This window comes from Streptococcus sp. 1171_SSPC, assembly GCF_001069335.1.
In the GTDB taxonomy this organism is placed as follows: domain Bacteria; phylum Bacillota; class Bacilli; order Lactobacillales; family Streptococcaceae; genus Streptococcus; species Streptococcus xiaochunlingii.
Genome location: NZ_JWAK01000032.1, coordinates 9219 through 60751, shown reverse-complemented (window position 1 = coordinate 60751; position 51533 = coordinate 9219). Strand labels below are relative to the sequence as shown.

Sequence of the window (51533 nt, the reverse complement as noted above, 5' to 3'; positions counted from 1 at the left end):
TCAACCACTGCGTCTTGCTCGATAATCCAAAGACAATTGAGAGGATAGGACTTTTGTCCCAGCCTCTTTTTCGTTTATCCTAAAACCAATTCGTCACTCACCAAGGTTTCACCACTATTCTGATGGAAAAGGCGCATCAAGTCTTCAACCGTCAGGTTCTTCTTTTCTTCCCCTTTAACGTCGACCACAATCTTGCCTTGGTAGAGCATGATCAAACGATTGCCATATGCGATGGCATGATTCATATCATGCGTAATCATCAAGGTTGTCAAATCATGGCTTTCCACGATTTTTTGCGTCAATTCCATGACCATTTCACTGGTTTTGGGATCGAGCGCTGCGGTATGTTCATCCAGTAGCAGGAGTTTGGGTTTGACCAAGGCAGCCATGACCAAGGTCAAAGCTTGCCGTTGTCCCCCTGATAAGTATTGCGTGTCCACTTTGAGGCGATTTTCCAAGCCAATATTGAGTTCCTTCAAGGCCGCTTTAAATTCCTCGCGGTCTTTTTCTTTGACGCCCCAACTGAGTCCCCGTCTTGCTCCTCGTTTTTTAGCAATGGCCATATTCTCTTCAATGGTCAAGCGGGAAGCCGTTCCCATCTTAGGATCCTGGAAAACACGCGCAATATCCTTGGCACGCTTCCGAACACTAGTCTGCTTAATGGATTTTCCTTCTAGAAGGATATCTCCTTGGTCCACTTGCAGGCCACCTGCCAGAATATTCATCAAGGTCGATTTACCGGCTCCATTTCCTCCGATGACAGAAATGAAATCTCCTTCTTCTACTGTCAGATCCAAACCTTTGAGAACATGGTTTTCATTGACCGTACCTGCTTCGAATGTCTTATGGATGTCTTCAATTTTTAACAATGTTGCCATTTATCTTCTCCTTCTAGTTGCTGGTTAATTTTAATCCACGAATCTTGAGACGTTTCTGGGCTTCTGGTGCGAACAAGACCAAGGCCAAGAGAATAGCGTTAAACAAACGGACCAAGTTTTGGTCTAGGTTTGGAATTTCGTAGATATTGAGGATAATGAGGCGGTAGACAATTGCCCCCACTCCAATCGAAAGCAAGCGTCCTCCAATGGTCAAATCATGGATCAAGACTTCTGCTAAAATAACAGCACTGAGACCTACGACGATGGTCCCTGTACCAGAAGTCACGTCTGAAAAGCCATCTGTCTGAGCGAAGAGAGCCCCACACAATGCCACCAAGCCATTGGAAATCATGTAACCGAAAATCTTCATGGTGTCCACATTCACCCCATTGGCCTCACTCATCGGGATATTGTCACCAGTCGAACGAAGAACCAAACCAATCTGGGTTTTCATCAAGAGGGTCAAAATCAGACAGACCAATAACAAACAAGCAATACTAACAGCAAAGACTGCCTCCTCATTGGACAAACCCAAGCCCATCACCGACTTGAAAATGGTACTAGAATCTCCAATGGATAAATTAGGGACGCCCCCCATAATCTTAATATTGATTGAATAGAGTCCCGTCAGAGTCACAATCCCTGTTAAGAGCGCTGGGATCTTCATCTTGGTATGAAGAAGACCAGAGACCAAACCTGCTAGCATCCCTGCTAAAATCGAGAAGAGGGTCGCTAGCCAAGGGTTTTGCCCTGCTTGGATTTGGGACGCAACGACTGCAGCACCAAGTGGGAAAGCCCCTTCTGCTGTCATATCCGCTATATCTAAAATGCGGAATGTTAAGAAAATACCAATGGCCATAATCGACCACAATAAACCTTCAGATAAACTTGATAATACTAAATCCATCATCCATCTCCTATTTCTTTTCGTTTATACCAGAGAGATCAATTCCTAATTTCTTAGCCATCTCTTTGTTAACATACAATTCTAGATTTTTAGGGGCCTCCACTGCCAGTTCGCCTGCCTTTTCCCCTTTCAGGATACGAATCGCCATCCGAGCAGATTGACGCCCTAACTCGGTGTAGTCTGTCCCATAGGTATAGAGTCCTCCTACTTGGGCCATTTCAATCGAACCTCCAATAACTGGAACCTGATGTTTCAAAGACACTTGTTTGATGGTTTCCATTGTGGAAGAAATGATGTTGTCTGTAGGGACAAAGACCATATCGACTTCTGACATCAAACTGTCAGTCGCTGCCTTTACATTATTACTGTCTAAAATGGTCTTCTCTACGACACGGTAGCCTTTAGCCTCAAGGACCTTCTTGGCTTCCTCTTTTTGAACGACTGAGTTGGGCTCACTTTGCGTATAGAGGATCCCGATTGTCTTAGCTCTTGGCAAAACCTTTTGAATCAGATCGACTTGCGTAGCAATGGCATCTGAAGATTGGTCACTCGTTCCTGTCACATTGCCACCAGGTTGATCCAAGTTCTTGACCAGCTTGGCAGCCAGAGGATCCGTCACTGCAGAAAATACTACAGGAGTCGTTTTGCTTGTATTGGCGATACTTTGTGCTGACGGAGTCGCAATGGCAAATACAAGATCACTTTCCTGTGACAATTGATTTGAAATATTTTTCAAATTTCGCTGCTCCCCTTGGGCATTTTGATAATCAATTTCAATCTCTTCTCCATCCACATAACCTTGTTTGGCTAACTCTTCGACAAAGCCTTTTCGAGTCGCATCTAGAGACTTATGGGTAATATACTGAGAAATCCCAATCTTGATCTTTTGATGCTTAGAGGTCTTCAAGTGGTGGAGGGTCAAGAGGGAGGTCATTAGTAGACTAACTACCAGGACCGGGGCAATTAACTTCTTTACAATTTTCATGAAACATGTCTCCTTCTCTAAAACATTCAAACAGAATACAAAAAACCGTTTAGATGATTCTAAACGGTTGGTATCATTCCTCACAAACTTAAAAGTATGCCAGCATTGCCGTCCATTTAGATATCATCTATATGGACCACAATCAAAAATCTTAGCCACATAGATACAAACAAATTGCTCGTTTCGTTTGCATCCATGAGTTCATGTCTACAAACATTATCTAAAGTAGCTAAAGTAAAAGTTTTGATTCAACAATGTGGAGTTCGTGTTTTTCATAAGATTCTGCTTTCGTTTTTTTATGTTGACTATCTTACCGAAAATTTTTCAAGCTGTCAACCCTAAATTCAGAATTTTTTTAATTATCTTATTTTTTCTACGTATATCAACAAAAAAAGTGCCCGATTAGGGCACTAAATAAGCGAATATCTTATTTTTTAAAGGAGTATTCAATTCCATAATCATTTCCATCCACGGAAACTTTCAGCGTTCCATTTTCAATTTTATACTTGAGGTCGTATTGAAGGATATGATTCGAATCTTCATCCTGAATGAATCGGTGATCTTTTTCATCTACCTCACCTTCAAAGGCTACCATTTTAAGAGTGCCTTTTTTCACATCGATTTCAAGTCCCATATCCTCTAAATAGGAATTCTCACTGTTTTCTTGGATATAGTCTAAGGCATCCTCAACAGAGTAAAAATCATTGTCCCCATCATCATAGAGTTCCTTTGCAGCTCCCTTGAAATCAATCTTACTAACCACACTGATGGTCACTTTTTTCCCCTTTACCTCTACGATCATATCAATGTCTTTTATAAATTCACTCGAAATATCTGATGTAGCAGAGAAGGTGCCTGAAAAAGCAGACTTCATTGTCTTTTTCATTTCAGGAGTAGCTGACCATTTTCCTTGAATACTATTTGGATTTTTAGCAAATAAGAAAAATGCAAGTACAGATAAAACTGCAACAGCAACAAGACTACATAAACCAATAATCAGCCCTTTTTTAGACTTCTTACCTGGCATTGGAGCTTGTCCCATATATGGGGAATTAGCCTGGTAATTCAGCTGCCCATTGTTTGGATAGCCTCCCTGCATCTGAGCGTTGTTATAAGATGCGAAGGGCGCTCCTGCTTGAGCCGCCTCCTGAACAGGAGCTTGTGGCTGAGTTCCACCTTGTCCAAAAGCCTGTCCTTGATGCTGATAAGGACTTGTTCCACCTTGGAATTGATTTGGAGTTGGACTTGCACCTCCAAATGGGGCTTGGCCTGTACCTCCAAACTGTGTTTGTTCTGGGGCTGGTGTTGCACCTCCAAATGGCGTTTGCTCTGGAGTTGGCGCTACTCCTCCAAACTGTGTTTGCTCTGATGCTGGTATCGAATCTCCAAATGGTGTTTGTTCTGGCGCTAGCGTTGCTCCTCCAAATGGCGTTTGCTCTGGGGCTGGCGCTGCTCCTCCAAATTTGGCTTGTTCTGGAAACGGTAAGGGACCTCCAAATTGTCCTTGATTGGAAACAGGAGCTGTTCCCTCAAATGGAGATTGAATTGGGTTTACGGGCGTATTCGGTGTCGCTTGTGTTTCAGGACTTCCAAACGCACCAAAAACCTGTTGGATCTCCTCTTGATTGGCTGGTCGACCATGGGCTCTCTCAAACTCTGCTAACCATTCTTCTTGTTTCATTGCTATCTCCTTATAACCACTAATTATTTTATTATAAATTAATTTGGTTAGAGATGCAAACTCAACTAAAATGAGCATAAAAAAATCAGGGAAACTCCCTGATTTGATGTTCTTATTCTTGACCTTTTGTCGCTTGCTCATCTTCATCGACTAGGTCACTGACCTCAACCTTCACCTTGGTGACACGACCATTTTTTACCTTATCGTTTGTAAGGATCAGATGCTTCTTCATACTGTCTACTTCAAAACTCAAGCGTTCCTTGTGACCTGGAATCCGTCCGACACCAGTCAGGTAGTAGCCTGCAATGGTATCCACATCATCACTTTCCAACTTCACATCAAAATACTCATTGAAGTCATTTAGGGTCACAATCCCCTGCACAATATAGAGGTTGGGTTCAATTTCAAATACGTCATTTTCAGCCTTATCGGTCTCATCATCAATTTCACCGACGATTTCCTCCAGAAGGTCCTCCAAGGTTACCAGACCAGCCATTCCTCCATACTCATCAAGCAAAATGGCCATCTGATTTTGTGTATTCCGGAGCTCCTTCAAAAGATCATCCACAAAGATCGTTTCCGGTACAAATAGTGGTTCCTGAAGAATCTTGCGAAGAGCGATGTTATCAAATCCATTCACAAAACCTTCATTAAGCAAACGTTTGGTATGGATCAGACCAATGACATTGTCCTTGTCATCATCATAGACAGGAATACGAGAAAAATTCTGCTTTAAGATACTTTCGATGATTTCTCTGGTATCATCTTGGATATCCACCATAAAGGCATCCGTACGAGGAACCATTAGCTCACGCGCCATCAGCTCATCTAGTGAAAAGACTCCTTGCAACATTTCAATCTCGTCAGCATCCAGACTTGTTTCACTCTTAGCTAGCATATAGGCAATCTCATCCCGTGACATCTCTTCGTCTGCATCATCGAATTGCATAGGGGTCAGACGACTGACCAGATTGGTTGATGCCGATAAGAGCCAGACAAAGGGGCTAACGATTTTTCCTAGTAAAATCACAATTGGAGCCGTTCGAATAGCCAAACTATCTTTCAGATTCATGGCAATACGCTTCGGATATAACTCACCAAATACAATTGAAATATAGGTCAGAAAAGCCAGTGAGAGGAAGCTAGCTATCGCACGTGCTGTCTCCGTATTTCCCATCCAAGAAGCGATTACTTTCCCAAGATCATCAGCTAGGCTTGCCCCAGATAAGATAGTAATCAAGGTGATACCAACCTGAATCGTAGATAAAAAGTGGTTGGGATTTTCCAATACCTTTAAGAGACGAATATATTTCTTATCACCTTCCTCAGCCTTTTGCTCTACGCGAGAACGGTTCAGCGATACCATTGACATCTCCGTTGCAGAGAAAAATGCATTTAATAAGGTCAATACAAATAGTAAAACAAATTGCAGTATTAAATCCTGACTGCCAGGGTCTTCCATGGATATTCTCCTCAATGTATAGTAATAATGCCCATTATATCATATTTTTTAAAATGATGCATAGTCGCAAAAATTTCCCTCCTAAAAGAGGAGGGAAGGCCAGTTATACTCCATAACGTGTAAAATCATAAAAGAGTACATTCAGTTTTTCTACAAGTTCCAAAAGGGTCAAACTACTTGTACAAATAAATTTTTTCCCTTTGATATTCGGAATCATAAAGTTGGCAACAATGACATCATATTCGGTATGCTCTAGTTCATGAAGATTAAAGTCATGCTTTATGACCTGTGAAAACTCAAAGTTATCCGTACAATAGAATTTTAAGAAATCAATCATGGACTTAGCATGATGGTCATCGTATCGGCTAATGATTAAGACTTTGACAGCTGTCCGTCTCCTTAATAGTTGAGGCAATAGATTTTCCCAATGTGAAAATACGGTATAAATCTGATGCTTGAGGTTTTCAGGATTTTCATGAAAGCCCATCTCTTTGAGATAGTGATACAAACCAGTTTCAACATCCTGATAAAATTTAGGGAAGAGGGTTCGATAATCCTCATTGGTATAACTCTTGGTATCATAGAGAAGAAATTCACCAAAGATTTCACGCCGCTCCAAATAGGCAGTGTTGTGAATATGCATGATCATCTCTTCATAATTCTCAAGTTCTAACCCATAAGATTCACTCAGGTGATCAAGAAATTGAGAGGCTAAAATATAGGATTTTTTTGTAACAGCATCTTCCTCAGTAGCGTCGATTAAATCCTGTGGGGTAAAATAGAAGCGTTTCTGTAGGAAGATAATAAAGAGCTGTTCAATGGTTTCTTCATTAAATTCTACACCCAGCTGCAAACCAAAATAACGAAGCATCTCATTGATTTTTGGGAGCTCTTGATAGAGATAGGCGTATTGTTCAAAATTATTGGCCCCTTCAATTCGATAACCTTGCTTAATCCGGTATAGGTAGACCGTCAGCATAATTTTATAGGAATGGAAGATCGAATAAGTCAGTGGGATTTCTGTCAATTTATAGAAGAAGGTGATGAAATCAATAATGACTTGCTCTCTGATATCTGGAAATGGCCACTCTAAATAATAATACCGCTCTGCAAAATACTGGGAATAGAAAAATCGAATATCGACCTCGTCCCCCACAACATTTAGAGGATTCAAGGTGATTCGAATATTGTACTTTTCCTGAATAATTTGGTTGATATTTCGAATCAAGCGATAAAATGATTGCTGGCTGAGATCATACCGTCTACAAATTAAGTCACTGGAAACATCCTTATGGAAGAACAAGTATTCCAAGAGGGAGAAAGCTGTAGATTCTTTAAAGAAGTGATGATAGACCACCTCAATCCCAATCGAATCGTCATAGCTAATCTTAATACCATTTGTCGAAGATTCAATCAAAAATTCATTAAAGACCGTCCGTAAATTTGAAAGATCCTCCTTTAATGACCGCTCTGTACAATCTAACATTTCAGCGAGTTCCTTCAAATGAAACCAGCGCTTTTCACGAATTAATGTTTCTAGCAAACGCATTTGGCGTCGCTGCTTTTTGGCAAGCAATTCTATCATCTTATAGAAACTCCTTGATTTTGTATCATTACTAATTCATTATAACATATTTTCTTAAAGGAAAGCTAAAACTTTAAGATTCAAGTACTCAGCCTATCCTTTCTAGGTCCATACTCAAAAAGGAATGGTCACCCATTCCCTTCTTGTTTATTCTGTTAGGATTTATTAATGATTCCAAACTCTTCTTGCTTGCGCTGTTCCTTTGTCTTTTTATGGTTTTCATACAAGGCCACGAGGAATTTCACGATCTCTTTACCGATCGAATAAACCGGAATCGCCACAACCATCCCAATCACACCATAGATGTTACTGGATAAGAGCAAGAGGACCATGATGGTAATAGGATGCACCTTCATCACTCCTCCCACAATCCGAGGATAGAGGATATTTCCGTCAATCTGTTGGACGATGAGCATAAAGATGACCGCTTTGATCATCATATTGAAATCCGTGAAGGCATAGGTAACCACCATAGGAATCAAGCCAATCGTCGGTCCAATATAGGGAATGAGGTTGGCCAAGGCTGAGAAAATGGCAAAGACCAAGGCATACTTCAAACCGATAAAACTGTAGCCAATAAAGGCTAAAGTCCCGATGATTAAAGCATCGATAGAAATCCCACTAATATAGCGAGAAACTGTTTGGTTGAGACTCACTAAGAGAGAGGTAATATTCCGCCGGTCATTTTTTAGGATAGTCCGCTCTAACATCGGTAGCAGTTTTTTCCCATCAATCAAGAAGTATACCAAGAATATCGGTGTCATCACCAAAATGAAGAGTGTATTGACAATCGTTGACACCACACTACCTAAACTATTGGTCACACTGTTTAAGATATTTTGTAGAATATCCACATAAGACAGGTTTAACTGCTGAATGGTTGATTGAATATTGATACTCTGAAAGGCCGGATTTTTCGATAACTTCGTCACAAAACTTTGCACTTCCCAATACAAACCTTGGGTTGAATTAATCAAGCTTGTCAACTGGTTGATCAAAATAGGCAGGATATAAACAATCCCATAAATAATCAATCCAAAAAGGGTTACCAAGGTTAATAGAATGCCCAAAATTCGATTCAGATGAAATTTCTTTTCCAAAAATTCTACGATTGGATTGGTGATATAGTACAAGAAACCAGCAATCAAAAATGGAAGAATAATGGTATTCAGAACGGATACAAAGGGAGAGATCAGGCTTCCCATACTTCCCCAAATATAGAATATAATCGTTAATAATAGGACTTCACAGGTCCAGAAAAATAATTTACTTTTATGAAACATCCCTTTCCTCCTATCTGCTATTTTATCATATTTATGGTAAAATAGAGAATATTTTTATGAAGGTTAAAAAGATGAAAGAAAGCTTAATTGAACTGAAAGACGTCACTCTCAGAAAAGAAGGAAAAAATCTCCTTTCCCGTTTGAATTGGACCGTCAATAAGGGGGAAACCTGGGCCATCCTTGGACTGAATGGTGCTGGCAAATCGACCCTACTCCGTCTCTTAATGGCGGAATATTGGAAAACGGAAGGGGAAGTTTCTGTCCTTGGAACACAATTTGGCCAAGGAGGGATTCCTGAACTCCGCAAGCGAATCGGAGTGGTCAGCTCCTTTATTTCTGAGCGCATCCCTGAATCTCTATCCCCAGAAGAAATCGTCCTCACTGGAAAATACAAGAGTAGCATTCTTTATACAGCTTATGGAGAAAAAGAACTCGAGGAAGCACGATCCATGTTGCGTCGCATCGGTGCTGCTTCTTTGATTGGGCGAAAATACCGGACTCTCTCTCAAGGGGAAAAACAGACGATTCTAATCGCCCGTAGTCTCATGGAAGAGCCCGATCTTCTCATCTTTGACGAAGCCTCCAGTGGGCTTGACTTATTTGCTCGGGAAGCGATCTTTCAGCTGATCCAACAGATCAAGCAGATGGAAAAGGCGCCGACCATTCTCTTTGTCACCCACCATGCAGAGGAAATCACCAAGTCCTTTAGCCATGTCCTTCTCCTCAAGGAGGGACAAAGTTTTGCCCAAGGGCCTAAGGAGGAAATTCTCACTCAAGAAACGCTATCAGCTTTCTATGGAGGAAAGGTCCAGCTGATTCCAATCGGGGAAGAACGCTATTATATCCAGCCAGAGCATTAAAAAGAACCTACTAAGATACAAAACAAAGAGATTGGGACAAGCGTCGCCAATCTCTTTTCTTTTATTAAGGCGGAAACTCACTTTTACCGATTCCGAGCATAATTGATCATGTCATAAGGAAGAGTATTGGCACTTTCTCTTAAGGAATAGTTTTCCAATTCGTTGACATTTTGGCGCATGCGACGCGCATACTTGGCCGAAATCAAGTGCTGCTCCTCATATTCGAAAATCAATTTTCTTTCTAAGTAATAGCCTCTTAGCATCTCGTCAATATTATTAGGCTTGATGCGATTGATAACCCGCTCTACAAAAGCACCACTGGTAATCAACGATGTTTCTCGCAGACGAGATTCTTGAAGGAAGGAAATCAAGGTACTCCGATAAATCCCTTTTAGGTTTTCCAAACTCTCGATAATGATTTCCGTATTGGCCAGATACAAGGCAGCAATCTGGTCATAGTCGATGGCTTCAAGCTTGTAATTCTCTCCGTTTTTCCATGCCCGAATACCGGAACCAAAGGTCACAAGCTCGTGCAACAGCAGGCGGAGCAGGCGGAAGAGCACCAAGAAATAATAGGTCAGGCGCGATGATAGATTGCGGTTGACCTTCTGCTCCATGGCCCGAAGATAACGTTGATAGACATGGTAACTTCTATCTCGAATCTTTCCTTCTTCATAAGCCTGTTCCAAACCATCATTCTCAATACTGAGTATAAGGAGTTTTAGTTGTTCCCAGTCTCTTTGGGTCGCTTTATCCTCCTGACTGAGAATCATATTTTCTATCCGCCCATGATAATTATCAATCGCAGCATAGAGAGGTCCCTTCTGCTTGGTCACCGTCAAGTCTTTCTCCAATAGCATGACGACATCATTCAAGATAGCAATATGCATCAAATGATCATTGGATTCCTCTTTGTCCTCGGATAGTTTTGGGAGGACGAGAAGCCCGATTAAGAAACTACACAAGGTGACTCCTGCTACTAAAAACAAGAGAACTGGATATTCTGCTTCTAGATGCGTCGGTATCAAGAGAATGGTCGCGATAGACACTGTTCCTTTGACCCCTGAAAAGGTCAACAAGAGGGCATCTTTCAAATACTTGTCAATGGATTTTTTCAATCGGAAACCCCGATACCAGTAAAATCCATACACCATCAAAAAGCGAATCAGGAACAAGAGCCCCGTCAATAAGAGAACAGTCACAATCAAGAGCAGATTGTTGTAAAAGGGAGTCCTCAAAATTGGCTCAGAAATCATCTCCAGCTCCATCCCCAAGAGGACAAAGACAGACCCATTGAGGACAAAATTGACTGTATTCCATACCGTATGCGTGACCGTATCCACCTTGGCTTCTAGTAGGGTAATTTTCTTAAACCGACTAGCCTTTAGGATCCCAGCCACGACAACCGCAATAATCCCTGATACATGGATCTCTTCTGCGATAAAGAAGGTCAGTAAGGGAAGACTCAATTCTAAAATGAGTTCACTGGCAATATCCGTTGCCCGAACACTGAGCAGTAATTTTTGAAGCCCACGGTTGACAGCAGCTGTCACAATCCCGACCGCAAACCCTCCTAAAATAGAGATGACCAAGTCCCAACTAGCTTGGCCCAAGGAAAAGACTCCTGTGGTCCATGCAGCTAGAGCCACACGAAAGGCAACCAAACCTGAAGCATCGTTGAGCAAGCCCTCTCCTTTTAGAATGTTGGAGATTCGTTTTGGAAAGGTAAAGCGTTCCGAAAGGGAGGCAAAAGCCACCAAATCAGTCGGCCCGAGCGCTGCCCCTACTGCCATACAGGCCGCTAGTGGAATTCCTAGCCACAAGAGATGGGCCAACCACCCCAAGCTAAGGGTCGAAATAAAAATAACTGGGAAGATTAAAAAGGCGATAATGCGCCAGTGCTTCAGAATCGAGGTAATGTCTGCTTCTTCTGCCTCTCGAAAAAGGAGCGGTCCAATAACCAAGGCCAAAAAGAGCTCGGTATCTAAGTGGTACTCCGAATTGGGTAAGAGAAAGCCAATCCCAATCCCCAATAATATCTGGATCAAAGGGAGGGGTAAGGTAGGAATCAACTTATTGGTCGCATTGGAGACAATCAGGATCAAGGAAAAGACAATGGCGTATACAAGAATCTCCATCCCTTATCCTCCTGATCGTTGGTTACAACAGTCCTCAAAAAGTTGCTTTTGTTCTTGGATCTTTTGATCAATCTTTGTCAGATCCTTGTGCTCAATTTTCTTCTGGCAACGTTCCATTTCAAGAGAGACCAGCTTCTTCTTGATTTTGATCATCTTTTTGCTCATCCGTGCTTCATCTAAAAAACCAACGGCACGTTCATGAGAGGTGGACTCCACAAAATCGTGGCGAAGAGCATCAATTTTATTTTTTAAAAATTCTTTATCCATGGCGATAACTTTCTAATTTTTCGATCATGACCAAAAATGGAGGATGATTGATCTGGTTCAGGGTCCGGTAACTAGTGACCGTAAATTCTTGTTGAGGAAGTTGGGAGACAAACTCCAAGACAGCATCTTTTTCTAGGTCCCCACCCTCATGACCATAATAGATCATAATGGCAATCCGCCCACCCTTGATCAAGCAGTGACAAAGTTTATCGATGGCTTGGATCGTTGTTTTAGGCTGGGTAATGATGGACTTGTCTGCTGAAGGAAGATAGCCTAAGTTGAAGATAGCCGCCTTGACCTGGTCCACATAGCGATCTACTTCTTCATGCCCCTTTAAAAGAAGATGGGCATTGGAAAGTCCTGCTTCTTCCAAGCGCTTTTGCGTATGGACCAAGGCCTGTTCTTGAATATCAAATGCATAGACTTCTTTGGCTAATTTCGCCAAGAAAAGGGTATCATGCCCATTTCCCATGGTCGCATCAACCACAGTATCTTGATCTGTAATGATCTCCCTAAGAAAATCATGGACCATCTCTAATGGTCGCAACATGCTACTCCTCCTATTTTCCTACTTTACAGCCTTGAACACTTCCACGACGACGCATCTCAGCTTCAATGGCATTCAGTACTTCCCACTTATTGAGACTCCACATTGGTCCTATCAACATTTCGCGTGGAGCATCTCCTGTAATCCGGTGGATGACGATCTCCTTGGGAATGATCTCTAGTTGGTCACAGATGACCGACACGTATTCCTCCTGACTCATCAATTGCAATCGCCCTTCATGGTAGTCTCGTTGCATCCGGGTATTGGTCATCAGATGGAGAAGGTGCAATTTAATGCCCTGGATATCGTTGTCTGTTACACAACGGCGGACATTCTCCACCATCATCTCATGCGTCTCCCCAGGAAGACCGTTGATTAAGTGTGAAACAATCTCTGCCTTAGGGACCTGTTGGCGAATCCGCTTCACCGTTTCCACATAGAGTTCATAGCTATGGGCTCGGTTGATCAATTCAGATGTCGTTTCATAGGTCGTCTGCAAACCCAGCTCAATAGTCACATGCATGCGCTCTGTCAATTCTGCTAGATAGGCCAACGTTTCATCCGGCAAGCAGTCTGGTCGTGTCCCGATGTTAATCCCTACGACACCTGGTTCATTGATGGCTTGCTCATAGCGCTCCCGAATGACATCGACGGATTCATGCGTATTAGTGAAATTTTGAAAATAGACCAAATACTTTTTGACATCGGGCCATTTGCGGTGCATAAAATCAATTTCTTTGTAAAACTGATCCCGAATAGGGGCATCTGGAGCTACGATGGCGTCCCCAGAGCCAGAAACTGTACAAAAAGTACAGCCCCCACGAGCAACAGTTCCATCACGATTGGGACAGTCAAAGCCCGCATCGATTGGGACTTTGAAGGTCTTTTCTCCAAATAAGGTTCGGTAATAATCATTTAAGGTCGTATAGGATTTCATACCCCTCATTATAGCAAAAAAGCAGAGTGAACTCAAAGTTGAGTCTCCTCTGCTTTCCATTTGTATTTCTTAAGATCCACACAACCGTTGGATTTGCATTCCACCCCTTCTGCCCAGAGAAGCGTGCCTTGCTCTTCCCAATCAGGAGCCAGGCGACCAGTAGAGGTCACGACCCGATGACAGGGATAGGTCACAGCTTTAGTAGAAGTCGCCAAGACCTTGCCGACCTGGCGAGCATGGCGAGGATAGCCAATGAGTTGGGCAATTTGACCATAGGTGGCCACACATCCCAGGGGAATCTGAGCAACGACTTTTAGGACCTTTTCTTCAAATAAATCGTTCATGCTTTACTTCTGCTTACTCTTAAAGCGCCATTCAAAACGCAAACGGTCGTAATAAGGAAAGACCATTTGCAACAGACCAAATCCCAAAAGCATACTTCCTGTGACGTCTGTCGGGTAATGAACCCCAACATAGACACGTGATACAACGATGGTCACCATACAAAGAAAGAGGGCAAGCTGAGCCAGGACTTTCCCGACTTGAGAGGTCATCCGTTGCCCTACCACAATGATCAAACTACCGAAGACCAGGGTGGCTGCCAAGGAGTGGCCACTTGGGAAAGAATAGCCCCCTTCTTGAACCAAATGTTGAAGTGCTGGTCGTGGGCGTAAATAGATGTGTTTCAGGATCACCACGAGTAATCCAGTTGTAACCAAACTCCCGGTGAGGAGGATGGCCTCCGTATACCATTTCTTCCAGACAAAGAAGAGGACAATGACGCCAACCCAGGATGCAACAACGGGTGTGTTCATCAGCACTGTTACACGGGTAAAGAAGGCTGTCAAATAGGCTGGTAAATCCCCGCGAATAGCCGATTGAATCGGTTGATCGATTCCGACTAAATTTTCAGGATAAAATTTGACTACATAGCCCAGAATCATAAATAACAAAAGGGCAAAAGAGCCCTTTAAAAAATGAGATTGTTTATTTTTCATAGATTTTAAGTAGGGGCTGTACGACGGTGTATACCATCCAGAAGGTCACAGCCCAAATCAGTCCTTCTATTAGATTAAAGGGAACAACCATACTGAGAAGATACTTTTCAACTCCGACCATCTTTGCGATGTCAAAACCAACAAATTTAGCATAGAGAGGGATGGCATAATAGTAATTGACTAGGAGCATGGAAATGGTTAGACCAATGGTCCCAACTAGACTAGCAATTACAAACCGAACCAGGTTTTTCTTCTTATTCCAAATGACTGCAAATGCTAAGACAAAGACTAAGACAGCAATTATGTTAACTGGTAAGCCAACCAAGGTCTCAGCTCCTCGACCATTCAAAACCAACTTGAGAAGCGATCGAATCAAAACCACCACAACTGAGCTCTTTAGATCTAATAGAACTAAGGCGAGTAAGATTGGAATCGTACTAAAGTCAACCTTTAAAAAATCAATCCCTATGGATAGTTGATAAAACATCAATAGAAAAGAAAGTGCAGATAAAACAGCCACTAGGGTCAGTTTACGAGTATTTGTCATCACAGGTTCCTCCAATTTTTACTAAAATTAGAAGAAGTTGGAAAGATTCCCTTAACCTTATTCTATTTCAATCGTTTTAAAGAAAACTTAAACAGTTCCTTAATACTTGACGAAAACAGCCCTGATGCTACAAGAAAAAGCGCAAAGACTAATTTCTTATAAAATCAACAAAATTTCCATCAAGTCCATCATCAATAAGAACAGGTTTGTTCCTCTCTCGTCTTCTCCCATCCAGACTATACTGTCGGTTGTGGAATCACACCACATCAGCTTGCGCTCGCGGACTTCTTTTAGAGTATGGAAATGGAGATTTTTCTTTTAGACGAGGCGACAAGCTCTAGGCATAACTTCTAGTTAGGCAAAGCTTGGCAACAAAGTAGAAAAGGAAAAGAGCATTTCCTAGTAAAAGTCACCGCCGGTCGGGAATTACACCCTGCCCTGAAGACTCCTTAATCATAACAAAAAACACCTGCTATTGCAAGTGTTTTGTAATATCAAAAGTTACAACGAAACCCCTTTTGCAAAGAGCCTCTTCCTACTTCAACTTATCTCCCTCATACTGATGGACCAACTCTAAGCCTGCAAACTCCTGTTGTCTGAGGGCTTCGTATACAATCATACAAACGGTATTGGAGACATTCAAGCTTCGAACATGCTCATCATTCATCGGAATCCGAATCGCCTTTTCAGCATGAAGCCGCATAAAATCCTCTGGTAAGCCTTTGTCCTCACGACCAAAAATGAAATAATGTTCTGCATCATCATTATAATCCACATCCGAATAGGTCTGGTCAGCAAATTTTGAAACCAGGTGGACCTTTCCTCCAGCTGCAGCATCCATAAATTCATCCAAGCTATCGTAAAAGCGAACATCCAACTTATCCCAATAATCCAGTCCCGCACGTTTCATCTTCCGATCATCAATAGGAAAAGCCATGGGCCGTATGATGTGAAGGGGGGCATTGGTAGCTGCACAAGTACGAGCGATGTTCCCTGTGTTTTGGGGAATTTGAGGTTGATAGAGAACTACATGGTTTTTTGATTTGGTTTCTGTATAAGCTAATTCTTCAATATTCATCACGATCTCATTTCTGGCAAAAAAATAGCCACACTGCCCGGAGTCAAGCTCAGCAAACAGCGTGGTTACGACTTCATTAACTTAACTCACAACAGGTTTGAGGTAAATCAATGAGGTTACTGTATCAGTATACCACTTTCATGCCTCCTGTCAACTATTTCGACAAAAAAATTTCACTTTTTTACATTCTCTTTCATGTAGTTTAGAGAATCTGGTTCTTTATGCCTTATTTCCACCATTAAGAGGTGATTTTTTTTTGAAAATAGAGTAAGATAGAATCATACTTTGGAGGAAATATTCATGAAAATTATTGTAGTTGGAGGCGGTAAAGTCGGAACAGCACTCTGTCGTTCCCTCGTCGCGGAAAATCACGATGTCATCTTGATTGAACAAGATGAAGCCGTTGTTAATCATATTACCAAACGCTACGATATCATTGGTATTGTTGGAAATGGTGCCAACTTTAAGATTCTCGAACAAGCAGATGTAGCCGACTGTGACATCTTTGTCGCCCTAACAGAGCAAGACGAAGTCAATATGGTATCTGCCGTCTTAGCCAAAAAAATGGGAGCCAAAGAAACCATTGTCCGGGTCCGCAATCCGGAATACTCAAATTCCTATTTTAAAGAGAAAAATATTCTCGGCTTCTCTCTAGTTGTCAATCCTGAGCTTCTTGCCGCCCGCTACATTGCTAATAGCATTGACTTCCCAAATGCCTTATCTGTTGAGCACTTCGCTGGTGGGCGAGTGGCCTTCATGGAGTTCAAAATCAAGGAGGAAAGCCCGCTCTGCCAGATGACCCTTTCTCAATTCAGAAAGAAATACGGAAACATCATTATCTGTGCTATCGAACGACAAGGTCAGTTAACGATTCCAGATGGCGACTTCACTTTACAAGCCTTTGATAAGATTTTTATGACTGGAAATCGAGTGGAAATCGTAGACTTCCACAATAGCATTCGACCGCAAGTCGTTAAAAGCCTGCTTCTGATCGGAGCTGGCAAGATTTCCTACTATCTCCTAAATATTTTGGAAAATAGTAAACGGAAGATCGACTTAAAAGTCATTGAAATCGATCAAAAACGGGCAGAATGGTTTAGTCAAGAATTCCCTGATCTCTATGTTATCCAGGGAGATGGAACATCAAAAGATATTCTAATGGAAGAGCGCGCAGGTAACTTCGATGCCGTGGCGACTCTAACAGGGGTCGATGAAGAAAATATTATCGCTTCTATGTTCCTAAATAGCGTAGGGGTTCAAAAGAATATTACCAAGGTCAACCGGACTAGCCTGCTGGAAATTATTGATCGGCAAGATTTTTCAAGTATTGTGACACCGAAGGGCATTGCGGTGGACACCATCATGCATTTCATCCGTGGACGCTACAATGCCCGCTATTCAAATCTTGAAGCCTTGCACCACGTTGCCAACGGTCAAATCGAGACCCTTCAATTCCAGATTCGCGAAGAAAACAAAATGACGGGCAAACCTTTGGCACAACTGAAATTGAAAAAAGGTGTTCTCATCGCAGCCATTATTCGAAACGGGAAAGCTATTTTCCCAACTGGGGATGACCATCTTTTGATAGGGGATCGCATTATCGTTACTACCCTAATCAGCAACATCACTAAAATCTATGATTTGTTAGAGGGGTAAGCCATGAACAAAAGTATGATTCGCTACCTTTTAGCAAAACTCCTTCTGATTGAAGCCATGTTACTCTGTGTGCCGATTGTGGTTGCACTTCTCAATCTAAAGAACGATTTTGTTGTCAAGGATAGCCCGACTGTCTTTATCTCCCTATTTGCAACCATTGCCATCCTCCTTGTATTGGGAGGCATTGGTTCCTTTTTCAAACCCAAAGATTTTCACATCTATGCAAAGGAAGGCGTTCTGATTGTGGCTTTGTGTTGGATCCTCTGGTCCTTCTTTGGCGCTCTTCCTTTTGTCTTTTCAGGGCAAATCCCAAACATCATTGATGCATTTTTCGAAGTTAGCTCTGGTTTTACGACCACAGGGGCAACCATTTTAAATGACGTCTCCGTCCTCAGTCCTGCTCTTCTCTTCTGGCGTAGTTTCACCCACTTGATTGGAGGGATGGGGGTGCTAGTCTTTGCTCTAGCTATTATGGACAATAACAAGAACAGCCACCTCGAAGTGATGAAGGCAGAAGTGCCAGGTCCCGTATTTGGTAAAATTGTATCCAAATTGAAGAACACAGCTCAAATCCTTTATTACCTCTATTTGGCCCTCTTCTTCCTCTTTGTCGTGATCTACTTCTGTGCTGGCATGCCTCTTTATGATAGCTTTATCATTGCTATGGGAACTGCTGGTACCGGTGGATTCACCGTCTTCAACGACGGGATTGCCCACTACCATTCGACTCTCATCACCTATTTGGTCAGCTTTGGAGTCTTGGTCTTTGGGGTCAATTTTAACCTTTATTACTACATCATGCTTCGCAAGTTCAAAGCCTTCTTCGGCGATGAAGAACTTCGCACCTACCTGATGATTGTCGGGGTTTCTTCCCTTCTGATTGCCTGCAATATTTTCCATCTCTATCATAATTTTGCAGATAGTTTTGAAATGTCCTTTTTCCAAGTCTCCAATGTCATTACCACGACTGGATTTGGTTTTGGCAATACTGTTGATTGGCCGCTCTTTTCTCAGTTCCTCCTTCTCATGCTCATGGTGGTTGGTGGATCCGCTGGGTCAACGGCTGGGGGACTAAAAGTGATTCGCTGCTTAATTCTAGCTCGGATCGGGAAGAATCAAATTCGTTCGACTCTCTCACCCAATCGGGTGATGACTCTGCATGTGAATGGCACTGCCTTGGATAAAGACACCCAGCACAAAATCTTAAAATATTTCGTAGTCTATACCTTGATTACGATCGCCCTCATTGCGGTTGTCAGCTTTGACAGCAACAATTTTATGACGGTTGTCAGTGCAGTCTTTAGTTGCTTTAACAATATCGGACCGATGATTGGGACAACGGATACCTTCGCTATCTTTAGCCCCATCTCTAAATTCTTACTATCAATTGCCATGATTGCAGGACGGTTAGAGATCTACCCGATGTTACTACTCTTTATGCCTCGCACCTGGTCAGATCGCTAAAAACAAAAAGTTTTGGAGAATTTCCAAAACTTTTTTCTTTGCTCTGAGTATGACTTCTTATAGAAGTTTGCTCTAACTTAATTTTCGCTTTTCTCTTCTTCTAGGTGGCTTCTCAGACTGAAATGATCTGGAACTGGATCTACTCCAGTCTTGCTCCAGGGATGGCAACGAAGAATCCGGGCAAGCCCCATCAGAATCCCTTTTAAACCATGCCGTTCAATTGCCTGGATCATATAGTTGGAACAGGTAGGACTATAGCGACAGGAAGGTGGAAAGAGGGGAGAAAGAAGGCGTTGATAGAGACGAACAAGGCCAATCGCACATTTCTTCATTATTTTTTCGTCTTTGTCACTGCAAGGGTATGCAATTGGCTAATTTCTTTTTTATTGAGACGGCGGTATTCACCAGGACGAAGTCCAGAAACGTCTAGATTTCCAAATTGGGTCCGGGACAATTTATCCACCAAGAGGCCAACGGCTTCAAACATCTTTTTGACCTGGTGATTGCGTCCTTCATGGATGGTCAATTGGACAACTGAGCGATTCTTTTCTGGATCCACCTTTAGAATCTCATAGGTTGCTGGCTTGGTCTTTTTGCCATCGATGGTCACACCACGAGTCAAGGGACGCAAGTTTTCTTTGTTCGCCAATCCCTTCACGCGCGCAACATAAACCTTATCAATCTCATTACGCGGGTGGATCATTTCATCCGTAAAATCACCATCATTGGTCAAAATCAGGACACCAGAAGTATCCCAGTCCAAACGACCGACAGGATAAATCCGTTCCTTGACTTGCGGTAACAAATCAATAACAGTTGGTCTCCCTTTATCGTCTGATACACTGGAGATGACCCCTCTTGGTTTATTTAAGAGGTAGTAAACCTTCTCCTCATTGTATATTGGTTGACCTTCTACTTCTACCTTGTCTCCAGACTTGATCGTCGTCGCCAATTCACGGACCACTTGGCCATTTACAGTGACAAGGCCTTGCTTAATCAATTCCTCTGCTTTGCGGCGGCTTGCGACACCAGCATGAGCAATATATTTATTAATTCTCATCAATTTCCTCCGTTCTTTCTGTAAATAATTGGCTTTCTTGACCGATTAACTCCGTCTCTTCAACAATTGGTAGCTCGTCTAGATGGTTTATCCCCATGTAATCCAAAAAGTAATCTGTCGTCACATAGAGATTGGGTCTCCCAATGACTTCTTTCTTCCCATCTTCTCGAATCAACTCAAAAGAAAGTAATTTTGAAATAGCCCCACTAGAGTTCACCCCTCGAATATCATCGACTTCAATCCGAGTAATCGGCTGTTTATAGGCAATGATGGAGAGAGTTTCCAAGGCGGCACGAGAGAGACTTTGATTCATTGGTGACTTTGAATACTCACGTAACAGCTCTGCATATTGGGACTTGGTCACTAATTTATAGGTTGACGCTGTCTCTAATAAGGCCATACTAGAATCTTGATCCTGCTCATATTTCTGGGCCAATTTTTCTAAACTTTGAATCACCCCTGTGGGAGGAAGGGATAAGAGATCGGCAATCTGCCTAATTGTCAAACCATCTTCTCCTGCAACAAACAAGAGGGCCTCCATCTCTGCAATTTTACTCATTCTTTAATCCTACTAAAATAATATCTCCAAATGGTTCTTCCTGAAGAGCCTCAACTTCTTGTACTTTAATTAATTCCAATGTCGCCAAAAAGACTGTAATTAGTTCATTCACATCCTTGGCTTCCTCAAAAATATCTTGTAGCAAGATTCTCTTACCAGGTTGACACAACTGACGAACAACATTCATCAAGTCTTCAATTTTATACTCGTCTCGAACAATGGTCGTATGATTTTGTCGAAATTCTTCCTTCTTTTTCGTTAGCAATTTTGAAAAGGCCAAGAAAAGATCTATCGTGGTCTTGTCATGGACCAATTCAGCATCATCATAGACTAATTCCGTTTTGGGTTTTGAAAAGTACTGGGCTCTCTCCTCGTGTTGAAGGGCCATCTTTTCACCCAATAGTTTAAACTTCCGGTACTCTTCGATTTGAGATAGGAGATCCTGCTCCAAATCTTCTTCATCCGTTGCTTGCTCCGCAATTTTTGGAAGGAGACGCCGACTCTTAATTAAGGTCAACTGACTGGCCATCAGCATGTATTCACCAGCAACCTCAAGCCGCATGGCTTGAAGGGTCGTTAGATAGGCCAAGTACTGCTCGATCACCTCAATCAGAGGAACCTCATAAATATCCATTTGGTATTTTGAAACGAGGTGTAAGAGAAGATCCAAGGGACCTTCAAAATCCTTTATTTTAATATCCATTACTTATACTTTTCTAAGGTAACAAGAGTTTTTAAACCGAGCTCGCGGGCGATGCTAAACAGATCCATCCCCTGTTCTCTTTGTTTTAAAATGTATTGTTCCCGTAAGGATTGTGCCGAAAGATTCTCAAACCCTTTTTCCAATAGGAAGGACTCTAATTGACGGAAGCCCCACTGACGCGAGTAGGCCTTGCCCTTGTTATCAAATAAATAAGTCCCCGTCATCAAATCCGTCAACTCTCCTAGAAGAGCATCCGGAATACGCAAGACCCGTTTTTGTCCTTCTTTTCCTACGCGTAAAACCTGAAAATCGAGCTCGATATCAACGATTTTCAACTGAAGAATTTCACTAGGCAACAAGCCCATCTCGACAATCAATAGAGCAATCAAGCGACCTTGGGATAGCTCTGACCCTTCCCACAAGAGGGATAAGTCCAATAGTTCTTGATCGTGGCTTTTCGGCACAGAGACTTTTGGAAGAACTAAGCGATGGTAATCCTCAATAACTTGATGTTGATAAAGATAAAACAAAAATTGGTTGACGGCTGAAAGCTTCCGTTTTTGAACAGCTGGTTTAAAATCTTTAATCGAAGCTTGATAAATTCGAAGATTGGTATCTGAGACATGGTTATGAACAGTATCCACGAACTGATCCAAATCATAAGAATAAGCCGTCTGTGAATTTTCACTTAAGTCTTTTTCTTTGATAAAACTAGCTATGTATTCTTTCATTTTTTCCTCATCTCATATTCGTGTGAGAAATTGTGCATGAGGGAGTTGATGGCTTTTAAAATAGATTTTCGAGTGATGATCCCTTCAAAGATTCCATCCTCTGAAACAACCGGTAGAAAGGATTCCTCTACCAACTTATGCAAGACTTCCGTCACAGTATAGTCTTTTCCAAGGCGCTCCCCATCCGTTTTTGTCATATGAACGATGTCCATGGATGAAAAGACTTCATCAGAATAATCATGTTTCATTTGGTAAGAAAGAATATCTGTTAAAGAAATCGTCCCTACGTATTTCATTTGATCGGTCACAACAGGAACACGAGTGTAGCTAATTTGACTCAGCACCAAGATGGCATGATCCACATTATGCGTATCAATCAAAACAGCTAAATTGCGCGCTGGAGTCAAAAAAGTCTTTTCTTCTCGGAGAATAAACTTCTCAAATTCCTTGGCGATCATCGATCAAACTCCTTTGTAAGAGGTTCATAGACCTCGTGTTTCCGATTTAAAAATTCAACTCGATAGGAATCTGCATCAATTTCCACTTTAGCATAGAGGCACTCTTGAATAGGCCCCCTCGGTAAACTGACTGACCCAGGGTTCAGAAAAAGGGTACGCCCTTCCTTCCAAGCATCCGGAATATGCAGATGGCCATAGAGGCAGATATCTGCATCTTCTTCCTGGGCCCACAAATCTAACTTTTGAAAACTAAAATTAATTTGGAAAAGATGACCATGGGTTTGAATAATCCGAGTAGGACCCAATTGCGTCACCAGACGTTCGGGGTACTCCCCATAAAAGTCCATGTTCCCTTTGACAACATGAATGCCTTCCCATACAGGGTCGGTACTTTCTAACTCAGAATCACCGTTGTGAAAAATGGCATCGACCTTTCCTTTATAGTGGTTTTTGATTTCTTCTACGATCTGACGATCGCCATGAGAATCGCTCATGACGATAATTACTTGTTCTGCCATGCTGGGAATACCTCCACTAATTTCTTCACGGCTAAAGCACGATGCGATTGTTGATTTTTCTCCTCTAGAGTTAGTTGAGCAGATGTCTTACCTGTTTCTCCTACCAGAAAGAGGGGATCATAGCCAAACCCGTTCTCACCTTTTGGTTCAAAATTGATATATCCTGGCCAATCCGCCTCCACAACAAGGCTCTCCTTACCAGGACTGGCAACCACTAAGGTTGTATGAAATTTTGCTGACCGATCCTTCAATTCAAAGACCATCGCCAACTCGTGTAAGAGCTTGGCATTGTTCTCTAAGTCGGTCGCTCCTACACCTGCAAAGCGAGCAGACCAGACACCTGGTAAGCCCCCAAGGATATCGACCATGAGTCCTGAATCATCTGCCAACACCATTTTCCCTGTTAGCTGTGAAATTGTCTCAGCTTTTAGGCGAGCATTTTCTTCGAAAGTCATTCCTGTTTCAGCGACTTCTGGAAGATCTGGATAGTCATTGAGATTCTCGACTTCAAAACCCATTTGTTCAAAGATCTGACGAAACTCTTTGGTTTTTCCTTCATTCCGAGTAGCGATTAGCAAGCGATCCTTAAGACCTTCCTGGCCCAAAAAATCTGCAAGTGGAAGACCATTCTTTGGCAGATAAACAGAGAGCAATTGCTCTCCTTCTACAATGAGAAGAGCTCCTTGACGCTGCACGATTTCAATTTTGCGACCTAGTGTTTCCTCAACGATTTGAAAGAGGAAGGTCAAAAACTGCAAACTAGAGGCGTAACGAACAACCGTTACATTTAGGGGAAAGCCCAAATCTGTGTCTCCAACTAGTGATTCTACTAGGTCAACAAGCTCAGAAGCTTCTGAAGAGACTTCACTATATTCGTTATAGTCACTCCGATCTCCCCATTCAGCTAGAAACCAATTTAAGGCATCTTTGTATTCATAAATCTTTTGGTTCATAATTCTACATGCTCCACATGAACGACTTGATGCAACCAAGTCTTGGCAATCGCTGCAAAACTGGCTGCATTGGCCGTTGTATAAAACTGATGGTGGCAGTCCTCCAGTTGACGACTGCGATTAATCTCAAAGTAGTTGAGCAAGACCGAGATATCCCGGACACACTCAGCACCGCTATCAATTAACTGAACCTCTGGCCCCATGACATTTTGAATAATAGGGCGAAGGAGAGGATAATGGGTGCATCCCAAAACCAGTGTATCTACTTTCCCAGCCAAAGGTTTCAAGGTTTCATAGACAACTTTTTTTGTAACACTGGACTGCAACTCATTAGATTCAACCAGAGGGACAAATTTCGGACAAGCTAAACTCTCTACTGCCATTTCTGGTGACAGGCTTTGAATTCTTTTCCGATAAATATCTGAAGCGACCGTCATTGGGGTCCCAATGACTCCAATTCGTTTGCTTTTTGTCGCCTTGATCGCTGCGGAAGCTCCTGGCAAAATCACTCCTAGAACGGGGATATCCAAGGCTTCTTTCACCTCTTCCCATACAACAGCTGTCGCCGTATTACAGGCCAAAACAATCATCTTCACATTTTTCGTTAGGAGAAAACGAACCATCTCCCAAGTATAGTCACGAATTTGATCTGCTGGTCTCGGGCCATAAGGTGCTCTAGCGGAATCACCAATATAGACCACCTCTTCATGGGGGAGTTGCCGCATCAATTCGCTAACAACGGTTAACCCTCCGACACCCGAATCCAAAAAACCAATTGGTCGATTGTCCATCTGCCTTCCTTTCAAAACAAGGGACCAAGAAAAATCTTAAAGTCCCCCTACTTATTTTATTGTGTCATCTGTTTTGCTTTTATTTCTTCTTCGTATTCAAAGATGCTTTTTGTTGATTCAGAATTTGACGGTAAACTTGTTGCACCTTCGCTTCACTTGGACGTTGACCACTAGCTCCCAACAATGTACGAACTGCTTCAACATTCAAACGTGGGTTTGATGCAAATTCTTTTTCAAACTGCTTGCGAAGTAGGTACATACCTGCCAACATTCCACCAAAGAAAGCAAGGATAATCAATAAAATTGTCAAAAATGTAGACATAAGTGTTTTTCTCCTAAATTCAATATTTACACATTTTCTATTATACCAAAAAGGCCCTATTTTTCAAAGTCAAAGCCATACAATGTTGCAAAGTAATCCTCTGGTTTTTCGGCCCGTCGGATGAGACGAGTTTGGCCTGATTCTTCTAATAAAATCTCCGCAGAGCGGAGCTTGGCATTGTACTGATAGCCCATGGAATATCCATGCGCTCCTGTATCATGGATGACCAAAAGATCCCCAATTTCAGAGACAGGAAATTCCCGATTTTTGGCAAACTTGTCATTGTTTTCACACAAACTACCAACAATGTCTACTATTTCTGTCTTTCCATCTGGTCGATCCAGATTAGTGATATGGTGGTAGGCCCCGTACATAGCGGGACGGAGGAGGTTGACAGCCGAAGCATCTACTCCTAGATAGGTCCGATAAGTCTGTTTCTTATGGGTGACATGGGTGACCAATAGGCCATGTGGGGCTAGCATAAAGCGGCCTAATTCCGTATAGATTTTCACTTGATCTAAGCCCACTGGAACTAAAATGTCCTCGTAAGCCCGACGAACACCTTCCCCAATCACAGCAATATCATTTGGTTGGTCTTCTGGTTTGTAGTTCACTCCAACCCCACCAGAGAGGTTGACAAAGTCCAAGGTAACCCCTGTCTTTTCAACTACTTCTACTGCCAACTGGAATAATTGCTTAGCCAATTCTGGATAGTAATCATTGGAGACGGTATTCGAAGCTAAGAGGGCATGGATCCCAAATCGTTTGACTCCTAAATCTTTCAACTCCGTAAATGCTTGGATCAATTGCTCCTTGGTCATGCCAAACTTAGCCTCTTCAGGATGGTCCATGATATCCGTTCCCAGTTCAAACACCCCTCCTGGATTATAGCGGCAAGAGATGACCTCCGGTAGTGTCGCAACAGATTGTAGGAAGGCTACATCTTCGTAGGCATCCAAGTTGATAGTCGCTCCTAGCTGACGGGCAAAGACCATCTCTTCAGCCGGTGTATTGTTGGAAGAAAACATGATTTCTTGGCCTGTAAACCCTAATTTTTGTGCCATCAACAATTCCACATAGCTAGCACAGTCCACGCCACAGCCTTCTTCTTTGAGGATTTTTAGGATGGCTGGATTAGGGGTCGCTTTGATAGCGAAATACTCCTTAAAGCCTGGATTCCAAGAAAAGGCTTGATGGAGGGCACGAGCTGTCTGCCGGATCCCAGCTTCATCATATAGGTGAAAGGGAGTTGGATAGGTTTCCGTAATTTGTTTTAATCTTTCTCTACTAATAAATGGACGTTTCATGTGAAGATTCTCTTTTCTATCAATTTTCTTTAGTATATCACAAGTTTTCCAACAAAAAAAGCCGGTTTCCCGGCTCTTTCGATTAATCGTTGCGTCCAAAAATACGCAAGATATTGATGAACAAGTTGATGAAATCAAGATAGAGTTCCAAAGCCAAAGCAACAACCCAACCATTGGTTGGCTGACCATTGGATTGTTCATAGACATAACGAATCTTTTGGTTATCCCAAGCAGTCAAACCTGCAAAGATGATAACACAAAGAATGCTAAGGACATAATCCATACCAGAGCTTTGTAAGAAGATGTTCGCAATCGAAGCAATGATAATACCAATCAAGGCCCCCATAAATGCTCGTCCCATTCCAGACAAGTCTTTTTTGGTCACACGACCAATGGCTGACATGATGAAGAACATCAAGGCACTAACGACGAAGGCTTTATAAACTGTCGCTTGAGCATAGCGTGCAATGATAAAACTCAAGGTAAAGCCATTCAGAGCTGAATAAGTTAAAAAGAGAGGCAAGGCCATGGGATTGTTTTTCACAGATTGTCTCGAAGCGACCAAGACCAAAATCAATTCAACAGCAATGGCAATATAGTAGACCCATGGAGCCTGAGTTAGAATATATATGAAGGTTTCTTGGAAAATGGTCATCATCAATGCTGAGACGACAGCAGAAACTCCAACTCCAACCCCGACTAAAGAATAAATTTTGCTATAAAAGCTATTAAGACCACTTTGTTCGTGGATAACGGTTTGTTGATTCATCATCAATCATTCCTTTCAAACTTAAATTATTATGATTTTAACATTTTTCGATGGAAAAGTCTCCTCTTTGACCACTTTTTTCTCATTGGTTCTGAGGCTTCTTTGATCGCCCAGTATTTATCGACCATGGTCACGAGGAAAGATTCTTTGTAGCGAGGTGGAGCAAGCGTCAAGCCCCACATATGTTTGAGGATGATGTCCTCTTCTTTTTTATTGAGGCTTGTTATCTTTTTGGCATTTCGGACAGCTATCCGAGGATGTACCCAGGCATGGCTCTTGTTAAATTTGACCTGCCGCCAGTCGTAGTAAAAAAGATCGTGTAAGAGAGCTCCCCTTGCTGTACTTTTGGTATCCCAGCCCATCTTCTTAGAAATGCGGTAGCTGGTGTAGCTAACGTGAATGGAATGCGCCAAACGGTTGGAATGAATATGGTGGGGAATTTCCTTTAATTTTTGAAGTTTGGGATGCTGGATCAAATGTCCGACTTCAGCCATATATTCTTTGTCTTGTCGATACATGCGTCTCACCTCCTCTATCTGACTAACGCACTATTCTTCAATCATAGAAAAGATCAAAATCCCTGCAGCAACAGCGACATTCAGACTCTCTGCCTGACCTGGCATGGTGATATGAACCAGCTGATCTGCCTTCTCAGCCATCTGGTCACTAATACCTTGTCCTTCATTCCCCATGACCAGTACAAAAGCAGGGACTTTCTCCACTTGCTTATAGTCAATAGAATCCTGAGACAAGGTGGTCGCATAGATGGGTAGCTGACTTTCTTCAATGGCTGTTAAGAGTTGCTCTTTAGGCAGACGGATAACAGGAAGATGAAAATGACTCCCCTGCATAGAGCGCAAGGTTTTCATATTATACAAATCTGCTGATTGATCGGTTAGAAGCACCCCGTCAAAGCCTGCTGCGTCAGCAGTCCGAATCATAGTTCCGACATTTCCTGGATCTTGAACATCCTCTAACAATAAATACCGTCCTTGAGCCAGTTGAAGACGCTGGATCGGCTGTATCTTAATTTCTGCCACGATTCCTTGAGGGCTTTTGGAATCAGCAATTTCTGATAAAACCTCAGGACTTACGATGGTCACCTTCGTATCTTTTTTGATCTTATCTACAAACTCTTCCAGAACAAAGACTTGTTCAATCGGAGCCTGATGATTGATAGCTTCTTCATAAAGATGCCAGCCCTCGATCAGGTAGGAGTCGATTCGGTATTTTTTTTGATGAAGTTTTTTAACTTTTTTAATCCCATTATTGGACTTAGAGGTTATAATATTCATAAGACTATTATACCACATTCACAGGAGGAGCTTCTCCGTCCTGAGTAGGAATTCAAGCACAAGGAGGACAAGCATGCAAAAAGTTGAAATGACAGCCCAAGGTCGAGTTCAAGGTGTTGGCTTCCGTTGGGGAGTTTATAGCTTAGCACTAGAAATTGGAGGCATTACAGGTCGGGTCTGGAACAATGATGACGGAACGGTCACTATCCTTGCTACCTGCGAAGACAATGCCCGCATGGCCAAATTTATCCAAGAAATACGAAAAGGTCCTACTCCTTTTTCAAAGGTTTCTTATCTGGACGTCCATCTGGCAAACTTCGAACCCTACAAAGATTTTAAAATTTCAAATTAAGTCCAGAGAACTATTGTTAATTTGATAAAAAAACAGTAGAATAGAAAGGTATTATTTAAAATTAAAGGATTATAACTCGTGAAAAAATATAAACGTTATCTACTTGCTGCTCTCAGCTTGTCTGCCCTCCTCCTCTTAACAGGATGTGTCAGCATCGACAAGACAACCAAACAACCAACTGGTTTCGTCTGGAACCTCATTGGAAAACCGATGGGGGAAGCCATCAATTTCTTTGCGACAGATCTTGGACTTGGCTTTGGACTGGGGATTATCTTAGTAACCGTAATCGTTCGAATCATCATCTTCCCTCTAGGTATTTATCAATCTTGGAAAGCAACCTACCAGTCTGAGAAGATGAACTACCTAAAACCAATCTTTGCGCCGATCCAAGAACGCATCAAAAATGCGGAGACTCAAGAAGAGAAATTATTGGCCAACTCTGAATTGATGGATGCTCAAAAAGCAAATGGTGTCAGCCCATTCGGCGGCATTGGCTGTTTGCCTTTGTTGATTCAAATGCCTTTCTTCTCTGCCCTATATTTTGCAGCTCAATACACTCCAGGTATTAGCAAGGACTCTTTCCTTGGCATTGGTCTCGGTTCAAAAAGTCTAGCTTTAACCTTAGTTGTTGCTGTTCTTTACTACATTCAAAGCATGCTCTCTCTCCATGGTATAGAAGATGAAAACCAAAGAGAAACTATGAAGAAAACAGCTCTCGTAAGCCCTATTATGATTGCAGTCTTCTCTTTGATGGCACCAGCTGGTGTCACTCTCTACTGGGTAGTCGGTGGTTTCGTACAGATTATTCAACAATTTGTCATCAACTACCTCATCCGTCCAAGATTGCGCAAACAAGTTGCTGAGGAATATAAAAACAACCCTCCAAAAGCTCCAGCATCCAATGGACGTCGTGTAAAAAAAGATATCACACCTACTAATCCAACCAACGCTAAACGTTCCCTTCCAACTAACGGAAACAAAAAACGAAACGCTGGAAAACAACGCAACCGTAACTAACACTAGCAAAAAGGCCGAGATATCATCTCGGCTTTTCCATTACTACAAAAAAAATGAGAGTGACTCACTCTCATTTTTTATTCTGTTTTTTCAACGTTTAAGATTTTCACTTGGTAGCTTCCTGCTGGAGTTTCAATCGTCACAGTGTCCCCTGTTTTGTTACCAATTAAGGCATGACCGATTGGACTTTCATTTGAGATCTTACCAGCAAAAGCATCCGCTCCAGCTGAACCAACAATAATGTAAACATCTTCTTCGTCTTCGCCAATTTCTTGCACGGTAACTGTTTTTCCGATTGCTACTTCATCAACAGCGACAGCATCGCTGTCGACAATTTCAGCATAACGAATTTTTGTTTCTAGGCTGGAGATTTGCCCTTCAACAAAAGCCTGTTCGTCTTTAGCTGCTTCGTATTCACTGTTTTCTGAAAGGTCTCCGTAAGAACGAGCAATTTTAATCCGCTCTACAACTTCTGGACGACGAACTAATTTCAATTCTTCTAATTCTAGTTCTAACTTTTGCTTTTCAGCTAGGGTCATTGGATAGGTTTTTTCTGCCATATTTCTTTCTCTTTTCTATTATTTTTTCGAACTAAAAAGGTGTGGCATGCCACATCCTCCTTAGTTTGAGCTGCTTTCTGTTAATTTGCTATTCACGTGTTCTTCCACGTTTTTAGTGTGTTCCTCATAAGTTTTTGCAAAATAGACTTCCCCAGTCTCTACATTTGCTACAAAGTAGAGGTAGTCTGTCTTGCTTGGGTTAACGGCTGCTTCAATTGCAGATACCCCTGGACTATCTACTGGACCAGGCATCAAACCAGTATTCTTGTAGATATTATAAGGTGAATCGATATTGGTGTCAATCGTTGCGTCTTCTTTTAGTGTCGTCTTCTTGCCTAATTGGCCTTGTGCGTACAAGATAGCAATATTACTTTGAAGAGGCATATCTTGATTCAAACGGTTATAAAAGACGCTTGCAATATCCTTGCGGTCTTTATCGGTAGCACCTTCTTTTTCAATCAAAGAAGCCAGCGTCAATGCCTCATTGACATCAATATTTTTAGCTTCCATGGTGTCATAGTAGGCTGAAAGATTTTGGTCCATTGCAGCTAACATCTGGTCTACAAGATCTTCCATTTTACTATTTTTTCCATAGCCATAAGTAGCTGGGAAGAGATATCCCTCCAAGCGGTAGCGTACGCCACTTTCTTTGGACGGCAAGGTTGCTAGTAACTTAGGATATTTGGCTACCATCTTTTCAATAAAAGCATCATCTTGGATGACTTTTAAGAATTCTTCTTGCGTATATGGAGTCTTGGCACCAGATTTGGAGCTTGCATCCACAGATACCACTTTCGCGATTTGATCAATCGTGTAACCCTCAGGAATCGTAATTTTTCCTAAAACTGGTGGTTCTGGGGTTTTAGTCCCTTGCTCTTGCAATTTTTGAATAATGGTATCGAGATCCATACTCTTTTGTAGATTGAAATAACCGGATTGGAAGTTCCCATAATTCTTGAACTTGGTGTAATAGTTGAAGAACTGGCCATTCTTAATCAAGCCTTTTTTCTCCAAAATAGTTCCAATTTCACGATTGCTAGAACCAGCAGGTATTTCAACGGTTACAAACTCTGTAGCCTTGGCATCCATGGCATTTAAGTTAGATTGAACATAGGTCACTGCAAAAATTCCAGTTGCAATTATTAAAACTAAAAGAATTCCTAAAACCGTCAAGACAATCCGCTTCGCAATAGTATTCTGTTTTTTCTTTTTTTGAACACGTTGGTCACGATCCTTGCGCGAAACACTAGATACCGGTTTTTCTTTTCTCGAAACAGCTACAGGCTGACTTGAACTTTCTGCTTCTCGAGTTGGCTCTTCGATTGGTAGAGGTGTTTCTTCTTGGTTCTCTTCGGCTACTTCCTGAATTGCAGGGACCTCTGTAACCTCTGGCACTTCTACTCTTTCTACTTCCACTGGAATCTCTACTGTTTCCTGAACCTCAGACTCTTCTGACACAAGCTCTGGAAGCGTTCCTTCCGTCTCGCCTTCTTTTTTTTCTGGAATAGAGATTTCTTGAACAGGTAAGTCATATTCTTTTTCAGCTTGTAAAATCTGCTTATTGGCTTCTTCAAGATCACGGAGAATTCGCTCTTTAAAGCTTAATAATTTTTCATTCTCTTGTTGGTTATCAGTCAAATACTTGACCTCCCTTGTCATAATCCTTAATATTATATCTTAAAAGGGATAGAAAAGCAATAGGAACGAGGCTTGAGCGCCTCAAATCCTATTGATCAGTTACTTGATGGAACCTCCCATACTAAATCGTACCAAACTTCTCCAGCATAGTTAGAGTCCGAGCGTCCTTCGTTTACAAAGCCGTTCCTTTCATAATACTCAATCAAGTAATCATGACAGGTCAAACTAACCCCTTCCCGTCCTTCTTCTAAGGCAAGATTTTTCATGGCTTCAAGCAGGGCTTTCCCGACCCCTAAGCCTTGGACAGACGGGGAAATCGAAAGACTCGTAAGGGTAATATAACCTCCTGGTAGATGGGACTCGTCTTTTACGTCCGCTGTAAAAGAGCGGTCCTCGACATATCTAGTTTGTGTCACTGGGCCTTCTAAATAGCCTAGGAGTTGGCCATCCTTGTCAGCGACTAAAAAGCTATTATTAAACGTTTCAATATGTTTTGCAAGCACCGTCTTATCTATTGCCTCTTCTGGACTAAAATTTTCCAGTTCTATGGCAACGATGGCTTCTAAATCCTTCATAGTTGCACGACGAATGTTCATTTTTCTTCCTTTCTATAGGGATAGGTGCCACATTAGGTGATAGCCCTCCACTCCTTCTTCCTTATCCCCTATCTCTAGTTGAAAATCATTCATTTCAAAATACGGAATCAACTCCTCTTGGCAGGTCACATGAATCCCTAACAAGGATTCTTGAGCTACAAGAGACTTGAGTGTGGCGAGTAGCAAGGTGCCAAACCCTTGTTTTCTAAAGTCTGGAAGAATTTCCAACCACAATAATTTTAAAGAGGGATTTTCGAACTGCTCCTCCATCTGAATCAGGCAACTTCCAATCACTTGCCCTTCAAATTCCAAGACCAGGGTTCTAAATCCATTCAGTTCTTGCTGATCCGCTCTTTGAAAAGAAAAATTTTGGGACGTGATCTGTTCGATCTCATCCCAATCATTTTCTTTAGCAAACCGAATCCTAACGCTTGGTTGCATGGTATCTCCCTATTGAACGTTATTGGTCAAGTTCCCAAGCAAACGTTCAAATGAATATTCATAGGTCTGGATATCTCCTGCTCCCATGAAGACATAAACGGCATTGTCATGATCCAATAGTGGAGAAACATTTTCAGCTGTAATCACACCGGATTTCTTAATAATTTTCGCTTCTAGATCTTCTACTTTGACATCCCCATGATCCACTTCACGAGCTGATCCATAAATCTGTGCCAAGTACACCGCATCTGCCTGATTCAAGGCATCCGCAAACTCATCCAAGAGGGCAATCGTCCGAGTAAAGGTATGAGGTTGGAAGACCGCTACGATTTCCTTACTTGGATATTTTTGACGGGCCGCATCCAAAGTGGCAATAATCTCAGTTGGATGGTGGGCAAAGTCATCAATGATGACGGTATCGTTGACAATCTTTTCTGTAAAGCGACGTTTGACCCCGCCAAATGTTTTTAAGTGTTCCCGAACCAAACCAAGATCGAATCCAGCGATATAAAGCAAACCAACGACCGCTGTTGCATTCATGATATTGTGACGTCCAAAGGATGGGATTTGGAATTGTCCCAAATCTTCTCCACGGAAGTGAACACTAAAGATTGATCCCGTAGTAGAACGCAAGAGATCACTGGCTACAAAATCATTACCTTCTTTTTCAAATCCATAGTAGTAAATCGGAGCCTTGGCTGTGATCCGACGAAGTTCAGGATCTTCACCATAGATGAACAAGGCTTTGGAAATTTGTTTGGCATAATCATTGAAGGCATTAAAGACATCTTCTAAGCCAGTAAAGTAATCAGGATGGTCAAAGTCAATATTGGTGATAATCGAATACTCTGGGTGGTAAGGCATAAAGTGACGTTCGTACTCGTCTGATTCAAAGACAAAGTACTTAGCACCTTTCGAACCACGACCAGTTCCATCCCCAATCAAATAGCTAGTATCTGTGATATTAGACAGAACATGAGACAAAATTCCTGTAGTAGAGGTTTTCCCATGAGCTCCTGCTACTCCCATGCTGACAAAATCACGCATAAATTCACCCAAGAATTCATGGTAGCGTTGATAGGTATAGCCTTGAGCATCTGCATAAGCAATCTCTACGTTGTTCTCAGGTTTAAAGGCATTCCCAGCGATTAAGATTTGATCTCCAGTAAGATTTTCTTCGCTGAATGGTAGGATAGTAATCCCTGCTTGCTCCAGACCTCTTTGGGTAAAGTAATATTTCTCTACATCAGATCCTTGTACAGTGTGTCCCATCTGATGGAGCATGAGTGCCAAGGCACTCATACCAGCTCCTTTTATTCCGATAAAATGAAATGTTTTTGACATAGTTTCTCCTCTCGCTAGTCCAGATTGGTCACATTGAGTTCTTGTTTAATAAGTCTCGTTGGAATGTTTTGTTGATCCTTGTTATAGATTTGACTCTTTTTCAAGAAATCATAATTATTTTTTTGGGGTTTCTCTTTTTGGTGGGATTCTTGAACTGGATGTTCCTCAGCACCTTCTAAAAGGATTAATTGCTCTTGTTTCAGTCTCTCGCCGTATTTGATCAATTCACCTGGGGTTTCTTTTCGAAATGGAGCTGTTGGCTTCCCTTTTGGCATGAAAGAAGCGGTGAATTTCTTACGATTAGACTTAGATGCAATATCCGCCGTCAAATACGGAGCCGTCCGCTTCTTTTTCAAATCCGCACGCGCTGCTTCACGAGCTTCTTCTGCGTAGCGATTCGCCGGGCTCTTTTTATCAACAGGCTCCTTGAAATCAGGAGTCATTGGCTGCCTTCTTGACTTAGGCACTTCAAATGGTTTTTGAAGGGATTTTTGTAGATTTTTTTGATAAGGTTGCTCTGCTACCTTTTTAGTTGCAATTGGCTCCCATTCTAAATAGTTTTTATCTGTATACTCCCCAAGAATATTACTAATGAAGTCCCCATCATCATATAAATTCATATGGGGCATTTGAGTTAGCATCAATTCATCATCTGCTACTTGAGGAAAATGCTTATCCGTCATCCTATTTCTTCCTTTCGACACTCCATTAATTATAAACTATTCATTTTATTTTTCAAGTTATTCTACCGAAATACCCAAAATTTCCCGAATTTCTTCAATAGAAAGGCTGGAGCGCGTTTCGGTGCCATCTAATATGGTAGAAACTAAATGACGTTTGCTAGTCTGGAGCTCTTGAATTTTTTCTTCGATGGTCCCTCGAGTAATCATCCGGTAGACCTCAACATTCTTATCTTGTCCCATTCGATGGGCACGGCCAATGGCTTGATCTTCTACCGCAGGGTTCCACCATAGGTCAACCAAAATAACCGTGTCAGCACCTGTCAAATTCAAGCCAACTCCACCTGCTTTCAAGGAAATGAGAAAAGCATCTCCTTGACCGGAGTTAAAGGCGTTGGTCATATCTTGGCGCTCATTAGCTGGCGTAGATCCTGTGATTTTAAACGAAGTCATCTTCAGAGCATCCAACTCTTTTTCAATGATATCCAGCATGCCCCTAAATTGTGAGAAGATCAACACTCGTTGGTTTCCATCTTTGATCTGCTCTAGCAATTCTCGAAGGCTATCTAACTTCCCACTATCTCCAGTATAGTCCTCTAAAAAGAGGGATGGAGTATCACAAATCTGACGAAGACGCATCAAACCAGATAAGATTTCCATCTTACTGCGATTGAGTTCCTCTTCAGAAGAGCTTAGAATGCGGTCTTGCATTTGTTTCAACTGGGCTAAATAGATCGTTTTTTGATCGTCAGCCAATTCATTCTTATAGGTCATCTCAATCAAATCTGGAAGTTCCTGCAAGACTTCACTTTTTTTCCGTCTCATGATAAAGGGCTTGACGTATTGAGAAATAGTCGCTGGACTCAATTGTTTAAATTCTTTTTTACCCGGAAACAAACCAGGAAGAACAATTTGGAAAATCGACCAGAGTTCCTCTACATGGTTTTCTATTGGCGTTCCCGACAAAGCAAAGGTATGAGGAACATCGAATTTCCGTAAGTATTGAGCAATCTTGGTTTGGGAATTTTTCATGACCTGGGCTTCATCCAAGATTAAGTATTGGTACTGATTTTTTTCGTATTGCTCTACGTCCTGGCGGAAAGAAGCGTAACTGGTAATCGCTACCTGAGGGTTGCTTGCAATCACCTCGTCGCGACTTGCTTTGAGGCCATAGATAACCTCCACTTTCATTTGTGGAGCAAACTTTTCGAACTCCTCTTTCCAATTATAGATTAGACTAGATGGGGCTAAAATCAAAATCTTAGAATCCGACGTCGCAACACTTGAGAGAAAGGCAATGGTCTGGAGGGTCTTTCCAAGCCCCATATCATCTGCCAAAATCCCCCCAAAACCATAGTGATTGAGCATGGATAGCCAGCGGACTCCGACTTCCTGATAATCTCGAAGTTTAGCATTTACTTGTAGCTTACCTAATGGAAATTGCTCTGGATGAATCAAATCATGAGCCAAGTGACGAAACTCTTCAGAAAATTGGACATTGTCAGCTGACTCAAATAACTCGGAGAGCTGGAAGGCTGCAATGCGATTGGTTTGTAACTGACCTGTTTTTGTCTTCTTTGCACGAAGATTCAATAAAGTCTGACTGATCCGCTTGGTTTCTTCATCAAAGATTAGAACCTTTCCTGATTGACTGATATAATAGTCATTCTTCTCAACCAAGGCACTCATCACTTGCTCAACCTCAGAGGGATCAATGGAGTCAAATTCAAAACCAATCTCAAGGAGACGACCACTGGTTTGAATGGCAATCTTTGGCTTTTCAACCTGATACAGATCTAACAACTTATCCGAAACTTCGACCTCTCCCAGTTCTTCAAACAAGGGAAGGGTCTGCTGAAAGAAGGGATAGATCTGCTTGGGAAGGAGAGGAGCTCGTTTTGTTTGAAATTGATTGGTAAAGCCAGCTGTCAAGATGGTTTCAAAAACCAAACGTTCCTTATCAAAATTACTGGAATAAGGCAGATCCTTAAGTTCTTTCTCTGAGCGAACGATACGGTCCTCGTAGACAAAAACTAGATCCAGCAGCACTTCTCCTTGCTCCGATAAATCAAAAGCAAAGTGAGGTTGAAAATCGTGAATATAGAAATTACTTGGTGCTTTCACCTCACCAATTTTCCTGAATTGCTCTAAGCTATAGGTTAATTTGGTCTGATCAGACAAATCAAATTGAACATGTCTTTTCTGATCACTGGAGAGGGGTAAACTCTGCACAGCCTCAATCAAAATCTTTTGAAGCGGTGATATTTGATAAAAATGGCCATTTGCCAAAAGAAAGCGACCTTCCACCATTTTATAGGAAGCCACTTGGACCTGTAGTTCGATAAACTCCTTCATTTCCACTACTTGGAAAGAAAACAAGCCGGAATCTTCCTGGAGTTCTTGAAAGAATACTTCCTGATAGGTATCCAGTCCGACTTCAAGGGTAAAGGACGGTAAGTCCATCAATAATTGCACAGCTTCTTCAAAGAAGCTCATTGAAAAGTAAAGATGACGACCCCCATTTGGAAAGAAGAGGGCATCATGCACCGTATCTCCCGATAACAAGCCTTCTAAGAATCGAATTAAGGCACGACTTTCAGGGTCAAAGGCTGCATAGGAAATCGGCTCGTAATAACTTTTTCCAATCGCAAAATGGGACTGTTTTCTGATGGCTTGCAAAAAAGCTACAACATCCCGCACCACATAAGATCTCTCATCCGGTCTGCGATAGATACGAAGGGTCCACAAAAACTGACCGGAATAGTCGTCTACATGACCGGTTGCTGAAAGACCAAAACGGACTTCTTTGCTTTCAATTTTTGGTAGGACTTGATCTAAAAACAAACTTCCAAAAGATACTTTTTCCTTTGTTTCTTGACTTTCTGTTGCATCTTGCTCCAAACCAAGCAAGAGTTCCTTCCCTTCTTCATCATTTTTTAAAAAGGCTTCTCCTGCGGCTAAATGCACACAGAATTTTTTCTTCTGGAAAAACTCACAACTACAAAAAATTGCTTGATCATCTAGACTATAGCGGAGGGACTCATTGTCAATTCTGAAATAGAGGTACTGATTCTTCATTTCCTGTAGGGATACTTTCCCGTTTTCATAGAGAAGGATTCCTTCTGAACGGATTTTACCAGGAATTAATTTTGCCATATTTACCACCTTATGTTTATCCCTTTATTATATCATATCCCCTCTAAAATAGAAAAAAAAGACAAAGAATTGTAAAGAATTCAATACCTGATTTTACTATCACCTACTCTACTTTTCTTTTTCCATTCAAATTAAAGAAGAGGTATTCTTAGAAACTTCCCGTAGGTGAGTACGGACGTCAGCGAACTTCTATGAAGTTCCATGACTTAGTTTTGGACCTAAGGTTCCAAAACTCCCGAGTGCTAGAAACAATCTTGTTTCTAGCACTTTTCTCACGGCGGAAAGTTTCAGATCTACTTGAATGACTCCAAAAATAAAAGTCATTATTTGAAATATAGCTAGCTATTTTATGTTAAAAATGGTTTGTTTAGATTCTAAAAGGAACACCAAGTGTGTTCCTTTTATTTTATTCTCTTATAGCCTTCTTTTTTGAAATTTTTGATATGTTCTGAATAGTTGGCCAGTTCTCCAAACGTTTTTTTCTCATCGTTGGCTTTATTTAAGGCTTCAACATCTAAGTCTTGGTAGACGATCTTGGTATGAATCATCAGTCCACCCTCTTTCGTCCGACTCACATCTGTTGTATAGCCCGAAATTCCTTTTTTAGGTTCAACAATTTCTTTTTTAATATATTCGAACTCAGAGTCATCTTCAATATTTACATTAAAATTATCAGCCCAAAACTCTTCAGAGATCATTTGATTGGCTCTATGTCGAATCGTCACTCGAAGAAGAATGTCTTTATCTTTTTTCTCATAGGTTTCTTCTCTTTCAATGCTACAAGCTGTTAGTCCTAGAAACACAATGAATGGGACAGCCAACATGAGTCCTTGTTTCAAAATTTTCATAAATACCTACTTCCGTTTCCGAGCAATCAAATGGATTGGGGTTCCTTCAAAGACAAAGGCTTTCCGAATTTGATTTTCCAAGAAACGAAGATAAGAGAAGTGCATGAGCTCTTCTTCATTGACAAAGACCACAAAGGTTGGTGGTTTGGTAGCAACCTGAGTCGCATAGAAGATTTTTAGACGTTTTCCTTTATCTGTCGGTGTCGGATTAATGGCAATGGCATCCATGATGACATCGTTCAAGACAGCTGAAGGAATCCGTGTATTTTGGCTTTCACTGATCTGCTTGATCATATCTGGTAACTTGTGCAAGCGTTGTTTGGTCAAAGCAGAGACAAAGATAATAGGTGCATAAGATAAGTATTGGAATTGATCTCGAATATCATCTTCCCATTGCTTCATGGTGTGGTTATCCTTTTCAAGGGTATCCCACTTATTGACCACGATGATCATCCCTTTCCCAGCTTCATGGGCAAATCCGGCAATCCGCTTATCGTACTCGCGGATTCCTTCTTCTGCGTTCAAGACCATCAAGACCACATCCGAGCGATCGATAGCCCGCATAGCCCTCATCACAGAATATTTCTCTGTATTTTCATATACTTTACCAGATTTTCGCATTCCGGCTGTATCAATCATGGTGTACTCTTGGCCTTCTGCATCGGTGAAATGGGTGTCAATCGCATCCCGCGTAGTCCCTGCTACAGGACTGGCAATGACGCGGTCTTCCCCAAGGATGGCATTGATCAGACTAGATTTTCCGACATTTGGGCGGCCAATCAAGCTGAACTTAATGACATCTGGATTTTCTGGCTCCCGATCCGTCGGAAGGTTTTCAACAATAGCATCCAAGACATCCCCTGTACCAATCCCGTGCACAGATGACACTGGCAAGGGTTCTCCCAAGCCAAGAGCATAGAAATCATAGATGTCAGTTCGCATCTCTGGATTATCGACTTTATTGACTGCTAAAATGACTGGTTTGTGGGTCTTGTAGAGCATCCGAGCCACATACTCATCTGCATCGGTAATCCCTTCTTTTCCAGATACGACAAAGACAATGACGTCTGCTTCATCCATGGCAATCTCCGCTTGGTGCTTGATTTGCTCCATGAAAGGTGCGTCCACGTCATCAATCCCGCCAGTATCAATAATACTAAATTGATGGTTGAGCCACTCAGCCGTTGCATAAATACGGTCCCGAGTAACCCCTTCGACATCCTCGACAATGGAAATCCGCTCACCGGCAATCCGGTTAAAGAGCGTTGACTTCCCGACATTTGGACGTCCTACAATGGCAACAGTAGGTAAAGCCATGGTGTCCTCTTTTCTCTTATTTTTCTAGTTGGTGTTTCTTTAATAATTCTGCCGTAGCAGCTGGTTCTTCCTGTCCAAATTGGGCAGCCAAACGTTGGCTCCAAGTATCCGTTGCCCGTGCCCCAGCATAGGCAGTCTGTACTCGATCAAAGGCTTCAATCACTTCAGGAGTCTGCTCCTGGTAACTTTCTTTGAAGACAACAGCTTCCAAAGGAAGGCGGGGCTTCACAGGATGGTTCTGATTTGGCACTCCTAAAGCCATCCCAAAGACAGGATAGGTGTAGTCTGGTAAGTTAAATAGTTTCGCCACTTCAGCTGCTTCATACCGAACCAAACCAATAATGACTCCTCCGTAGCCTAGACTTTCAGCAGCCAGCAAGGTATTCTGACCTGCCAAGGCAGCATCTACAGAAGTAATCAATAAATTATCTGGTCCTTCTGGATGGAATTGATCCGTATGCATCCGAACCCCTTTTTCAGCTCGGTTGAGATCTCCTACAAACAGTAAGAAAACAGAGCATTGACGAATCGCCTCCTGAGGGACGAATTGGTAAAGCGCCTCTTTCTTTTCCTGGCTTCTCACTAAGATAATGGAATAAGACTGGAAGTTCTTCCAAGAGGAAGCCATCTGTCCTGCTGTTAGGATCGCTTAAAGGTCATCCTCTTTGATGTCCTCCTCCTTAAAGCGACGGACAGAAGAATGAGATTTCATCAAATCAATTATAGTATTCATCGGCGATTTTCTCCCTCTAGGCGGACTTCTTTAGCAAGGAACTTAATTCGCTCCATGACACGTTTGGCTTGCCAAGTCTCATCTCCATTCCGTGATGTAGCAAAATGACGTTCTAAATCTTCAAAATTGAAATTCGAAGTAAAGAAGGTTGGAAGAATCTCCTGCATCCGGTGTTGCAAAATCACTTGCAAGACTTCATCCCGGACCCAAGGCGACATCTGCTCCGCCCCAATATCGTCTAGAATCAAGATTTCAGCCTTCTTGACCTGATCCAACATCTCTTTAACTTGCCCTGTGTTGATGGCATTTTTGACATCGATGACAAAGCTTGGAAAATGCAAGAGGGTTGAAGAAGCCTGCCGTTTTTCAGACAAGTCATGAGCAAGAGCTGCCATCATATAGCTTTTCCCAACTCCGAAATCTCCGTATAGAAAAATTCCTTTACGAGCTTGAGGATAGGAAGCAACAAAATTGGCCAACTCTTCAAAGGCTCCAAAACGTCCCCGATCATCCAAGTCGACTTTCGCTAAGGAAGCTTCCTTCAAGGTACTTGGCAAGTTAATCAACTGCAAGCGTTTATTGATAGCAGCTTGTTTTTGTGCCTCAATCAACTCAGGTGTCTCTTCATAGGAAACATCCGCATAGCCCTCATTCATGACCAATACAGGCTTATACCCTCTTGCAATATAATCTTCATCCCCTAGGACAAAACGATTCCGTTCACTGATGTATTGGTTAAATTTGGAAATGCTGCGACGGATTTCTGCTTCCGACAAGGCTTCCTTTTGAATAAAGTTTGCAATCTCAGGTTCGGCGAGAATTTGAGCTACCAATTCTTCATAATTGAACTGCTGTGATCGATTCATCTGGGATATGGTTTTCCCTACGCTCTCCATTTACTCCCCTCCTTGATTTAATTTCTCGAGCAAGGCCCGTTTTTGTTGTTCCAAATCAGCCTGTTCTTCCTGGCTGGTCTGATTGGTATAGTTAGGCTGACTCCACTTAGGAACATTGGTTTTTCCAGTCGCTTGTCCACTCTTAGTTGCTTTCTCTTTTGCTTTTTGTGTATGAGAGTCTTGGCGCTGGCGGATCTTCAGGACAGCCTCCTCGGCCGTTTTAATCCCCTCATACGCAAAATCATTCCCAACCTTTAAAGCATATTTTTCATTGAGATTGGCAGAAGCAACCTTATTAAAGGTCAAGAGCAAAATCACGTTTATGACTTCATCTAAGAGACCTAACTGGGCCAAATCAGAAATCACCTTACGCTCAGATTGGGTCACGACAGCCTTACGCGCTTTTTTAATTCCTGCTAAAAATTGGAGACTAGTCCTATTTTTAGCTTCTCGGATAATGGCTCTTTCCTGCGGAGTGAACTCATCCTTACCGTTTTCCTGTGGTTGTTGGGTTAGTTTCTGTCTCATCCGCTTGGTCGAAATGATCAAATTAGCCGCTGTCTCCTTGGCCAAGAGATAGGTCTCATACCAAGTCCAATTCTTCTCTTCTGTGATGGCATAGAGAACCAAGAGGTCTTCTTGTTCGTTCTCAAAACGGAGACCATCTCGCGCCATTAATTGTTTAAAGTGCTCCAAACTGAAGGAAGATGTTTTCTTCTGATGGGTCGAAACTCCATCAATCCCAAAGACAGAGGCAAAGTTCACCTTCCGTTTTTCGCCCTCTGGTTTTTCAGGAAGCAAGTCACGAACTGCCGCTTCTCCTATTTTTTTCTCCAGCAATTTCTGATAAGCAACATTGGCAAAAAATTGATCTGCTTCTAGCGGAGGCACAAATCGGAACTGAAGTCCTTCTTCTGTTTCATAAACCTCTAATAAATTCATGGCAATCAAGCGGTCTAAACTTTCGAGAAAATGAGCGAAACCTAGATCCAGATGATTTAAAACAACAGCAATCAGCCGTTTTTCTTTCCCCTGATCATAGAGACTCAGCAGAAAAGTATATAATTGACTTGCTTGAACACCTAATATTGGTCCATACAGATGCGTAAAGGAGGCTCCTGTAGGCGCCAAATAATTATTCTTCAAGAAAGAAAATGAAGTATTGGGCTTCATCTATTTTTCCTTTTTCTTCTTCGTTCCTTTGGTAATCTGTTTTAAGAGACTTTCCAATTCACCAACATCCTTGAAACTACGATAGACACTCGCAAAGCGGACATAGGTAATTTCGTCCAACTCTGCTAACTCGTCCATGACCAGTGATCCAATATAGTCACTCTGGATCTCATTTTCACTCTGGCTTCGAATCTTTTGTTCGATGCGACCCACAATTTCCTCAATTTCGTCACTCGATACGGGACGTTTCTGAGCTGATCGAATGATCCCATTAAATATTTTATCTCTAGAAAACTGTTCCCGGGTGCCATCTTTTTTCACCACAACAAGAGTCCGCTCTTCTACTCGTTCATAAGTGGTGAAGCGATGATGACATTCATCACATTCTCTTCTTCTACGAATCGTTTTCCCATCTTCTGCCTGGCGACTATCTACAACACTAGACTTGTTTCCGCCACATTTTGGACACCGCATGGACACCCTCCTTATCGTTTCTTAATACTTTATTCTATCATATTTAGGGCTAAAGTGAAAGAAAGCGAAACAAAGAAAATCCCTAGCCTCCTAATGGCATAGGGATTTGAATCTTATGGTAAATACAAGTCAGCTGACAAACCATAATGGTCGCTGACGAGAGGTTGGTTGGAACCATCAAACACAACTTCTAGTCGTTCGATAACCCATTCTTTTGAAGTGAAAACATAATCAATCCGCAAAGGTACCTGATTATCATCCCATCCATCAATTCCAGGACCTACTGTGTAAGTCCCCTTAGTCTGACGGGCTTCAATAAAGCTATCTTGAAGAGCTAGAGGACTCGCTAAAATGGCCTCATAACCCTCTTGACCAGCTGGATTATTAAAATCTCCGGCTAAGATTAAGGGTTTCTGCAATTGGCTGAAACGCTCTTCTAAACGTGCCCACTCTTGTTGGAAACCTTTGTCCCACCAAGATAGATGGACACTGGCAACCGCAATTTCTTTCCCATCAACTTGGGTTTCTGCAATGGCAATCCGTCGTGTATGATAATCTGTTGGATCATTCACATCTGAAACCAAGAGTTCGCTTGCCTGGATTGGGGTACGTGATAGAACCGCCACGCCTTCATGATAACGGTCATAGCCGATATGGTTGTAAGCCCAGGTCCAGTGATAGCTTAATCCTTCTTCTTCTAATTTTTCAACTAAACAACGAACATAGTGATCCTGATGGATCGGCTCCGCAGAAGGAGTTGGATGATATAAGTCATTAACTGGAACAACTGGACTTTCGATGGCCTGATTGATTTCTTGGAAACAAATCAGATCGTATTTCTTTTCAAGAATGTCTGTTAATAAGTCCTCAAATTTTTGTTGGGGATTTTCTTCCATCCAACTATGAGTGTTCAAAGTCAAAAATTTCATGATCCTACTCTCCTAATAGAGAATTCCCTGTATCCGATGGATACAAGGAATGACTCTCATAGATTATAATTCAACCTTGGCAACCACAGCATCTGCTGGAAGTTGACCAGTTTGTGTAAGAGTGACAGATTGAATAGCTGCAGCATTTGTGAAGACTACAACTGTTGACGTTGCACGTCCAGCTTCACGAATAGCATCCAAATCTGCTTCTACTAATAAATCTCCCGCTGCCACTGTTTGACCTTCTTCTACCTTCACTGTGAAAGGTTTTCCTTCCAAACTTACAGTATCAAGACCGATATGAACGAGAACTTCAAGACCAGATTCTGTTACCAAACCAAGTGCGTGTTTGGTAGGGAAGACGCTTGTCACCTTACCAGCTACTGGTGAAACAATCTGACCATTTGCTGGTTCAACTGCAAATCCGTCACCCATCATTTTTTGTGAGAAGACTGGATCTTGAACTTTTTCTAATTCAATGACTTGTCCTTCAGCAACTGAGTGAACTTCTTCTGTCACCCCTTTAAAGCTGACTTCTGCTTGTTGAGAAGATGCTTTTTGACTTGGGAGAGTTTCAGGAATCACTTCACCTGAGTCTAACAAATCTTGGATATCTGATTTCAATACGTCCGCTTTTGGACCGTAAATCGCTTGAACCCCTTGTCCTTTCATGACAAGTCCCATCGCACCTTCAGCCTTCCACTGTTCTTCTGTTCCAACTTTAGTTTCGTCTTTAACAGTCACACGAAGGCGAGTCATACATGCATCCACATCTACGATGTTGGCACGTCCACCAAGAAGGTTGATAACATTAACTGCTTGTGAAGCAGCGGCCACTTTACCTGAAGTTTCAGATGCTTCTGCATCTCCTTCAGCTTGTTCGTAGTTTCCGTTACGTCCAGGAGTTGCGTAGTTAAATTTCTGGATCATGAAGTTTGCAATGAAGTACATGATCACTGCAAAGAGAACAGTTACCCAGATGAAGTTAATGATATCCATACCAATACCCGCTTTAATGGTCATTGGTGTACGAGTTAAGAACTCAATTGATCCAAATGAATGGACACGTAGATTGACGATATCTGCCATCGCGAAGGCTGCACCTTGTACCACTGCATATACGAGGTAAAGAGGCATAGCTACAAACATAAACATGTACTCGATTGGTTCTGTAACCCCTGTAAGGAAGGTTGCAAGAGCAGTCGCAATCATCATCCCTTTGTATTTGTGTTTCTTATCAGGGTCTACATTACGATAGATAGCAAGAGCAACCCCCATCAAGATACCAAATGAACCGATCATTTGTCCTACTTTGAAACGAGCAGGTGTGAAGGTATCTAACAAGTGTTGGTAAGTAGCAGGATCAGAAACTTTTGTATTTCCTAAGTCAGTCACCCAAGCTAACCAAAGTGGGTCTTGACCGAATACAGTCGAACCTTTTGAGATACCAGAAAGCACTTCATAGGTACCACCCAATTGTGTATAGTTGATTGGGATGGTCAACATGTGGTGAAGACCAAATGGAAGCAAAAGACGTTCTAGAGTACCAAAGGCAAATGGTGCAATAATTGGTGCTGACTCTTTTGAGTTAGCGATCCAGATACCAAAGTTGTTAATTCCTGTTTGGACTACTGGCCATAAGAATGACAAGACAAGAGCCACAATTACAGAACGAAGGATAACGACAAATGGAACAAACCGTTTCCCGTTAAAGAATGATAGGGCATCTGGTAACTTGCGGTAGTTGTAGTATTTATTAAAGGCTGTTGCCCCTACAAAACCGGCAATAATACCAACGAAAACTCCCATATTCAAGGCAGGTGATTCTAAAACACTCGTAAAGTAATCAGCAACCTTGATAGATCCACCAAGAAGAGTATGAACTTGTGCTTTTGGATCTTTCAGCATATCTCCTGTTACACCGAACATCACACCAGTGATACGGTTAATCAGGATAAAAGATAGACCTGCTGCAAAGGCACCACCAGCACGTTCTTTTGCCCAGCTACCACCGATAGCCAATGCAAAGAGAATGTGAAGGTTAACGATAACTCCCCAACCGATTTGTTCAAGAACACCACCGGTAGTTACCAAGAAACCAAGTTCTGGATTAATCATTGCAATCGTTTTACCAAGACTGATCATCAGACCTGCCGCCGGCATAACTGCAACGACCACCATCAACGCTTTACCGAATTTTTGCCAAAATTCAAAGCTAAATAGACTTTTGAATGATTGTTTATTCATCATTCGACCTCCTTATAAAATTGAAATGCCCGAATATAAGAAAACGTTTGCATATCACGGTTACTATTATACCACTTTTTTTTCATTTGTAAAGCCCTTACATCTATATTTTTAATTCACAATCTTTATAGATAAAGCTCTTGAAAAGCCTATAATACAAGCAAACGTTTGCTCCTTTCACAATTTTTTAAAATTTTTTTAAAAAAAATTTTAAAAAATTTCTTCTTCCTTCCTTTTCCTTTTTGACAAACAAAAAATCCCTTTGAGATTTCTCATCAAAGGGAATGTTGTTATTCTTGCATTTGGTAGCCGACACCTCGGACAGTTTTGATATAGCTCTTTTGTCCTGGGAGATCTATTTTTCCACGAAGATAGCGAATATAGACATCAACGATATTGGTTTCTGCTGTACTCTCATACTTCCAGACACGCTCCAGCAATTGCTCCCGACTAAGGACATGCTTACTTCCCATCAAAGTCGCTAACAAATCATACTCACGACGTGTCAAGTCAATTACTTCCTCTCCCCGATACACCATATGATTCTCGAAATCAATTCGTAAATTCCGATAGGAAGTAGGAACTTTCATCTGATTACAATGTTGGTCAATAAAATCACGGCCTCTAAAAATAGCGATGATTTTCTCAACTAAATCACTGATCACGAATGGTTTGATAACATAAGACACTGCAAATCGTTGGATACTCTCCATATGCTCAGAAATTTTCTCACGACTATCTAAGACAATCAAGACTGCTGCAGGACGAATCTTACTCAGGCGTTGAGCAAAATCTTCCCCACTCATATCTTCTAGTTCGTAATTGAGAAGAATTAAATCATATTCTGTAGCCTGCAGGAGTTTCAAGGCGATTTCCCCTTGTTCTACCAAATCAACTACATAGCCTGCTTTTTGAAGTTCTAAATCAATAAAGCGCGCTAAATTCTTTTCATTTTCTACTAGTAATATCCGCTTTGTCATAACCTACAATTATTTTTCGTCGTACCAAGAATAGTGGAAGGTACCTTCTTTGTCCTTACGTTGGTATGTGTGAGCACCAAAGTAGTCACGTTGCGCTTGGATCAAGTTCGCTGGAAGATCCGCTGAACGGTAGCTATCAAAGTAAGTGATGGCTGCTGAGAAGGTTGGTACTGGTACACCTGCTTGTACAGCAAGAGCTACAATGTCACGAACAGACTGTTGGTACTTAGCTGTTACATCCAAGAAGTACTCGTCCAAAAGAAGGTTAGCAAGATCTGCATCACGGTTGTATGCATCTGTGATCTTTTGCAAGAAACGAGAACGGATGATACAGCCATCGCGCCAGATAGATGCGATGTCTGCAAATGGCAAGTTCCAGTTGTTTTCTTTAGAAGCGACACGCAATTGCGCAAAACCTTGTGCGTATGAGATGATTTTTGAGAAGTAAAGGGCTTGGCGGATCTTTTCGATCAACTCAGCCTTGTCTCCTTCAAATTTGAAAGCAGCTGGTTTTGGAAGCACCTTGCTAGCGTGTACACGTTCTTCTTTGTAAGTGGAGATGTAACGTGCAAATACTGACTCAGTAATGAGTGACAATGGCACACCAAGGTCAAGCGCTGATTGGCTAGTCCATTTACCAGTTCCTTTATTTCCTGCAGCATCCAAGATGTAGTCAACGATTGGGCCATCTTGACCTTCGTCTTCTTTGCGTCCAAGGATATCCGCAGTGATTTCGATCAAGTAGCTGTCCAATTCACCCTTGTTCCACTCAGTGAAGATTTCAGCCATGTCTTGAGCTGAAAGGCCCAGCAAGTGTTGCATCAAATCATAGCTTTCTGCGATCAATTGCATATCACCATACTCGATACCGTTGTGGACCATTTTCACGTAGTGACCAGCTCCATCAGGACCGATGTAAGTCACACATGGTTTACCATCTTCTGGTGCTTTTGCAGAGATTTCTTCAAGAACATCTGCTACCAATTCATAAGCTTCTTTTTGTCCACCAGGCATGATAGAAGGACCTTCAAGGGCACCTTTTTCACCACCAGAAACACCTGTACCGATAAAGTTGATACCTGAGTTCGCCAACTCTTCATTACGACGGATTGTATCTTTGTAGAACGTATTTCCTCCGTCGATCAAGATATCGCCTTTGTCCAAATGTGGAAGAAGGGCTTGGATAGTTGCGTCAGTACCAGGTCCTGCTTGAACCATGAGCATGATCCGACGTGGTTTTTCGATTGAATTTACGAAGCTTTCAATATCATAGCTTGGCACGAAGTTCTTTTCAGGATGGCAAGCAACAACATCTTCTGTTTTTTCTTTACTACGGTTATAGATAGCAACTGTGTATCCACGAGATTCAATATTAAGGGCAAGGTTACGACCCATTACGGCCATACCAACAACACCAAAGTTTGCTTTTGTCATGTGACACTCCTCTTTATAGTTTGCCTATATTCTACCATTTTTTGACATCAAATGAAAGTAGAAAATCATCCCCTGCCCCTTCATGTAGAAAGATAGCTCCTATCTACTTTGAAGCAAAGAACAAAAAGTGCCTGAGTTACAGTTCTCAGACACTTTCCAATCGATTCTACTCATCGGCTTTAGAAGTTCATTCATTGGCTTCAAGAATTCTCACTACTTGTTGACCTGCATCATTTCTAGCTTCGACTTACTGCCAGAAAAGGACATTCAATTCCTGTTCCAGCACCCTATCTTCACCTTCCTTCAGCGAGCCTCTTGTCAAAGATTATTCTTCTCCGTCAAATAATCCTTGAAGACCAGCAAAGGGACTATTTTCTTCTTTCTTAATCGCTTGAGCTTCTTGGTACTCTTCCTCTGTCATGATCTTCCAATCATTGCCTTCGATAAACCCTTGTCCAGCCTCCTCTTCTGGAGTGAGGACCTTGAGAGGAATATTAAGCAGGATATTATCCGCTACGCTTTCACTCAGGTCAATTCTGCCCCCTTCAATAGGAAGAATCAGATCTTCCTCAAGAGCCTCGATATCTGCATCAGACTGTACATCCTCAGCGAACACCTCTGTCACAGGGTAGCTTTCTTGGAGTTCAACAGGTTCCATGCTTCGACTAGATGCCAAAACGATGGTGTAGTTCAACTGGTAATCCAAGACATAAAGACCTGTATCATGAGCTACTCGACCTGTCGCTGTCACATTCTTCAAATCAAGAATTTCTGGATTACGCTTTTGCAATTCTCTTAACAAATCCAACTCTTGAGCAAATGCTAGTCCTTCAGGATTTTTACGGATTTCTTGTGTAAATAAATTCATTCTATTGTCCTCAAATCTTCTAGATACTACTAGTATATCATGAAGCTGTCCCTTCAACCAAGATGTCTCCTCAAAAATTTGTTATAATCATGAAAAAGATACAGAGACTAGGCAAATTGGTGTTGTACACAAGGGTCCCACATCTCTTGAACAAAAGATGGTCACTTGCTAGGGCATTGATCAATGTTAGATAGAGGAGAATTCATGAAAGAAATCGGAGCAGTTTTTCGGCAAATACGTGAAAGTCGCCACATCTCTTTAGAGGAGGCTACAGGTGGTGAATTTTCGCGCTCCATGTTATCTCGATTTGAAAGGGGGGAAAATGACCTGACGACGCAACGGTTTTTTCAGGCCCTTCAACAAATCAAAACCAGTCTCAGTGAGTTTTCCCATCTAGCTGGAATCGATCAGCACTCTTTTATTCCCAAATTGTTGAAAGAGCACTATGAAAACATGAGCTTGGAACATGATCAAGCCTTGTACCAAAGCTACCAGCTAGCCTATCAGAAAGATCACAAAAAAGAAGACTTATTAGCCAGCATTATTCTCAAGGCCCAAATGCTTGGCAACTATCCTGAGGTGGAGTTAGCCGTTAGCCAAGAGGAACTAGATTTCCTCCATGACTATCTCTTCTCTGTCACGATCTGGGGGAATTTTGAATTGAACCTATTCTCCCTGACCTCTCCTCTTTTCTCTAGTCAGCTCTATCGACAATACACAGAGGAGTTGGTTCAACGTGAGGATTTCAAACTTCTCCTAGACTCCTCTCGTCCTGCCCTTAACTCTATTTTTCTTAATGGCTTCTTTCTGGCCATTAGTTCAAATGAATTTGAAGATGCATCTTATTTTGACCATCTGATTAACGACCACTTTTACTCTGAAAACGAAGCCTACCTTCGGACGGTTTATCTCTACGCCAAAGGAGAATTTCTCTATCGAAAGGGAGAGAAAGAAATTGGTCTTGAAAAGATGGAGCAGGCCATTCAGGTCCTATCCATTCTTGATTGCAAGGACAGCACCAACTACTACAAACAGAGCATGCAAGAACTGATCAAGGAAGCCTGAAAAGAGAGTGGGACAGAAATCGGTAATTCGTTAGAATTCGATTTCG

At 41.9% G+C, this 51533-nt stretch carries 52 protein-coding genes, 1 pseudogene and 1 riboswitch; of the genes and pseudogenes, 6 read left to right on the top strand and 47 right to left on the bottom strand.

Annotated features, from left to right (window positions below):
- Nucleotides 1-74: 74 nt before the first annotated feature.
- The 7 genes from ADF75_RS06455 to ADF75_RS06425 form a co-directional block, all read right to left on the bottom strand.
- Nucleotides 75-878, bottom strand: coding sequence for an ABC transporter ATP-binding protein (locus ADF75_RS06455; protein ID WP_048789547.1), 804 nt, complete (start codon nucleotides 876-878; stop codon nucleotides 75-77).
- 13 nt (nucleotides 879-891) lie between these two features.
- The gene (locus ADF75_RS06450) at nucleotides 892-1785 is read right to left on the bottom strand and encodes an ABC transporter permease (RefSeq protein WP_048689748.1); all 894 of its coding nucleotides are present in this window, start codon (nucleotides 1783-1785) and stop codon (nucleotides 892-894) included.
- A 10-nt stretch (nucleotides 1786-1795) separates the two neighbouring features.
- Complete coding sequence (locus tag ADF75_RS06445; protein ID WP_048789546.1) at nucleotides 1796-2770, bottom strand: ABC transporter substrate-binding protein; 975 nt, start codon at nucleotides 2768-2770, stop codon at nucleotides 1796-1798.
- Between the two features lie 427 nt (nucleotides 2771-3197).
- Entirely contained in the window at nucleotides 3198-4451 is a 1254-nt protein-coding gene (locus ADF75_RS06440; RefSeq protein ID WP_048789545.1) for a hypothetical protein, read from the bottom strand.
- 112 nt (nucleotides 4452-4563) lie between these two features.
- Nucleotides 4564-5913, bottom strand: a complete 1350-nt coding sequence (locus ADF75_RS06435; RefSeq protein ID WP_023027140.1) for a hemolysin family protein — start codon at nucleotides 5911-5913, stop codon at nucleotides 4564-4566.
- Nucleotides 5914-6016: 103 nt separating this feature from the next.
- Nucleotides 6017-7498, bottom strand: coding sequence for a M protein trans-acting positive regulator PRD domain-containing protein (locus ADF75_RS06430; RefSeq protein ID WP_048789544.1), 1482 nt, complete (start codon nucleotides 7496-7498; stop codon nucleotides 6017-6019).
- 155 nt (nucleotides 7499-7653) lie between these two features.
- Complete coding sequence (locus ADF75_RS06425) at nucleotides 7654-8781, bottom strand: AI-2E family transporter (protein WP_048789543.1); 1128 nt, start codon at nucleotides 8779-8781, stop codon at nucleotides 7654-7656.
- 56 nt (nucleotides 8782-8837) lie between these two features.
- Between ADF75_RS06425 and ADF75_RS06420 the strand changes: the two genes are divergently transcribed.
- Nucleotides 8838-9641, top strand: coding sequence for an ABC transporter ATP-binding protein (locus tag ADF75_RS06420; protein ID WP_048789542.1), 804 nt, complete (start codon nucleotides 8838-8840; stop codon nucleotides 9639-9641).
- A gap of 83 nt (nucleotides 9642-9724) precedes the next feature.
- On the opposite strand, the gene ADF75_RS06415 is transcribed toward ADF75_RS06420, so the two are convergent.
- The 8 genes from ADF75_RS06415 to ADF75_RS06380 form a co-directional block, all read right to left on the bottom strand.
- Nucleotides 9725-11779 carry a cation:proton antiporter gene (locus ADF75_RS06415; protein WP_048688260.1) on the bottom strand — a complete coding sequence of 685 codons (2055 nt, stop codon included), beginning with the start codon at nucleotides 11777-11779 and terminating at the stop codon, nucleotides 9725-9727.
- A 3-nt stretch (nucleotides 11780-11782) separates the two neighbouring features.
- Entirely contained in the window at nucleotides 11783-12046 is a 264-nt protein-coding gene (locus ADF75_RS06410) for a hypothetical protein (protein ID WP_006595800.1), read from the bottom strand.
- Complete coding sequence (locus tag ADF75_RS06405; RefSeq protein WP_048789541.1) at nucleotides 12039-12596, bottom strand: class I SAM-dependent methyltransferase; 558 nt, start codon at nucleotides 12594-12596, stop codon at nucleotides 12039-12041. The genes ADF75_RS06410 and ADF75_RS06405 overlap by 8 nt, the downstream gene beginning before the upstream one ends.
- A 10-nt stretch (nucleotides 12597-12606) precedes the next feature.
- Nucleotides 12607-13539, bottom strand: a complete 933-nt coding sequence (locus ADF75_RS06400; protein WP_048688267.1) for a TIGR01212 family radical SAM protein — start codon at nucleotides 13537-13539, stop codon at nucleotides 12607-12609.
- Nucleotides 13540-13562: 23 nt separating this feature from the next.
- Nucleotides 13563-13874: an MGMT family protein gene (locus tag ADF75_RS06395; protein WP_048688271.1), complete on the bottom strand. Its 312-nt coding sequence runs from the start codon at nucleotides 13872-13874 to the stop codon at nucleotides 13563-13565.
- Between the two features lie 3 nt (nucleotides 13875-13877).
- Nucleotides 13878-14528, bottom strand: coding sequence for a phosphatase PAP2 family protein (locus ADF75_RS06390; RefSeq protein ID WP_048789540.1), 651 nt, complete (start codon nucleotides 14526-14528; stop codon nucleotides 13878-13880).
- Nucleotides 14518-15075: an ECF transporter S component gene (locus ADF75_RS06385; protein WP_048789539.1), complete on the bottom strand. Its 558-nt coding sequence runs from the start codon at nucleotides 15073-15075 to the stop codon at nucleotides 14518-14520. Before ADF75_RS06385 ends, ADF75_RS06390 begins: the two co-directional genes overlap by 11 nt.
- 215 nt (nucleotides 15076-15290) lie before the next feature.
- Nucleotides 15291-15525: riboswitch (FMN riboswitch) on the bottom strand.
- Nucleotides 15526-15610: 85 nt separating this feature from the next.
- Nucleotides 15611-16153, bottom strand: a complete 543-nt coding sequence (locus tag ADF75_RS06380) for a tRNA (cytidine(34)-2'-O)-methyltransferase (RefSeq protein ID WP_048789538.1) — start codon at nucleotides 16151-16153, stop codon at nucleotides 15611-15613.
- Between the two features lie 300 nt (nucleotides 16154-16453).
- Between ADF75_RS06380 and trkA the strand changes: the two genes are divergently transcribed.
- Together trkA and ADF75_RS06370 are read left to right on the top strand one after the other, a co-directional pair.
- Nucleotides 16454-17809 (top strand): Trk system potassium transporter TrkA, encoded by a 1356-nt coding sequence (gene trkA / locus ADF75_RS06375; RefSeq protein ID WP_048688284.1) that lies wholly within the window; start codon nucleotides 16454-16456, stop codon nucleotides 17807-17809.
- A 3-nt stretch (nucleotides 17810-17812) separates the two neighbouring features.
- Nucleotides 17813-19273, top strand: a complete 1461-nt coding sequence (locus ADF75_RS06370) for a TrkH family potassium uptake protein (RefSeq protein WP_048789537.1) — start codon at nucleotides 17813-17815, stop codon at nucleotides 19271-19273.
- A 77-nt stretch (nucleotides 19274-19350) separates the two neighbouring features.
- Here ADF75_RS06370 and yidD read toward each other — a convergent pair whose 3' ends face one another.
- The 14 genes from yidD to ADF75_RS06300 form a co-directional block, all read right to left on the bottom strand.
- Entirely contained in the window at nucleotides 19351-19605 is a 255-nt protein-coding gene (yidD, locus tag ADF75_RS06365) for a membrane protein insertion efficiency factor YidD (protein ID WP_048688293.1), read from the bottom strand.
- On the bottom strand, nucleotides 19605-20333 hold the full coding sequence (locus tag ADF75_RS06360; RefSeq protein WP_023024093.1) for a pseudouridine synthase: 729 nt from the start codon (nucleotides 20331-20333) through the stop codon (nucleotides 19605-19607). Before ADF75_RS06360 ends, yidD begins: the two co-directional genes overlap by 1 nt.
- Nucleotides 20323-20892, bottom strand: a complete 570-nt coding sequence (gene scpB, locus ADF75_RS06355; protein ID WP_048789536.1) for an SMC-Scp complex subunit ScpB — start codon at nucleotides 20890-20892, stop codon at nucleotides 20323-20325. The genes ADF75_RS06360 and scpB overlap by 11 nt, the downstream gene beginning before the upstream one ends.
- A complete protein-coding gene (locus tag ADF75_RS06350; RefSeq protein WP_048688298.1) occupies nucleotides 20885-21595 on the bottom strand; it encodes a segregation/condensation protein A in 711 nt (236 codons plus the stop codon). Before ADF75_RS06350 ends, scpB begins: the two co-directional genes overlap by 8 nt.
- On the bottom strand, nucleotides 21595-22326 hold the full coding sequence (gene xerD, locus ADF75_RS06345; protein ID WP_048688302.1) for a site-specific tyrosine recombinase XerD: 732 nt from the start codon (nucleotides 22324-22326) through the stop codon (nucleotides 21595-21597). The genes ADF75_RS06350 and xerD overlap by 1 nt, the downstream gene beginning before the upstream one ends.
- Nucleotides 22323-22784 carry a cyclic-di-AMP-binding protein CbpB gene (cbpB, locus tag ADF75_RS06340; protein WP_048789535.1) on the bottom strand — a complete coding sequence of 154 codons (462 nt, stop codon included), beginning with the start codon at nucleotides 22782-22784 and terminating at the stop codon, nucleotides 22323-22325. The genes xerD and cbpB overlap by 4 nt, the downstream gene beginning before the upstream one ends.
- On the bottom strand, nucleotides 22781-23302 hold the full coding sequence (locus ADF75_RS06335) for a metallophosphoesterase (RefSeq protein WP_048688308.1): 522 nt from the start codon (nucleotides 23300-23302) through the stop codon (nucleotides 22781-22783). The genes cbpB and ADF75_RS06335 overlap by 4 nt, the downstream gene beginning before the upstream one ends.
- On the bottom strand, nucleotides 23287-24255 hold the full coding sequence (locus tag ADF75_RS06330; protein ID WP_048688311.1) for a nucleoside-triphosphate diphosphatase: 969 nt from the start codon (nucleotides 24253-24255) through the stop codon (nucleotides 23287-23289). Before ADF75_RS06330 ends, ADF75_RS06335 begins: the two co-directional genes overlap by 16 nt.
- On the bottom strand, nucleotides 24252-25046 hold the full coding sequence (racE, locus tag ADF75_RS06325; protein WP_048789534.1) for a glutamate racemase: 795 nt from the start codon (nucleotides 25044-25046) through the stop codon (nucleotides 24252-24254). Before racE ends, ADF75_RS06330 begins: the two co-directional genes overlap by 4 nt.
- 79 nt (nucleotides 25047-25125) lie before the next feature.
- Nucleotides 25126-25368, bottom strand: coding sequence for a YneF family protein (locus ADF75_RS06320; RefSeq protein WP_006595782.1), 243 nt, complete (start codon nucleotides 25366-25368; stop codon nucleotides 25126-25128).
- A gap of 56 nt (nucleotides 25369-25424) precedes the next feature.
- The gene (locus ADF75_RS06315) at nucleotides 25425-26675 is read right to left on the bottom strand and encodes a diaminopimelate decarboxylase (protein ID WP_048789533.1); all 1251 of its coding nucleotides are present in this window, start codon (nucleotides 26673-26675) and stop codon (nucleotides 25425-25427) included.
- Nucleotides 26676-26757: 82 nt separating this feature from the next.
- Nucleotides 26758-27444 carry a Bax inhibitor-1/YccA family protein gene (locus tag ADF75_RS06310; RefSeq protein WP_048789604.1) on the bottom strand — a complete coding sequence of 229 codons (687 nt, stop codon included), beginning with the start codon at nucleotides 27442-27444 and terminating at the stop codon, nucleotides 26758-26760.
- A 29-nt stretch (nucleotides 27445-27473) separates the two neighbouring features.
- Entirely contained in the window at nucleotides 27474-27962 is a 489-nt protein-coding gene (locus tag ADF75_RS06305; RefSeq protein ID WP_048789532.1) for an HD domain-containing protein, read from the bottom strand.
- 30 nt (nucleotides 27963-27992) lie between these two features.
- The gene (locus ADF75_RS06300; RefSeq protein ID WP_048789531.1) at nucleotides 27993-28739 is read right to left on the bottom strand and encodes a TrmH family RNA methyltransferase; all 747 of its coding nucleotides are present in this window, start codon (nucleotides 28737-28739) and stop codon (nucleotides 27993-27995) included.
- A gap of 73 nt (nucleotides 28740-28812) precedes the next feature.
- Between ADF75_RS06300 and ADF75_RS06295 the strand changes: the two genes are divergently transcribed.
- Together ADF75_RS06295 and yidC are read left to right on the top strand one after the other, a co-directional pair.
- The gene (locus ADF75_RS06295) at nucleotides 28813-29091 is read left to right on the top strand and encodes an acylphosphatase (protein ID WP_048789530.1); all 279 of its coding nucleotides are present in this window, start codon (nucleotides 28813-28815) and stop codon (nucleotides 29089-29091) included.
- Nucleotides 29092-29169: 78 nt separating this feature from the next.
- Complete coding sequence (yidC, locus tag ADF75_RS06290; protein WP_048688323.1) at nucleotides 29170-30108, top strand: membrane protein insertase YidC; 939 nt, start codon at nucleotides 29170-29172, stop codon at nucleotides 30106-30108.
- Nucleotides 30109-30185: 77 nt separating this feature from the next.
- Here yidC and greA read toward each other — a convergent pair whose 3' ends face one another.
- From greA to ADF75_RS06200, 18 genes and pseudogenes are all read right to left on the bottom strand, one after another.
- On the bottom strand, nucleotides 30186-30668 hold the full coding sequence (gene greA, locus ADF75_RS06285) for a transcription elongation factor GreA (protein ID WP_048688326.1): 483 nt from the start codon (nucleotides 30666-30668) through the stop codon (nucleotides 30186-30188).
- A gap of 60 nt (nucleotides 30669-30728) precedes the next feature.
- Complete coding sequence (gene mltG / locus ADF75_RS06280; RefSeq protein ID WP_048789529.1) at nucleotides 30729-32327, bottom strand: endolytic transglycosylase MltG; 1599 nt, start codon at nucleotides 32325-32327, stop codon at nucleotides 30729-30731.
- A 74-nt stretch (nucleotides 32328-32401) separates the two neighbouring features.
- A complete protein-coding gene (locus tag ADF75_RS06275) occupies nucleotides 32402-32902 on the bottom strand; it encodes a GNAT family N-acetyltransferase (RefSeq protein ID WP_048789528.1) in 501 nt (166 codons plus the stop codon).
- A gap of 12 nt (nucleotides 32903-32914) precedes the next feature.
- A complete protein-coding gene (locus ADF75_RS06270; protein WP_048789527.1) occupies nucleotides 32915-33343 on the bottom strand; it encodes a GNAT family N-acetyltransferase in 429 nt (142 codons plus the stop codon).
- Nucleotides 33344-33352: 9 nt separating this feature from the next.
- Complete coding sequence (gene murC / locus ADF75_RS06265) at nucleotides 33353-34687, bottom strand: UDP-N-acetylmuramate--L-alanine ligase (RefSeq protein WP_048789526.1); 1335 nt, start codon at nucleotides 34685-34687, stop codon at nucleotides 33353-33355.
- Nucleotides 34688-34701: 14 nt separating this feature from the next.
- Nucleotides 34702-35370 (bottom strand): hypothetical protein, encoded by a 669-nt coding sequence (locus ADF75_RS06260; RefSeq protein ID WP_048789525.1) that lies wholly within the window; start codon nucleotides 35368-35370, stop codon nucleotides 34702-34704.
- Between the two features lie 57 nt (nucleotides 35371-35427).
- Nucleotides 35428-38523 carry a DEAD/DEAH box helicase gene (locus tag ADF75_RS06255; RefSeq protein WP_048789524.1) on the bottom strand — a complete coding sequence of 1032 codons (3096 nt, stop codon included), beginning with the start codon at nucleotides 38521-38523 and terminating at the stop codon, nucleotides 35428-35430.
- A gap of 401 nt (nucleotides 38524-38924) precedes the next feature.
- Nucleotides 38925-39371: a hypothetical protein gene (locus tag ADF75_RS06250; RefSeq protein ID WP_048789523.1), complete on the bottom strand. Its 447-nt coding sequence runs from the start codon at nucleotides 39369-39371 to the stop codon at nucleotides 38925-38927.
- Nucleotides 39372-39377: 6 nt separating this feature from the next.
- A complete protein-coding gene (gene der / locus ADF75_RS06245; protein WP_006595767.1) occupies nucleotides 39378-40688 on the bottom strand; it encodes a ribosome biogenesis GTPase Der in 1311 nt (436 codons plus the stop codon).
- Nucleotides 40689-40704: 16 nt separating this feature from the next.
- Nucleotides 40705-41421: pseudogene (locus ADF75_RS06240) on the bottom strand (NADPH-dependent oxidoreductase).
- The gene (gene dnaI / locus ADF75_RS06235; RefSeq protein ID WP_048789522.1) at nucleotides 41418-42317 is read right to left on the bottom strand and encodes a primosomal protein DnaI; all 900 of its coding nucleotides are present in this window, start codon (nucleotides 42315-42317) and stop codon (nucleotides 41418-41420) included. The pseudogene ADF75_RS06240 and the gene dnaI overlap by 4 nt, the downstream one beginning before the upstream one ends.
- Nucleotides 42318-43490, bottom strand: a complete 1173-nt coding sequence (locus ADF75_RS06230; RefSeq protein WP_048789521.1) for a DnaD domain protein — start codon at nucleotides 43488-43490, stop codon at nucleotides 42318-42320. It lies immediately after the preceding gene.
- Entirely contained in the window at nucleotides 43491-43964 is a 474-nt protein-coding gene (gene nrdR / locus ADF75_RS06225) for a transcriptional regulator NrdR (protein WP_006595763.1), read from the bottom strand.
- Between the two features lie 113 nt (nucleotides 43965-44077).
- Complete coding sequence (locus ADF75_RS06220) at nucleotides 44078-44893, bottom strand: endonuclease/exonuclease/phosphatase family protein (RefSeq protein ID WP_048789520.1); 816 nt, start codon at nucleotides 44891-44893, stop codon at nucleotides 44078-44080.
- A gap of 63 nt (nucleotides 44894-44956) precedes the next feature.
- The gene (locus ADF75_RS06215; protein WP_048789519.1) at nucleotides 44957-47140 is read right to left on the bottom strand and encodes a PTS transporter subunit IIBC; all 2184 of its coding nucleotides are present in this window, start codon (nucleotides 47138-47140) and stop codon (nucleotides 44957-44959) included.
- Between the two features lie 290 nt (nucleotides 47141-47430).
- A complete protein-coding gene (locus ADF75_RS06210; RefSeq protein ID WP_048688364.1) occupies nucleotides 47431-48120 on the bottom strand; it encodes a response regulator transcription factor in 690 nt (229 codons plus the stop codon).
- A gap of 9 nt (nucleotides 48121-48129) precedes the next feature.
- On the bottom strand, nucleotides 48130-49554 hold the full coding sequence (gene gndA, locus ADF75_RS06205; protein ID WP_048789518.1) for an NADP-dependent phosphogluconate dehydrogenase: 1425 nt from the start codon (nucleotides 49552-49554) through the stop codon (nucleotides 48130-48132).
- Between the two features lie 325 nt (nucleotides 49555-49879).
- Nucleotides 49880-50422, bottom strand: a complete 543-nt coding sequence (locus ADF75_RS06200; protein ID WP_048789517.1) for a YceD family protein — start codon at nucleotides 50420-50422, stop codon at nucleotides 49880-49882.
- A 204-nt stretch (nucleotides 50423-50626) separates the two neighbouring features.
- Here ADF75_RS06200 and ADF75_RS06195 point away from each other — a divergent pair, with 204 nt between their 5' ends.
- Nucleotides 50627-51487: a helix-turn-helix domain-containing protein gene (locus ADF75_RS06195; protein WP_048789516.1), complete on the top strand. Its 861-nt coding sequence runs from the start codon at nucleotides 50627-50629 to the stop codon at nucleotides 51485-51487.
- Nucleotides 51488-51533: the final 46 nt, after the last annotated feature.

Excerpts from the sequence above, each read along its gene's own strand:
- nrdR (WP_006595763.1), bottom strand. The coding sequence starts at position 43,964 with ATGCGGTGTCCAAAATGTGGCGGAAACAAGTCTAGTGTTGTAGATAGT.
- ADF75_RS06360 (WP_023024093.1), bottom strand. The coding sequence starts at position 20,333 with ATGAGAATTAATAAATATATTGCTCATGCTGGTGTCGCAAGCCGCCGC.
- ADF75_RS06370 (WP_048789537.1), top strand. The coding sequence starts at position 17,813 with ATGAACAAAAGTATGATTCGCTACCTTTTAGCAAAACTCCTTCTGATT.
- ADF75_RS06380 (WP_048789538.1), bottom strand. The coding sequence starts at position 16,153 with ATGAATATTGAAGAATTAGCTTATACAGAAACCAAATCAAAAAACCAT.
- ADF75_RS06425 (WP_048789543.1), bottom strand. The coding sequence starts at position 8,781 with ATGTTTCATAAAAGTAAATTATTTTTCTGGACCTGTGAAGTCCTATTA.
- ADF75_RS06195 (WP_048789516.1), top strand. The coding sequence starts at position 50,627 with ATGAAAGAAATCGGAGCAGTTTTTCGGCAAATACGTGAAAGTCGCCAC.
- yidD (WP_048688293.1), bottom strand. The coding sequence starts at position 19,605 with ATGAAGAAATGTGCGATTGGCCTTGTTCGTCTCTATCAACGCCTTCTT.
- ADF75_RS06420 (WP_048789542.1), top strand. The coding sequence starts at position 8,838 with ATGAAGGTTAAAAAGATGAAAGAAAGCTTAATTGAACTGAAAGACGTC.
- ADF75_RS06395 (WP_048688271.1), bottom strand. The coding sequence starts at position 13,874 with ATGAACGATTTATTTGAAGAAAAGGTCCTAAAAGTCGTTGCTCAGATT.
- ADF75_RS06295 (WP_048789530.1), top strand. The coding sequence starts at position 28,813 with ATGCAAAAAGTTGAAATGACAGCCCAAGGTCGAGTTCAAGGTGTTGGC.
- ADF75_RS06260 (WP_048789525.1), bottom strand. The coding sequence starts at position 35,370 with ATGACGGATAAGCATTTTCCTCAAGTAGCAGATGATGAATTGATGCTA.
- murC (WP_048789526.1), bottom strand. The coding sequence starts at position 34,687 with ATGTCAAAAACATTTCATTTTATCGGAATAAAAGGAGCTGGTATGAGT.
- xerD (WP_048688302.1), bottom strand. The coding sequence starts at position 22,326 with ATGAAAGAATACATAGCTAGTTTTATCAAAGAAAAAGACTTAAGTGAA.
- ADF75_RS06250 (WP_048789523.1), bottom strand. The coding sequence starts at position 39,371 with ATGAAAATTTTGAAACAAGGACTCATGTTGGCTGTCCCATTCATTGTG.
- ADF75_RS06445 (WP_048789546.1), bottom strand. The coding sequence starts at position 2,770 with ATGAAAATTGTAAAGAAGTTAATTGCCCCGGTCCTGGTAGTTAGTCTA.
- ADF75_RS06320 (WP_006595782.1), bottom strand. The coding sequence starts at position 25,368 with ATGTCTACATTTTTGACAATTTTATTGATTATCCTTGCTTTCTTTGGT.
- ADF75_RS06215 (WP_048789519.1), bottom strand. The coding sequence starts at position 47,140 with ATGAATAAACAATCATTCAAAAGTCTATTTAGCTTTGAATTTTGGCAA.
- ADF75_RS06335 (WP_048688308.1), bottom strand. The coding sequence starts at position 23,302 with ATGGCAGAACAAGTAATTATCGTCATGAGCGATTCTCATGGCGATCGT.
- ADF75_RS06410 (WP_006595800.1), bottom strand. The coding sequence starts at position 12,046 with ATGGATAAAGAATTTTTAAAAAATAAAATTGATGCTCTTCGCCACGAT.
- ADF75_RS06455 (WP_048789547.1), bottom strand. The coding sequence starts at position 878 with ATGGCAACATTGTTAAAAATTGAAGACATCCATAAGACATTCGAAGCA.
- ADF75_RS06435 (WP_023027140.1), bottom strand. The coding sequence starts at position 5,913 with ATGGAAGACCCTGGCAGTCAGGATTTAATACTGCAATTTGTTTTACTA.
- ADF75_RS06315 (WP_048789533.1), bottom strand. The coding sequence starts at position 26,675 with ATGAAACGTCCATTTATTAGTAGAGAAAGATTAAAACAAATTACGGAA.
- ADF75_RS06330 (WP_048688311.1), bottom strand. The coding sequence starts at position 24,255 with ATGAACCAAAAGATTTATGAATACAAAGATGCCTTAAATTGGTTTCTA.
- trkA (WP_048688284.1), top strand. The coding sequence starts at position 16,454 with ATGAAAATTATTGTAGTTGGAGGCGGTAAAGTCGGAACAGCACTCTGT.
- ADF75_RS06385 (WP_048789539.1), bottom strand. The coding sequence starts at position 15,075 with ATGACAAATACTCGTAAACTGACCCTAGTGGCTGTTTTATCTGCACTT.
- ADF75_RS06305 (WP_048789532.1), bottom strand. The coding sequence starts at position 27,962 with ATGTATCGACAAGACAAAGAATATATGGCTGAAGTCGGACATTTGATC.
- ADF75_RS06450 (WP_048689748.1), bottom strand. The coding sequence starts at position 1,785 with ATGGATTTAGTATTATCAAGTTTATCTGAAGGTTTATTGTGGTCGATT.
- ADF75_RS06275 (WP_048789528.1), bottom strand. The coding sequence starts at position 32,902 with ATGAACATTCGTCGTGCAACTATGAAGGATTTAGAAGCCATCGTTGCC.
- ADF75_RS06430 (WP_048789544.1), bottom strand. The coding sequence starts at position 7,498 with ATGATAGAATTGCTTGCCAAAAAGCAGCGACGCCAAATGCGTTTGCTA.
- cbpB (WP_048789535.1), bottom strand. The coding sequence starts at position 22,784 with ATGATCGCCAAGGAATTTGAGAAGTTTATTCTCCGAGAAGAAAAGACT.
- gndA (WP_048789518.1), bottom strand. The coding sequence starts at position 49,554 with ATGACAAAAGCAAACTTTGGTGTTGTTGGTATGGCCGTAATGGGTCGT.
- ADF75_RS06200 (WP_048789517.1), bottom strand. The coding sequence starts at position 50,422 with ATGAATTTATTTACACAAGAAATCCGTAAAAATCCTGAAGGACTAGCA.
- ADF75_RS06230 (WP_048789521.1), bottom strand. The coding sequence starts at position 43,490 with ATGAAGCCCAATACTTCATTTTCTTTCTTGAAGAATAATTATTTGGCG.
- ADF75_RS06270 (WP_048789527.1), bottom strand. The coding sequence starts at position 33,343 with ATGCAACCAAGCGTTAGGATTCGGTTTGCTAAAGAAAATGATTGGGAT.
- ADF75_RS06255 (WP_048789524.1), bottom strand. The coding sequence starts at position 38,523 with ATGGCAAAATTAATTCCTGGTAAAATCCGTTCAGAAGGAATCCTTCTC.
- ADF75_RS06350 (WP_048688298.1), bottom strand. The coding sequence starts at position 21,595 with ATGGATATTAAAATAAAGGATTTTGAAGGTCCCTTGGATCTTCTCTTA.
- ADF75_RS06400 (WP_048688267.1), bottom strand. The coding sequence starts at position 13,539 with ATGAGGGGTATGAAATCCTATACGACCTTAAATGATTATTACCGAACC.
- mltG (WP_048789529.1), bottom strand. The coding sequence starts at position 32,327 with ATGACAAGGGAGGTCAAGTATTTGACTGATAACCAACAAGAGAATGAA.
- ADF75_RS06440 (WP_048789545.1), bottom strand. The coding sequence starts at position 4,451 with ATGAAACAAGAAGAATGGTTAGCAGAGTTTGAGAGAGCCCATGGTCGA.
- ADF75_RS06220 (WP_048789520.1), bottom strand. The coding sequence starts at position 44,893 with ATGAAATTTTTGACTTTGAACACTCATAGTTGGATGGAAGAAAATCCC.
- ADF75_RS06405 (WP_048789541.1), bottom strand. The coding sequence starts at position 12,596 with ATGTTGCGACCATTAGAGATGGTCCATGATTTTCTTAGGGAGATCATT.
- scpB (WP_048789536.1), bottom strand. The coding sequence starts at position 20,892 with ATGAGTAAAATTGCAGAGATGGAGGCCCTCTTGTTTGTTGCAGGAGAA.
- ADF75_RS06210 (WP_048688364.1), bottom strand. The coding sequence starts at position 48,120 with ATGACAAAGCGGATATTACTAGTAGAAAATGAAAAGAATTTAGCGCGC.
- ADF75_RS06390 (WP_048789540.1), bottom strand. The coding sequence starts at position 14,528 with ATGAAAAATAAACAATCTCATTTTTTAAAGGGCTCTTTTGCCCTTTTG.
- greA (WP_048688326.1), bottom strand. The coding sequence starts at position 30,668 with ATGGCAGAAAAAACCTATCCAATGACCCTAGCTGAAAAGCAAAAGTTA.
- racE (WP_048789534.1), bottom strand. The coding sequence starts at position 25,046 with ATGGACAATCGACCAATTGGTTTTTTGGATTCGGGTGTCGGAGGGTTA.
- dnaI (WP_048789522.1), bottom strand. The coding sequence starts at position 42,317 with ATGGAGAGCGTAGGGAAAACCATATCCCAGATGAATCGATCACAGCAG.
- der (WP_006595767.1), bottom strand. The coding sequence starts at position 40,688 with ATGGCTTTACCTACTGTTGCCATTGTAGGACGTCCAAATGTCGGGAAG.
- ADF75_RS06415 (WP_048688260.1), bottom strand. The coding sequence starts at position 11,779 with ATGGAGATTCTTGTATACGCCATTGTCTTTTCCTTGATCCTGATTGTC.
- ADF75_RS06300 (WP_048789531.1), bottom strand. The coding sequence starts at position 28,739 with ATGAATATTATAACCTCTAAGTCCAATAATGGGATTAAAAAAGTTAAA.
- ADF75_RS06310 (WP_048789604.1), bottom strand. The coding sequence starts at position 27,444 with ATGAATCAACAAACCGTTATCCACGAACAAAGTGGTCTTAATAGCTTT.